Raw genomic sequence first — 56,302 nt, forward strand, 5'->3', positions numbered from 1 at the left:
CGGTCACGGCGTGTCGAACGGTGAATCACACCAGTGTAGTTCGCCGCGCTCAGCCCGATGTCGCCTGGGTGCGCCGCCAGCGCGCCAGCAGTCCAGCAGGGACGTCCTCCGTGGTCAGCGCGAAGGTGCGGTGGTCGCACCACTCCCCCTGGATGTGCAGGTAGCGCCGGCGCACGCCCTCATCCCGGAACCCGAGCTTGTCGACCACACGCAGGGACGGCCCGTTCTCCGGGCGGATGTTGATCTCCACCCGGTGCAGGCCCAGCTCGGTGAAGGAGTAGTCGGTGGCCATCGCCACGGCGGTCGGGATGATGCCGCGTCCGGCGACGTGCTCGGAGACCCAGTACCCGATGGACGCCGAGTACAGCGACCCGTAGGTGATCCCGGAGACGGTCAACTGTCCGACCAGCTCACCGGCAACCTCCACTGCGAAGGGCAGCGAACCCCCGTCCCGCGCCTGGCGATCCAACGTCCGGACGAACTGCCCGAAGGTCGGTCGTCGTCCCGTGACCGGCACCGGGGAGGTCGCGTCCCACCGAGCGAGCCACCCGGCGTTGCGGGCGCGTAGGTACATCCACGCTGCCTCGTCCTGACGACGCAAGGGGCGTAGCAGCAGATCACCCTCACGGAGTTCGACCGGCCACCCCCGACCGGACATCACCCCTCCAGCACCAGGCAGGGCACGGTCTGTCCGGCCTCCACGACGGTGTCCTGCTCGCCGACCACGGCCAGCGCGTTGGCCCGGGCCAGGCCGCCGATCGACCACTGTGCCGGATCGCCGACCGGGGTCATCCGGTAGCCCTCGGTCGGGGACCCGGACACCGCCACCGGCACGAACTGACGGATGCCCTCCGGGGAAGCCCACCCCTGGTCGGCCACCGCGCGCACCGAGGGTCGGAACAGGTCGGTGTGCCCGGCCATCGCCCGCAGCGCTGGCCGGACGAACAGCTCGAAGCCCACCATCGACGCCACCGGGTGCCCCGGCAGCGCGAAGAACGGGACCGCACCGGTGCCACCGCCGACGGTGCCGAATCCCTGCCGGAAGCCCGGGGTCATCGCCACATGGTCGAAGCGCACCGTGCCCAGCGGGGACAGCACATCCGCCAGGGTATCGTGCGCGTACTCGGACAGACCGCCGGTGGTGACCATGACGTCCGCCCGCACCAGCTGGTCCTCGAGCGCCTCGCGGAGCAGCGCGCGGTCGTCGGAGACCACCCCGACCCGCACCGGGGTCGCACCGATGTCCCGGACCGCCACCTCCAGCGCGTGACCGGCGGACTCGTAGACGCCGCCGTCCCGGGCCGGAGCGCCGGGCTCGATCAACTCCGAGCCGGTCGACACGATCACCACCCGAGGGGCCGGGTGCACCCGCAGTCGTCGCCGCCCGAGCGCCGCCGCCACCGCCAACTGGCGCGCGCCGAGCCGGATACCCGCAGCCAGAGCAACCTGCCCATGCGCCACATCCACCGCCGCCGGGCGAATGTTCTCCCCCGGGGTCGGGACTCGACTGAGGGTGACACGCACGTCACCCCGGTCGGTCTGCTCGGCGGGGATGACCGCATCGGCACCCGTCGGAACCGGCCCGCCGGAGGCGATCCGTACCGCCTGCCCCGGCGCCAATCGCAACACCGAGGATGCCCCGGCCAACACGTCGTGCACCACGGGCAGCACCGGAGCGGCATGCGGGTCCGCGCCGTACAGGTCAGCCGTGGCAACGGCGTAGCCGTCGCATGCGGCCACCGGCGTCGCGGGTACGTCCGCCGAGGCGATCACGTCCTCCGCCAGGATCGTGCCGGAAGCGTCGGTGAGCACCACATCGAGCGGTGCCACCGGTCCCACCGCGGCGAGCACGGCAGCCAACTGGTCCTGGACGGATCTCATGTCCGCATTCTGCACGCCCCGGCGGGCGTCATCGGGTCAGCCGCGCAGGTCGGACACGTACTCGACCAGCCAGCTGCGGAAGTCCGGGCCCAGATCCTCCCGGTCCGCGGCCAACCGCACGGTCGCCTTGAGGTAGTCCAGACGATCACCGGTGTCGTAGCGCCGACCGCGGAAGATCACGCCGTAGACGCCCCCGCCCTGCTCGGCGGGCATGGTCGCCAGCTCGGCCAGGGCGTCGGTCAGCTGGATCTCCCCGCCACGGCCGGGCTCGGTGCGCCGCAGCACGTCGAAGGCCGCCGGGCTGAGCACATAGCGACCGATCACCGCGAGGTTGCTCGGTGCCTCGTCCACCGGGGGCTTCTCCACCAGGCCGGTCACCCGCACCTGATCGGGGTCGCTGCCGCCCTCGATGGCCTCCGCCTCAGCCACGCCGTACAGCGAGATCTGTGCCGGGTCGACCTCCAGCAGGGCGATCACCGACCCGCCGGTCCGCTCCTGGAGCTCCACCATGGTGGGCAGCAGCGGGTCGCGGGCGTCGATCAGGTCGTCGCCGAGCAGGACCGCGAAGGGTTCGTCCCCGACGTGGTCGGCCGCCTGGAGGACCGCGTGCCCGAGACCCTTCGGCTCACCCTGCCGGACGAAGTGCACATGGCCGAGCTCGGTCGACTTGCGCACGGCATCGAGGCGGGCCTGGTCGCCCTTCTTCTCCAGCGCGCGCTCCACCTCCGGGGCGGAGTCGAAGTGGTCCTCGATGGAGCCCTTGTTCCGACCGGTGATGATCAGCACGTCGTCCAGTCCGGCGGCGGAAGCTTCTTCCACCACGTACTGGATCGCGGGCTGATCGACCACCGGCAGCATCTCCTTGGGAGTGGCCTTGGTGGCGGGGAGGAATCGGGTGCCGAGTCCGGCCGCGGGAATGACTGCCTTGTGGATCGCCATGTCCGGAGGTTATCGGCACACCAATGGTCCTGCCCGGGCAATGACTTGTTTGCGACACTGGGGGCATGTGCGCCGCTGCTCAGCCCTATCCGCCTGCCTCGGACGGCGGGGACGTCACGGACACCAAGGACGAGTTCCGCGCACTGCTGAGATCCGCGCGGCAGCACACCTCCGCACGTCAACGCGCGCAGGCCGCCGCCGCGCTGGCCGAGGTCGTGGCCACCCTGCCCGGGCTTGACCAGGCCCGATGCGTGGCCGCCTACAGCGCCCGACCCTCCGAGCCCGACACCACCGCGGTGTTGGAGATGTTGTCCGCCCGCGGCATCGAGGTGCTGCTGCCGGTGCTCGGTGCCGGCCTGTCCCGGGAGTGGGCGACCTATGCCGGACCGGACGATCTGGTGCAGCGCGCGCCCGGACGACCGCCGGAGCCGGGCACACCCTCGCTGGGGGCGGAGGGGTTGTCCCGGGCCGATCTGATCCTGGCACCCGCGCTCGCCGTGGACAGCTCCGGCACCCGATTGGGCCAGGGCGGCGGGTGGTACGACCGCGCCCTCCACCACGCCCGGCCCGGGGTCCCGGTGGTGGCTCTGGTGTTCCCCGAGGAGGTCTACGACGCGCAGCAGCGCCCCCTCCCGCGCGAAGAACACGACCGGCCAGTGGACATGATCGCGACCCCGGACGGGTGGCAACCCGTCTCGCGCTGAGGGTGCGCGATCGGGCGCGTATCATTGGCACTCGGACGCCGGGAGTGCCAGCCCGGCCAGTTGATTCCCCCGGGAGACGAACAGTGCCGACCTACGCCTACACCTGCACCGAGTGCGGCCACTCCTTCGACATCCACCAGTCGTTCAGCGACGACGCGCTGACCGAGTGCCCGAACTGCGGCGGCAAGCTCCGCAAGGTGTTCTCCAGCGTCGGGGTCGTGTTCAAGGGCTCGGGCTTCTACCGCACCGACTCGCGCTCCGGGTCGACCTCCAGCAGCGCACCGGCCGCGAGCAGCTCGTCCTCGACCGGGGCCTCGTCCAGCGGCGGGTCTGCGGGTTCGGGGACCGGATCGTCGGCTGCGGCGTCGGGGTCGACCTCCTCCGCTTCGGGGTCGTCGGGTTCCGGGTCGTCCAGCAGCGCCGCGCCCGCCGCGAGCTGACCGGCCTCCCACGGGCGCGGGCCGACCGACCGCACGCCGGACCCCCGATCTCACGAGGATCAGCCCCCACGGTCGTCCGGTGCGTCGGCGGACCACGGCGACCAGCTGTGCGCGTGTCCGAGCCCCGCTGACGTGTCCACAGTCGTCGAACCGCGGCGGTCGTCCCCAGGTGTCGCCGCACCGCGATCATCGAGGCAGCGGTGATGCTTAGCGTCCCGGCATGGACCGACCTTCCCTCGACCCGCGCCACGGCATCCCCCGGTTCCGGCCCAGCCTCGGGGTGCGACGGCTGATCTGGCGCGCTCGTCGACCCGCCGCCGCGATCCTGTCCGCCGTGGCCGTGCTGATGGTCGCTCAGGTGCTGCGCTCCCCCGGTCCGCCGAGAACCGCCGTCGTGGTGGCCGCGGATGACCTCCCAGCGGGCACCGTCCTGACCGCCGATGACCTGACCACGCGCGCGCTCACCACGGCCACACTGCCGACCGGCACCCACACCGCGTCGGACGGCCTCATCGGTTCCCGCACCGCCGTGCCGCTCCCCGCCGGTCTGCCCCTGGTCGACGGACTGCTGATCGGACCCGACGCCACCGTGACCGGGCCGCCGGGCACCGTGGTCGTCCCCGCCCGGTTCGCCGACCCGGCGGCGGCTGCCCTGCTCGCGGCCGGACGCCGGATCGACGTGGTGGCCGTCGACCCTGGTTCCGCGCCACGCACCGTCGCGACCGGCGCGTTGGTCCTCGCGGCCCCGGAGACCAGCGCAACGGACACCAGCGGGTCGGTCGACTCCCCCGGCCCGGTCCTGCTCGCCGTTGACCCCGAACAGGCGGTCGACCTCAGCGCCGCCAGCACTTCTCACGCCCTGGCCGCGGTGCTCGTGGAATGATACGGACGAAAGCCGCGAAACGAACGGAGCGAGTGCGATGAGCGACACGGTCAACAAGGGGCTGCGGGCCGCCGGCGAACGGGCCAAGGGGTTGGGCTCGGTGTTTCAGGGCTTCAAAGACTTCGTCTCCCGGGGGAACGCGGTCGAGCTGGCCGTCGGTGTGGTCATCGGTGCCGCGTTCGGCACCGTGGTCGCCGCCGTGCAAGACGGGCTGATCTCCCCACTGATCGCGATGATCTTCGGCAAGCCGGACATCTCCGGCCTGTGGGTGATCGGCCCGATCAACGAGGCCACGATCAACATCGGGCTGATCCTCAACGCGCTGCTGCAGTTCCTGATCACCGCCGCGGCGATCTACTTCGTCATCGTGTTGCCGCTGAACAAGCTGGCCGAGCGCCGCAAGAAGGGGATTGAAGAGGAGCCGGCCCGACCCTCGGAGGACATCCTGCTACTCCAGGAGATCCGCGATCTGCTGGCCGCCCAGTCCAGCGCCGCCCTGCGCGCCGACACCAACCAGACCCCGCTGCCCGGCACCCCGGAGGCCCCGGGCAGCGCCGGTGGTGCGCACCGCGCCTGACCCCAGACCGAGGGGCCCGTCACAGACACCTGTGGCGGGCCCCTCGGTGCGATGATGGGCCGGTGACCGACTCCGCCGATCCCGCCCCACCGCAGTCCACACCCCGGCGTCACCGTCGTGCGGTCCGCCGCGGCGGTGAGACCCAGGACCAGGTCACCCCCCAGCGCAGCACAGACGACGGGGACACCGGCTGGGGCGAACGACCTGCGGACTCGAACGATGAGCGACTGCTCCGGGACGTGCCCCCGCACTGGTGACCTGCCGGGCCGCTCCGCTCAGCGCTCGGCTGCTCGCGAAGGTCAGTCGGCTGCCCGCATGGTCAGCCGAGCGCCCGACGCACCGCCGCCGTGACCACGGCATCCACCCGGGCCCCGCGCCGGGTGACGCCGAGTTCCAGCCGGAGCTCCGCCGCCAGCTGCGACTGCGTGCGCTCCTGGCCGTCCGCCAGCATCCACGCGACCAACTCATCCAGCTGATCGTCGGAGTACGCGCTGATCGGCAGTCCGGGCCGCACATCGGGACGCGGACCCGGGCCGTCACTCGGAGCAGGCTTCGGGATGATCGGCAGCGCACCGGTCATCGTCGCCGCCGCCTCCATCACGCCCGGGATGTCCGCCGCGACCGCAGGAAGCGCCCCGGTGCGCGGGCGAGGGTCAGCAGCCCGGGAGCCGGACGACGCCTCGGTCGTCGAGTCGGCGCTGGTCGAACCGACACCGCCGCCCTCGACCGCGGAGCCGGGTTCCGCCGACTCTGCTGACACTGTTGACACCTGTCCGGACGGCGCGGCCCCGGCTGAGCCGGTCGTGGATGCGGCACCCTCGGCGGCTTCGCGTGCGACCGTGGTCGGCTCGCCGGACGGGAGCGACCCGTCAGCCGGGAGTTCAGCGTCGGTTCCGTAGCCCGGCACCGTCCAGGTCGGAGCGGTGAGTGCGGGGGCTTCCCCCGAGCGAGCTCCGCCACCGACCGGCAGTCCAGCATCAGTGGGCAGTCCGATCACGGAGATGGCACCGGTGGACGGTGCGACCTCCGCCTCGGAGGCGGGCACCACCGGGACGTCGGGCAGCAGAAGCATGGCCCGCTGGCGTCCGGTCCGGGCCCGGTCGAGCTCCTGGTCGGCCACCGCATGCACAGCGCGGCGGATCCGGTTGACCTCGGCCTCCGGATCGATGAACGCAGCCACCGACCACACCCGGACCACACTCCACCCCAGACGTTCCAGCCGCTCGGGCACCTGACGGTCCCGGACCCGGATGCTGGGCTCGCGGACGTAAGCGTCGTCGTCGGTCAGCACCGCCACCAGCAGGCGACCGGGCAGGTCCGGATGTCCGACCGCCATTGGCAGTCGCAGACCACCAGGAAGGCCGTAGTCCAGCTCGACCACCAGGCCGTGCCGCCACAGCCGCTCGGCCAGGTCAACCACCAGACGGTCGGTCTCGGACTCGCTGGGCTCCTGCTCAGTCAGCGGAGCGGAGAGGGCAGCGGTCACCGCGTTCGCCGGGGAAGCAGCCGGGACCCCAGCGCTGGCACCGCCCTCCGTGGGAGCCGCGGCGGTGGCCGTCGCGGCGGTGGCACCTTCCGCCGAGGCCGCAGTGCCGGAGCCGGAGCCGGAGCCTGCGTCCGTCGCCGACGCCGCAGCGCCGGTGCCAGCCTCCGTCGGAGACTCAGCGCTGACCACCGCGCCGGTGGCGGAACCGGTCGATCGAGCGGCGTCCGTGTCCTCGGCAGAGGCGACCGGCTCAGGCTCGTCGCTCCCGCGTGCCGGGTCACCAGCCGCCTCCGCGACCATGCTCGCCAACAGCTCCGGGTCCCCGGCCGCACGCCGCTGAGCGAAGCGCAGCAGGTCGGCGTACAGCCGCGGACCTGCCCCGCGCAGCCGCTCGGGGTCCAGCTGGTCGGCGGTCAGGCAGCTGACCAGGTCCAACCGGTGCCGGGTCACGCCCAGCGCGGCGAGCAGCAGACCGTCGCCGCCGTCGTCGCTGATCGGGCCGAAGCGGTGCAGCACCCGACCATGCGGGGTGCGCCCGAAGCCCGGGGACAGGATGACCGCATCCCGACGCAGACCGGCGATGCTGGTCAGGTCGGTGACGACGAAGGGTTCCGGACGCCCGGAGTCCAGCGCGGCGGCCAGGGCGGGATTGCCGCGCACCTGGGAGAGCACCGCCTCGCGGATCTGCGCGGTATGCAGGGCTGAGGCCGTGATGACCGCCAGCGACTCCTCGGGCCGATCGAAGGCGTGCGCGGCGACCAGCTCCACCACCCGGTCGACCTCGGCGCGGGTGCTCTGCACGCTGCCGGAGTCATCGGGCATGCCGGTGCCGTCAACCGGGTGGAATCCGACCGCCGCAGCCTCGGAGGGCAATGGGGTGGGGCTGAGCACACCGGCATACCCGTGCCCGGCCAGGAACGCGGTCAGGTACGGGTCGCGGCGCGAGCCGTCGGCATGCAGGGCGACCCGCGGCAGTACGTCCGCCAGTTCGGTCACCGCGGAGCCGGACGCGCACCGCGGATCGCCGAGGACGACGACCTGACGTCCGCGGGCCAGCGCGGGCAACACCACCTCGACCGGGAGGTGATCGGCGGCGTCCAGCACCACCAGGTCGACGGTGCGGGTGGCGGGTAGCACCTGCGGGACCAGCATCGGAGCGGCGGCCAGCACAGGGCGCAGACGACGGGCGACATCGCCGTAGCGGCTCATCGCTTCCAGCAACCCGCTGAACCGGTCCTCGACCAGTTCCCCGAACAACGCCTCGGTCTGCTGCGGGTGCTGCTGCATCGCCGAGCGAGTGTGCGCGGCGGCCCGCGCCCGGACCGGACCGGAGAGCGACTGGGTCTGCGCCAGATCGAGCTGGCGGAACTCGGCAACCAGTCGACCCAGGCTCCGCCCGTCGTGGCCCGCCAGCGCGGGATCAGCGGTGATGATCTGCTCGAAGACCGTGCTCCACCAGGCGAGTTCCAGCTCCGGGCCGACCAGCCAGGCCGGGACCCGGCGGTCGGCCAGGTCGTAGAGCAAGGGTTCCAGACCGGCGGCGCGCAGGCCCCGGACCAGCCGACTGCGCTCGGGAACGGCGGGCAGCGAGTCCGCCCCGGCCAACAGGCGCTCCATCCGCTCGGTGATCTGCCGGATCGGCGCACCGAGCAACTCCCCGCCCTCGGGGGTGGTGGCGAGCACCGGGGACAGCGCCTCCAGGTCCGCACTGATCTGCTGGTGCTCGGCGTCGATCCGGGCAAGGCCTTCGGGCAGGCGCGGCCAGCCTCCGGCAGCGCAGTGCTGCCGCCAGATCTCGCTCTGGTGCTGGGCCTCGGTCAGCGCGTCGTGCAGGTTGTCGACGTGACGGCCGGGGCGCAGCAGGTCCTTGGCCTGCTTCTTGAGGCGACGGCGCAGCCAGTAGCCCATCGGCTGGTCGTGCTCGGTGCGCCAAGCCTTGCTCGCGGTCGCAGCGACCAGGTCGGCCACGCTCCGTTCGAAGACCAGCGGCTGGAAGTCGTCCAGCACCCCACGAACACCGGCCAGCACGGTGAGCTGCTCGCCCCACTCGCGCACCGAGGTGGCCGGGGTGAAGCCGGTGGCCTCGGCGATCTCGGCGATCCGGCGCTGCACGGCAAGCAACCCGTCCGGACCGGCCAGCCGTCGGACCCGGTCCAGAGTCGCCTGTGCCTGCTCGGCGGTGTCCAGCGAGGCGCCGTACCAGGGCGTGTCCACCGGGCGCAGCGTGAACGCGCCCACCTCGGCGGCCGCGTGCAGTTGCGCGGCGAGTTCGGTGCGACGACCCTGGTCCAGGTCACGGGCCACGGCCGGGTCGAGTCGCACGGTCGTGCTGGGAGTGGGCCGGGCGGCGGTGAGTGCGGCGAGGGCCTGGAAGGCGTCGTAGGCGGACACCCCCCACGGTTCACGAGTCAGGTGCAGGCCGGACAGGTACCCGCGCAGCCGCTCCCGGTGCGCGACCAGCGAGGCGCGCAGGTGGGCGGTGCGCGCCGGGTCGCCCGGGTCCGCCTCAAGGGTCATCGCACCCAGCAAGCGTCGACCGGCGGCGGAACGCCACCCGGCGTCCGGGGCAATGTCCAGCAGCACATCGCCGACACCGAGCCGGTCCAGGCGGTCGGCCAGCGCAATGGCGGCCCGTCGGTGCCCGGGCACGTAGAGGACGGTGCGACCGTCGGCGGCGGCATCGGCGACCAGCGCGGCCACGGTCCCGGTGACGTCACTGTCGGCAGGGGCGTCGACAAAGACGTGCCCACCGGCGGCCACCACATCCAGGACGTGCTGCTGCGCCGGGTCCAGGTCCCCGATCCCCCGCTCGGTAGCCGGATCGCGGTCACCGGTCACCGGGGCGGGCAGCGCAGTGGTGGGCATCGCCTCCGGCGCACCGGCCAGTGCGGCGACCAGCTCGTGCCGTTCCAGACCTGGGGCCAACCGGTCCAGGTCGTCCACCAGCACTTGTCCGGGGTGGACGAAGGTGCCAACCACGATCCGATCGGTCAGGTGGAAGTCGTCCAGCACCGCCGTCCCGAGCGAGTTCAAGCGGTTCAGCGCGTCTTGCGGGTCGAATCCGGAGCCGGTGAAGGCGCTGCGAGCCACCGCGCCCGGGTCCAACAGTGCACCCCGACTGCGCAACGCGCGTGCCAGGACCGGGTTGACCTCCAGGGAGGGCTCCAGGCTCAGCTCGTAGTCACTCTCCGCCGTACCGCGGGCTTGCAGAGTGACCGGGCGCAACAGCACCGGGGCGCGCACCGTGCGACTGACCGGTGCCTCCTCCTGCTCCGGTGTGGCGTCAGTGCTGCCGGGGCGGGTGGCGGTGGCCAGGGCAGCCACGTCGTCGGTGGCGGCGTCCGGGGTGGTGCGCTCGGTCCAGCTGGCCAACCCGATCGCCAGGTAGGTCGGCGCGATGCCGTACTGCTGCGCATAGGTGGCGGCTCGGGCAGAGACGGCCCGTGCCCGTCGGCGCGCGGAGCCCAATGCGCCGTCCTCGCGCACCAGGTTGGACAGCCGGGTCGGACGCCCGGCGAACAGCTGGGCGATCCCCGACGGGTGCGCCACCGACAGGTCCAGGGCGGCGTCACCGAGCAGCCCGACATCGGCCAGCGTGGACCCACCTGCCGCCTCGACCAGAGCCTCCCGCCAGGTGACGACGGACTGCGCCACCAGCTCGGCGGCGTCAGCCTGCTCGGCTTGCTCGACGGGGGCGGGACGGGTCACGTCGTCGCCCTCCGACTGCTCGTTTCGGCGCGCGGGGACATTCACCCTGAAACGCTAACCGTCGGGGCTCCGCATGGTCGGGCGGCACGCCGCTGCGCCGGTGATCATGCGGAAGTTGCCGGTTCGATCCGGGCCGTTCGTCATGATTCGGCCGAGGTGTGCACCTGCCTGAGCGGTGACCTGCAAGGCCGGATGTGAGGACAGTGCGCGCCGCGCAGGGGGCAGGCGACGCGCACCGTCTGCGGAGAACTATGGCCCGAGGATGTGCAGCGGTCAACTATCGCGGGTGAGCGCTCACACAGCGTGGTCACAGCGTTCCGGTGTGTGCCCTGGTGCCGTCCCAGGGTCGGTGATTGACCTCACGTCCACCCGAGTGAATCGAGCGGGAAAGAGAAAGATCGGCGGAGCCCGTCAGCCGCAGCGGGCCCCGCCGACAGGGATATGTCTACGGCACCGATTCGACCGATCGGGCGCGGCTAGGTAGCGACGCCGGGGCACGTGAGGGGCACAGCGGTGTCGAGTGAGTAGCACCGGGCAGGTGCCGGTGCAGACCCGCGCGAATCACGCACCGGCGAGCGCAGCGGTCAACAGTCGCACCAGTGCCTCCACCTGCACATCGGTGGATGACCCGGATTCCTCCTCGTCCGCCCCGTCCAGCGCGCGGGCCGCCAACGCCGACTTGGCGTCGATCAGCTCCGCGATGGTCGAGTCGATGGTCTGCGCCGCGATGATCCGCCAGGCAGTGACCGGCTCGGACTGGCCGATCCGGTGGATGCGGTCAATGGCCTGGGTCTGTTCGGCGTCGGTCCAGGACAGCTCGGCCAGCACCAGGTTGGAGGCCACCTGAAGGTTCAGCCCGACCCCCGCGGCCATCAGCGAACACACCGCGATCGAGACCTCCGGGTCCTCGACGAAGGACGCGATGTTCTTATCCCGCACCCGGGTCGTCTGATCCCCTCGGATCGAGGCGAAGCGGATCCCCCGGTCGGCAAACTGCTGCTCTGCGGCGTCCATCACGTCCACGTGCCGGGCGAAGAACACCACCTTGCCGACGTTGCGGGCCAACTGGGCGGCGTAGTCCGCGGCCAACCCAGCCTTGGCCTGCCCGATCCGGCGGACCATGGTGAAGACGTTCTCCCCACCGGTCTTGGAGCTGGAGTCCTTCAACTCCCCCGCGGCCACCCGGCGCGCCAGCTCGTGATCGATCGGATCCGAAGGGTCGCCGCCGTGCGCCTCCACCGCGGCGCGGTACCGCGCGACCAGCCGTTCGGCCAGCGCGGTCTCCGCGGAGCGGATCGACCGGCTCGCTGCGCTGTCGAGCTCGACCGGCAGGTCGGCCACCCGGCGGGCGGGGATGTCCGCCACGACATCGACCTTGCGCCGCCGCACGATGCCCATGTCGATCACCGCGGAACGTGCCTCGGCATAGAAGCCCGGGTCGGCCGGGGTTAACCCGGTGTCCTCCAACGTGCTCATCAGCCGACCGAGCGGCTTGGCATCATCGATCCAGCCCAGGAACTGCCAGATCGCCCGGAAGTCCTCGATGTCGTTGATCAGCGGCGTGCCGGTCAGCGCCATCATCAGCGGCCGCGGCGCACGGTCCCGAATCCGCTCGGACAGCGCCAACACATGCTGGGAGCGTTGCGAGCCCTTGTTCTTGATGAAGTGCGCCTCGTCCACCACCATGCCGCGAAACCCGAAGTCGCCGAGCCAGCCGACGTGTCGGTCCAGCACCTCGTAGTTCACGATCACCACATCGGCGAAGCCGTCGACGGTGCTGCCGTCACCGTGCACCACGGTGGCCTTGCGCTGCGGAGTCCACAGCCCCACCTCATGGGCCCAGTTGGTCTTGACCACGTTGGGGACGACCACCAACAACGGATAGGCATCGGCAGCCTGCGCGGACAGCAGCGCCTGCGCGGTCTTGCCCAGACCAGGCTCATCAGCCAACAGATAGGTGCGATGCCCCTGCGCGGTGGCCTCGACCACCTGCGCCTGGTGCGGCATCAGGGTGCGGCCGATGGGCGCGGAGACCCAGCCGGGCTGCGGCAGATCCATACATGCCGGCTGCCCGGTGGCCGCCCGCTCGAAGGACCGGAACAGCGGGTCCAACAGCTCCCATCCGGCCAGTCGACGGGGTTTGCCCGCGGCCTTCTCCGCCGCCGCCTCAAAGTCGGGTGCCAGGAACGGATTCGCCAACCGTCGGGCCACCACCGACGGCGGCACCACTTGGGGCGCACTGGTGAACACCGGCATGGTCGGCGCGATGGTGGGCTGCAGCTCCGGCTCCTCCGGCGGCTCCATCCCGGCATCGCGCAGCAGCGTCGCCTTGAGCTCACGCGCAGCATCCGAGACCCGGGCGTCCTCGGCCAGCAGTTGCAGCAGCGAGGTGTCGCGGGCGGCAATCTTGGCCAGCTGGGTCGCCACCCCGTCCAACCGCTTGAGCTGCTCGGTGCGCTTGGCCGCCGACAGCTCGCCATCCGCCTTGACCCGGGCGCGTTCCTCCCGCACCAACAAGGCCACGACCTGGAACTTGGTCTTGACGGTGGACCGGATCGGGGGGCGTTGCACCGCGCGGTCGACCTCCCGGGTCACCTCCGCGAGGATCGGGATCAGCCCCTCCTCGGACCGCCGAGGCGCACGACGACGCTGAGCGCCGGACGCCGTGCGTCCACGCCCCGAACCACGCTGGCCTGCTCGAGCCACTTACCCTCCTTCAGCGCCACCGCGACCGCGGGGCAGCACGCCGGTGACGGCGCAACGACACACGTGTGCGCCTGGGCAGATTCGAACTGCCGACACCCGCTTTAGGAGAGCGGTGCTCTATCCCCTGAGCTACAGGCGCATGCGCCAGCGGACCGGCGCAGCCCGCTCAGCCTACCGGTCCGGCCAGCTCCCACGCCGGAGCCCCGAACAGGTACCCCTGCCCGTAGGTCACGCCGAGGTCCAGCAGTGCCCGCCGTTCCTCCTCGGTCTCGACGCCCTCGGCGACGAGCCAGGCCGCGAGCGCCCCGGAGAACTGCTCCACTGATCGGACCAGGGCCTGGCGCACCGGGTCGTCGTCCACACCCCGGACCAGATCGATGTCCAGTTTGATCGCGGTGGGGCGCAGCCGGAGCACGTGCTTGAGGCTGGCGAAACCCGCACCGGCGTCATCGACTGCCACCCGCACCCCGGCGTCCTTGAGCCGGTCGGTGATCTCCACCAGGGGGTCGTAGTCGTCGACCGGGGAGTGTTCGGTGAGCTCCACCCCGACCCGGGCGCCATACGGGAGCAGCAACTCGGTGGCGCGGTGATCCAGCAGGGCGTCGGCGGACAGGTTGATGCCCAGCCAGACGTCCTCGGGCACGTCGTCCAGGCGGCGCAGCGCGCAGTGCGCGGCCAGCAGCTCCAGGTCCACGGCATCGCCCCCGGAGGCGGCCGCGGCGAAGGCGACGGTCGGGTTGGGGAACCAGCGCTGGTCGAAGCGGGCCAGCGCCTCCACGGCGACCATCTGCCGGGTGTCCAGGCGGACGATGGGTTGCAACGCCATGCGCAGATCGCGGCGCGCCAGCACCTCACGGATCCGCTGCACCCGTTCGACTGCGGCGGCCCGGTGCGGCAGACCGAAGACCCCGACCCGGTCCTCGACCAGCGCGGCGGTCAGGTTCATCACCCGGACCGCGTCCGCGTCGAGCAGGGGGTTCTCGCCCCGGTTCAGGCAGCACAGCATCCCGACCGGCTCGCCATCGGGCCCGCGCAGCGGAGCACCGATGTAGGCACCGATGCCCAGGTCGTCGGTGACCGGGAGTTCTCGGGTCACCGGGTGACGGCGGGCCGCGGGGATCGCCTGCGGCAGCGAGCCCTGGGCCACGCGCAGGCAGTAGGTCTCCGTCAGCGCCCGCTCATCCCCGGCGATCATGTCCATCGGCCCGGTGCGGTCGCTGGTGGCGAGCACGATCTGGGTGTCCACGGTGAAGGCGGACAGGAAGGCGATGTCCATGCCCAGGTGTTCACGGACCCGGTCCAGGACGCGCACCACATCGGCTGCCTCGTCCACCCGGTCCTCCTCGACCGGGACATGCGTCTGTCCGACGACGTTCATGCAGCGCCCCCTGTGCCCCCAGTGCATCGCGTCAGGGGGCACACAGTAGTCATGCGCTGCCCGCCCGCCACACGAGCCGCCTGACCGGAGTAGTGCAAAGATGCCGGGATGACAGAGGTTCAGCCCGCGAATGCCGCCGGGACTCGGCTCTGGGTCGAGCGCACCGGCACCCGGACCTACACCGGACGCAACAGCCGTGGTGCCGAGGTGGCGATCGGCCCCGTCGAGGGCGGTGCGGTCTTCACCCCTGGTGAGCTGCTCAAGGTGGCGCTGGCCGGCTGCTCCGGGATGAGCGCCGATCACGCCATCGCGCACCGGCTCGGGGACGACGTGGCGGTGACCCTGGACGTCGAGGGCCCCACCCATCCCACCGAGGACCGTTACCCGCAGCTGCACGAGCGCCTGGTGGTGGACCTGTCCGGTCTGGACGACGCCGCCAAGGAGCGGCTGCTGCGGGTGGTGCACCGCGCGGTGGACGAGCACTGCACGGTCGGGCGCACGCTGACGGCCGGGGCCGAGGTCACTTTGGATGTGGTGCAGCCGTGAGCCGTCTTCTGGATGCGGCACTGGAACGTGCGGTCACGCTGCCCTCCAGTGCGATCCACAGCCATGTGGACCAGCTGCGCCGCAAAAACCCCGAGGCCTCCCCCGCCCAACTGATCGCCCTATTGGAGAAGGAGTACCTGCTGATCGTGCAGGGCTCCGGTGGCGCAGTCGGGGCGGCCGCGGCAGCTCCGGCGGTGGGCACCGGGGTGGCCTTCACGCTCACCGCGGCGGATGTCGGCACGTTCTTTGCGGCCTCGGCGGCGTTCAGTCTGGCCGTGGCCAGCGTGCACGGGATCGAGGTGCAGGACGCAGACCGGCGACGGGCGCTGCTGCTGGCCACGATCCTCGGCGAATCCGGGGCGAAGGCGGTGGTCGAGTCCGGGGCGATGACCGGGCTGCGCGGCATGCGGGTCGGCCAGGCGCTGCTGACCCGGATGCCCACCGGCACCATCGCCCGGGTGAACAACCGGCTGACCCGGCGGTTGGTCCGTCGTCAGTTGGCCAAGCACAGCGGGGTGGCGGTCGGCCGGATGGTGCCCTTCGGGGTGGGCGCGGTGGTCGGGATCGCCGGGGCGCGGGCGCTGGGGCGCACCGTGATCGACGGCGCGCGGGAGGCCTTTGGCCCCGCGCCGGCCGCGTTCACCACCAGCCCGGTGCGGGTGGTGGAGACCGGCAAGGAGCCGCAGCTACTCTCCGACCGCCCGACCTGATCGGGCCGGGCCCCGACCTGCGGAGCCCGGCGCGACCGGGTCAGGACGACCGGGTCACCACCGACCGTGCACGTGCTCGCGGATCCGCTGGTCGTAGATCCGTTCCAGCGCGGCCAGCTGTTCCGGGCTGAGCGCAGGCAGGTCGCCCACCGCGGCATTGGCCCGGGCCTGCTCGGCGTTGCGCGCCCCGGGGATCACGGTGGAGACGCCGGGCTGGTCCAGCACCCAACGCAGGGCGAACTGGGCGGTGGTCCAGCCCTCCGGGGTCAGGGCGGCAACCTCCCGCGCGGCCTGGACGCCCACTTCGAAGGGCACTCCGGCGAAGGTCTCCCCCACGTCGAAGGCGTCGCCGTTGCGGTTGAAGTGTCGGTGGTCGGTGGGCGCGAAGGTGGTGTGCTCGTCGTAGCGTCCGGAGAGCAGCCCGCTGGCCAGCGGCACCCGGGCGATGATCGCCACCCCGGCCTCGGCAGCGGCGGGCAGCACCCGCTCCAGCGGCTTGCGGCGGAAGATGTTCACGATGATCTGCACACTCACCACGCCGGGGCGGGCGAGGGCGGTCAGCGCCTCGTCCACGGTCTCCACTGAGACGCCGTAGCCCGTGATCCGACCCTCCTGCACCAGGGTGTCCAGGTCGTCGTAGGTCTGCTCGCGGCCCAGCACCGCGGTCGGCGGGCAGTGCAGCTGGACCAGGTCCAGGGTGTCGACCCCGAGGTTCTGCCGAGACCGGTCGGTCCAGGCCCGGAACGCATCCAGGGTGTAAGCCTCGGGTACATGCGGGTCGGTACGGCGGCCCATCTTGGTGGCCACCGTCGGGCGCGGGGCAGTGTGCTCGGCCAGGAAGCGTCCGATCAGCTTCTCGCTACGACCGTCGCCATAGACATCGGCGGTGTCGAGGAACGTCACCCCGGAGTCGACGGCCGCGGCCAGCACGCCGAGCGCATCGTCCTCGTCGACCTCGCCCCAGTCCGCGCCGAGCTGCCAGCACCCCAGGCCGACGGCGCTGGTGGCGCGCTCGGCCCTGCCCCACGTCGTTGTCTGCATGGGCAGCAGGCTAGCCCGGCGGGTCGCGCTGGCAGGCAGCAGCAGGGCGAGGAAGATGGCGTCGGGTCCGTGTGCCGCACCGGCCCCGAAGGAGCCGCCGTGTTCAGCCGCAGCCGCACGCGTGTTCCCACCGCTCGGGTGGAGCAGGTGCTCCCACTCGCCCCGGATCGGGCCTGGCAGCTGGTGGCCGACGCCCGGCACCATGCGCGGTGGGTGCCGCTGACCCGGGTCGATCTGGCCTGCGCAGATCCGACGGCGACGGGTGGCCCCGGGCCCGGGTGGCGGTGGCGCGGCCCCGACGAGCCACCCGCAGCCGGTGACCTGGTGGTGGCGGTCTCCGGCCCGGGCGCGCGTCGCGGGGCGCGGGGACTCACCGACCGGATGCGGATCGAGCGCTATGAGCCGCCACTGGACACGGTGCCCGGAACCGCGGTGTTCGTGAAACTCGGGCCGGTGCTGGGCGGCACTGCCAGGATCGTGGTGACCCCTCAAGCGTCGGGCACCGGGGTGACGTGGTCCGAGCAGGTGTACCTGCGCGGCCTGCCGCCGGTGCTCACCGAGTGGGCCGGCGCTGCGCTGATCCATGCGATGTTGGTCCTGACGCTGCGTCGCCTCCGTCGCGACGCAACGAATCGCCCTCTCTGACCCGTTGCGCGCAAAGAATCGTTTGTGGCACGCAACATCGGTTACTGAATCCTGCGTCGAGCGGCTCGTACCCTCGACAACAGTCCACACCGCACCCCCAAGGGAGTCCCATGGCCACCACGCCGCAGCCGACCCAGCGCCGCTACCTGATGTGCGAGCCCACCCACTACACGGTCTCCTACGAGATCAACCCGTGGATGGACTCGACCCGGTTCACCGACGCAGAGCTGGCCGTACGGCAGTGGCGGGTGCTGCGTGACCTCTACCTGGAACTCGGGCACACCGTCGACCTGATCGACCCGATCCCCGGCCTGCCGGACATGGTCTACGCCGCCAACGGGGCCACTGTGGTCGACGGCATTGTCTACTCCGCGAAGTTCCGCTACCCCGAGCGCCAGCCCGAGGGCCCGGCCTATGAGAAGTGGTTCGCCGACCACGGGTTCGTCACGCACACCGCGGAGGAGGTCAACGAGGGCGAGGGCGACATCCTGATGGTCGGGGATCTCCTGCTGGCCGGGACCGGATTCCGCACCGATCGTGCCTCACACGGGGAGATCGCCCGGGTCACCGGCCGCGAGGTGGTCACGATGGAGCTGGTCGACTCGCACTACTACCACCTGGACACCGCGTTGAGCGTGCTGTCCTCCGACCCGGCCGCCCCGCTGATCGCCTACTACCCGCCGGCGTTCTCCGACGCCTCCCGCACCGAGCTGGAGCGCCGATTCCCGGATGCGGTGATCGCCTCCGAGCAGGACGCCGCCTGCCTCGGACTGAACGCGGTCTCCGACGGCAAGCACGTGGTGGTCGCCCCCGGGGCCACCGACCTGGCCGCCCAGTTGACCGAGCGCGGATTCGAGCCGATTCCGGTGGACACCTCCGAGCTGCTCAAGGGCGGCGGCGGAGCCAAGTGCTGCACGCTGGAGATCCGCACCGCCCCCTGACCCCCGGAACGGAGCGCCATCGATGACGTCGTCGGACACCCTTGCGCACAACTACCACCCGCTGCCGGTGACGCTGACCAGCGGTGAGGGTGCCTGGGTGCGCGACGTCGAGGGACGGACCTATCTGGATCTGCTGGCCGGGTACTCCGCGTTGAACTTCGGTCATCGTCATCCCGACCTGACCGCCGCCGCGCATCGGCAGCTCGACCGGTTGACCCTGTCATCACGGGCTTTCGACCACGATCTGCTGCACCCGTTCGCCGAGGCACTGTCCGCCCTGTCCCGCCCGGTGATCGCCGGGATCGACGCGCCGATGGTGCTGCCGATGAACACCGGTGCCGAGGCGGTGGAAACCGCGATCAAGACTGCCCGCAAGTGGGGACATCAGCGCGGGATCCCCGAGGACGAGGGCACCATTGTGGTCGCGGAGGGCAACTTCCACGGCCGCACCACCACCATCGTGTCCTTCAGCACCGATCCGGAGGCACGCCAGGGCTTCGGCCCGTTCACCCCGGGGTTCCGGGTCGTGCCCTTCGGTGATGCGCAGGCCCTTCGGGCGGCGGTCGACGAGCGCACCGTGGCGGTGCTGCTGGAGCCGATCCAGGGTGAGCAGGGCGTGGTGGTGCCGCCTGCGGACTACTGGCCGACGGTGCGGCAGATCTGCAATGACACCGACACCCTGCTGATCGCGGACGAGATCCAGTCCGGACTCGGCCGCACCGGCACCACCTTCGCACTGGAACTGTGGGGCGTCCGGGCCGACCTGATGACCCTGGGCAAGGCGCTCGGCGGCGGCGTGCTGCCGGTCTCGGCGGTGGTCGGTTGCCCCGACGTACTGGGCGTGCTCACCCCGGGCAGTCACGGGTCGACCTTCGGCGGGAACCCCCTGGCCTGTGCGGTCGGCCTGGCGGTGATCGAACTGCTGTCCACCGGGCAGGTACAGCACCGCGCCCGCGAGCTCGGTACACACCTGCATGAGCGCCTGCGCACCCTGGTCCAGGGCGGGCTGCTCACCGGCACGCGGGGTGTCGGACTGTGGGCCGGCCTGGATGTCGACCCGGCCTGGGGCACCGGTCGGCAGCTGTGCGAGCGGCTGCTGGAGCTGGGCGTGCTGGCCAAGGACACGCACGGCTCCACCATCCGACTCGCACCGCCGCTGACCATCGCTGCCGAAGATCTGGACCTCGCCCTGGACCGGTTGACCCACGCGCTGCGCTGATCCTCAGCTGAACACCATGGCGGTGTAGAGCACGCCGTTGATGGTGACCGCGCCGATCGCGACCCGGCTGACCCCCGATTTGAGGATCCACGCCCGGTGCGGCGGGGAGTCCATATACGCCTGGATCATGTACCCGTCGTTGATCGGCTGCACCCACCCGACAATGTGATCGCGGCCCGAGTGCCAAATGCTGCCCGCCGCGGCCATCGCCGCCGCGTGATTCTGCAGACTCGAGGAGCCGACCACGCTGAGCCCCGGCAGACCAGCTGCTGCCCGGTGCTGATTGAGCACCGCTCCAAGCCCGGCGGCCCCGTAGGCCTGCACCCCGGGAGCCCAGCCACCGGTGCTCGGCGCGCTGCCACCACCGCCACCACCGCTGCTGGGCGGGGCCGGAGACCGCTGCTGACGCTGAGCCGCTGCCTGTTCCGCCGCGGCCTGCTCTGCGGCGCGCTGGGCAGCCAACCGTTCCTGTTCGGCGTGCCAGGCATCCTCCTGCTCCTGCACCACGCGGGCCGCGTCGGCGGTGCCGACACGGACCTCTCGCAGGTCGACCGGGCTGGCTCCCGAGCCCAGCCGGGCCAGTGCCTCCTCCAGTGCGTCGGCAGACGCGCGCAGGGCAGCGAGGTTCTCGGCCCCGGCGTGTTCAGCGGCCACTGCCAGCGCTCGCGCCTGTTCCGCGGCGGTGCGGGCCTCCGTCAGGGCACGCTCACGCGCCTGCGCCCCGGTGACAGCGGCCTGCTGCTCGCGCTGGTGGTCGAAGAACTCCTGATCGACCGCGTAGGCCGCGTCCACGACCTCGGCGCGCCCCTGCATCGCCGCCTGGGCAGCAGCCGCCCGTGCCCGTTGGTCGAGGACGACCCCGACGGTGACGGCCAACGCCAGGACAGCCACACCCGCCGTCCACGCGATGACCCGGCGCCATCGATGCCGCGTCAACGGTGGCCAGGCGATCCCGCCCACCTGATTATTCGCACCGGTGCCGGGCAGATCCTGCCGGTGATCCGGCGGGTTGTCCTGCGTGACGGCCGGGCGCGATGCGCGCGTCTGAGGCTCGATGCTCGTCATGCCGATCCCCTTTCCCAGCATTGCCCCCACCTCATCGGCACGTCCTCGTGCCCACGTGAGATGTCAGAACGGCCGATGCCGACTGCGGCAGGGACCGCCCTGCTGGTGACGCCATGTCATCAGGGGTATGACCGGCGTGGTGGTGTCATCTGACCACAGGGCAGCTCATCCCGCGCGGGGCGTCGCGCGATGCACGCCTGCTAGGCGAGGATGCAGGAATGCACCAGCCCCCAGCGCTCGACGCCATTGACCAGGCGATTGTCCGCGAGCTCGCGCTCGATGCTCGCGCGTCGTTCGCAGAACTGGGTGCAGCGGTCGCACTGTCCGCGTCGGCGGTGAAGCGACGGGTGGATCGGCTGCGAGACTCGGGGGTGATCCGCGGGTTCACCGTCCGGCTGGACCCGGCGGCGGTCGGCTGGCAGACCGAGGCGTTCATCGAGCTGTTCTGCCAGGGCTCAACATCACCGGCGACCATGCGCCACGCAGTGGAGGGCTACCCGGAGGTGGTCGCCGCCAGCACGGTCACCGGTGATGTGGATCTGGTGGTCCAGGTTCGCACCCGGGACATGCAGCATCTGGAGCAGGTGGTGGAACGGTTCGCCGCCGAACCGTTCGTGGTGCGCACCCGGTCGACCGTGGTGCTGTCCGCCCTGCTGCGTCGACCGGACCTGCCTACTGAGTAATCAGGCGGTGGCGGCGGCGCTGCCCCGGTCGCTGGCGTTCTCCTGGCAGCGGTTGGTCACCACCATCACCGGGCAAGCAGCGTGGTGCAGCACCGCCTGACTGGTGGAGCCGAGCAGCAGCCCGGTGAAACCGCCCCGACCACGGGACCCGACCACGATCAGGTCAGTGGCGGTGGAGAACTCGGTCAGCAGCTCCGCACCGGTACCGTCCAGCACATGCCGCTTCACCGTGACGCCGGGGTAGTCGGTCAGCGCCCGCTCGACGACCACGTTCAGGCCCTCGGTGACATCGGCCAGCACCTGGGTCTGGTCCACCGCGGCAGGCAGCCAGGCCATCACACCCGCGCCCGCCCCGACCGGGACCCCGGCCACCGCGGTCAGCTCCGCGCCCCAGGCCTGGGACTCCTCGATCGCCTGCCGCAGCGCCAGATCCGCCTGCGGGGAGCCGTCGACACCGACGATGACCCGGCGCACCGGACGCACCACCGGCACCGAATCGTCTTGCGGCACCGCACCACCACGACGGGAATCGCGCAGCGGCACCACCACAGTGGGGCAGTAGGCGTGGGCGGGCAGCGTGCTGGATACGGTGCCCAGCAGCCGGTCGGCGAATCCGCCCTTGCCCCGGGTGCCGACCACGGCCAGACAGGCCTCACGGGACAGTTCCACCAGAACCGCCGCCGCGTCCCCGGTGGCGACGGTGGTGCTCACCGGAACGTCATGGGCGGCGACCCGCTGGGCGGCCTCCTCCAGCACGGCCCGGGCACCCTCCTGGATCGCCGTGTCGTCGAGGGCGGCATAGCCACCGTCCAGTGAGGCGGCCGCGAAGGACGGCAAGGTGTACGAGCACACCACGTGCAGCCCACGGCCGCGGACCTTCGCCTCGGCAGCAGCCCAGTCCAGGGCGTGCATGCTCGCCGCTGATCCGTCGACACCGACCAGGATCTCCGCGTCACGCTTCATGGTTTCCGACCTCCTCGCAGGAACGGGTCCAGTCTGCTCTGGTTTGAGGTCCGGCGCACCCTCCTGTGAGGGTTTCTTGACCTTCGCCCCGCGCTCAAGCGACCAGGTAGGCGGTCCAGGCCGGGTCCTGCGCCATCGTGCCGCGCAGGAACGCGGCCGGGCCCCGGGGGACGGCGGGCTGCACGCTCAGCTCCCAGCCGAGCTCGTGCAGCAGGTGGTCAGCCTTGCGGTGGTTGCAGCGGCGGCAGGCGGCCACCACGTTCTCCCACTCATGCCGACCGCCCCGCGACCGCGGGTGCACATGGTCGACGGTGTCCGCCCGGGCACCGCAGTAGGCGCACCGGTGGTCGTCGCGTTGCAGCACGGTACGGCGAGTCGGCGGCACCGGCCGACGATGCGGGACATGCACGTAGCGGGTGAGGCACAGGACGGCAGGCCAGGACATCGCGGCATGTTCCGAGTGCAGCACCAGGCCGGTGGTCTCGAGCACCACCGCCTTCCCGGCCAGCACCAGGGTGACCGCACGCGGCAGGCTGACCACGCACAGCGGCTCATGGCTGGCGTTCAACAGCAGGGTCCGAGCAGGGACGGTCTGGAGCACGGCGAACTCCTTGCGGCGGGGACCCGCCTGGCTGGCGGGTCCGCTGGGGAGACAGCGCGACCAGCGTACGCGCAGCCTGCGACCACGCACCCGGTCTTATCCGCCGATCCACCGCGAACGACAATGGCCCCCGCACCGTGTGGTGCGGGGGCCGTTCGAGAGTCGCCTGCGGATCAGCCGATCCGGATGAAGACCGGGTTGCTCTGCCAGATGGAGCGGAACTGCACGGTCTTGCCGGGGCGCGGGGCGTCGATCTGCTGGTTGCCACCGGCATAGATCGCGACGTGGCCCGGGGACCAGATGATGTCGCCCGGCTGGGCCTCGGCAGCCGAGACCACGGTGCCCGCAGCCTTGATCGCCGAGGACGTGCGCGGCAGGGAGATGCCGAGCTGCGCGTAGACATAGGACACGAACCCGGAGCAGTCGAAGCCGGCCGGGGTGGTGCCACCGGAGACGTAGGGCACGCCGACGTAGCGGGCAGCGATCTCCAGCACGGCGTTGCCGGACACCGACTGCGGCACCGGGGCGGAGACCGGGGCCTCCACGGCGGCGGTCTCGGTCCGGGTGTTCGAGCGGGACGTCGTCTCGGTGACGGTCTCCACCACCGGCTCCGGCTCCGGGACCACAGCGGTGACGGCGGGGGCCTCGAAGGTCCACGCGGCGTCGACCGGGGCGGTCACCTGGGGGGCGGTGTCGAGCACGGCCCGCGCCGAGGCGGTCAGGTTGGTGGTGTCCACCGAGCCGAGGGCGGTGTCGTTGGTCGACGGCGCGGCGTGGGCCGGGACGGCGATCATCGAGACCATCAGGCCGGACGACGCCGCGACAACGGCGGTGCGGCGACCGGCACCGGCAAGGGTGTCGGTGAGCTCGGTGAGCGGGGTGACGGGGCGACGCGCGGAACGATGCCGGGCGCGTGCAGCACTAACGGTCACGTACAGCCTCTCCTGGTGCCTACGAGGTGAGCTGTCGGGTTCGGACTGGAGATGTCCGGCCGCGGCACCGTCCTCACGGACGCTGTTCGCGACTTCACCCCAAGGACGCACCATGGCGCCCGAAGTTGGTTCCCCCGCCCCTGCCGGCGATCGAACGGACTTCGGGTGATGGCAGGGTTCGGCTGGCCACCCGAAGGCTCAGACGGAGGAGGGTTCCGACGAGCAGGACCGACCGTACCTGACCCCCTGCGGGATTGTCACGTTCCGGTCACGGTCTGTTTCCCCACCGGATGTACGCCCGCCCCGCGGGCTCCCGATACGACAGCGCCGCGGTGCTGGTCGCAGGACCGAACACCGCGGCGGGACGCCGTGCGGGTGAAGACGGAGAAGGTCAGGCCGTGGCGAGGAACACGTGCCGGGCGATGTCCACGGGCAGGTCGAGCACCGCCTCCGCGCCGGGGGCACCCAGGGTGACGACACCGCGCCCCGGGGTGGCGGTGACCTCACGTCCGGGCAGCAGGCCGAGCGCCGACATCCGGCCAAGCAGCTCCACGTCGGTCTGCAAGGGCTCACCGAGCCGCGACAGGGTGCCGTGCACGGCGGCACCGGAGCGCTCCACCAGGTGCACCACCGAGTCGACACCGTCCAGGAACGACACCGGCGCGGGCGGCTCGCCGATCTCAGGCAGGCCGGGAATCGGGTTGCCGTAGGGGTCGAACTGCGGGTGACCGAGCAGATCCGCGAGCCGCTGCTCCACCCGCTCGCTCATGACGTGCTCCCAGCGACAGGCCTCCTCGTGGACGAATTGCCAGTCGAGCTTGACCACGTCGGTGAGCAGGCGCTCGGCCAGCCGGTGTTTGCGCATCACCTGGGTGGCCTTGTGCGCCCCGGCCTCGGTCAGCTCCAGATGCCGGTCCCCGGAGACGATGACCAACCCGTCGCGCTCCATCCGGGCCACCGTCTGGGAGACCGTGGGCCCGCTGTGTCCGAGCCGCTCAGCGATTCGGGCGCGCAACGGGGTGATGCCCTCCTCCGACAACTCATAGATCGTCTTGAGGTACATCTCGGTGGTGTCGATCAGATCGCTCACGCCGGTGCCTTCCTGTCTCGCCCGGGGCCTCGTCCGTCCACAGGTTAGTTGGTCGATCCCACAGCGGAAGGTCTGTGAGTAGGGTCGGCGTGTGACCGTGAGCCGCGACACTCTGCCGGATATCCCCGCCCCTCTGCTGCCGCGGGATGGCCGGTTCGGTTCCGGGCCTGCGAAGGTCCGGGCCGCGCAGGTGCAGGCGCTGGTGGATGCCGGTCGGAACCTGCTCGGAACCTCGCACCGTCAGGCGCCGGTCAAGGCCGTGGTGCACCGGGTACGCGCTGGTCTGTCTGCGCTCTTCGATCTGCCGGACGGCTACGAGGTGGTGCTGGGCAACGGGGGCAGCACCGCCTTCTGGGAGGTCGCGGTGGCCTGCCTGATCGAGCAGCGGTCGGCACACGCCACCTTCGGAGAGTTCGGGTCGAAGTTCGCCGCTGCCGCCCGTCGGGCACCCTTCCTGGACGAGCCCGCGGTGACCGAGTTCGCGCCGGGCACCGCGGGCCTCCCGACGGCGACCGACGGGGTGGATGTCTACGCCTGGGCGCAGAACGAGACCTCGACCGGTGCCATCGCCCCGGTCCGGCGCGCGATGGACTACGGCGATGCCCTGGTGCTGGTGGACGCCACCTCGGCCGCCGGTGGCATGGCAGTGGACGTCCGGCATGCCGACGCCTACTACTTCGCGCCGCAGAAGAACTTCGGCGGCGACGGGGGGCTGTGGTTGGCGGTGCTGTCCCCCGCGGCCCTCGAGCGAGCCGCCCGGGTGGAGTCGCGCGGTGACCGCTGGGTGCCGGAGTTCCTGTCGCTGACCGCCGCGGTGACCAACTCCCGCGCTGATCAGACGCTGAACACCCCGGCGCTGAGCACCCTGATCACGCTGGCGGAGCAGATCGACTGGATGCTGGCCAATGGCGGACTGGACTGGTGTGCCCAGCGGACAGCGACCTCCAGCGGCCATCTGTACGGCTGGGCCGACGCCCGGGACTGGGCCACCCCCTTCGTCCGCGAGCCGGAGCAGCGCTCGCCAGTGGTCGGGACCATCGACTTCGCCCCGGAGGTCGAGGCAGCGACCGTGTCGACGGTGCTGCGGGCACACGGGATCGTGGATGTGGAGCCGTACCGCAAACTCGGGCGCAATCAGCTCCGGGTGGCGATGTTCCCGGCGGTCGACCCGGAGGACGTACTGGCGCTGACCGCCTGCATCGATCACGTGGTGGAGCGGCTGGTCTGAGTCAGTCGTCCGCGGGCCGACGACGGGCGAGGCGGGCCACGGCCAGCACCACGACGCCACCGGCGAGCAGCAACCCGGCCAGACGTAGCTCGGGATGCGGGTCGGTTCCGGTCGTCGCCAACACCCCGGAGCGGAATGCCCCCGCCGGCACAGTGGGTTCGGCTGCCAACACTCCACTGCGGTAGATCGGCTGGTCGACGATGGCGGAGGTCGGGAGCACCGGATCGTCCTGACCTTCGGGCGTGGTCGTCTGGTCGGGGTTCGCGCAGGGTGCTGCCTCCGACGGGTACGCCACCACGGTGGCCACACTCGGGTTCACCTGGAACAGCAGCGCCACACGCGGACGCACCCAGTCGTCCTGGTCGCCGGGGGTCAGCGAGCCGTCTGCCTGCCGGGTCCACCCTGGCCAGTCGACGACCTGACCTGCCTCGATCACGACGCCGGGCCACAGCACCCGACCGGACAGTGGCAGCCCGCTGTAGACGACATCCGCACCGCCGGGGTTCTGCCAGGTGAGGGTCACCGTGGTGTTCGGGGTGCCCTCGGGTCGCACGGCGTACTCCAGCACCGGTGCACCGCCGACGCAGGCGGCACGGGCGCGTTCCAGGATCAGCTGGCAGACGCCCCGGGGCGCATAGCCATCGGCGGGTTGAACGCAGGCCGTGGTGTTCGGGGCGGTGAGGTCGACCGCGCCCGGCTGCACGTCACCGCTCGCATCGGGGTCCGTGGGGTCGGGCAGACCCGCAGTGGCGGCCCGATGTGCTGCCGTGGCGGTGTCACCCGTCGGGAGATCGGCGGCGCGCGGGGCTGCCAGCGCGGCGGTGCCGCCGGTGCCGAGCAGGAGGCCAATCCCGATCAACACCGCTCCCGCCGACGTCGGGCGGATTCGTCGTCGCGACATGGTGCCTCCCCCTACGCTCGGCCTCATCGTCGAGCGCACTCCGAACCGGACAAACCGGACATTTATCGTCGACTGTAGCGCCGGTGCGGCCAGGATCAGCGAGATCGAGCGGGTGACTTCTGCCTCGCCTCGCTATAGCCCGGCGCAGACAGCAGACACTCGGCCGGGTGCGTCCACCGTCGGCGTGGTCCACAGATCGAGCCGCCCACCGGGGGCGGGAACTTCCACGACGTAGGACTCCCCGCCGCCGGGAGCTAGCCGCGAGGTGACGGTGTGGACCGCACGCCCATCAATCTCCGCCACGGCACCGCCGAGCGGGTTGCCGTTCCGGGTCAGCGCATCGAGCACACCGTGGCGGGCCGTGTACAGCGACAGATTGGTGGCAATCCACCCCGCAGGGAGTCCGGCACCACCGTCGCCCAGCACCTGCGCGGGCGCACGGTCGATGTCGGCGGGCGGGTGATAGTCCAGGCGCAGCGTGATCCGGGCCGCCGGCTGCGGACCGTGGCAGCCGGTCAGTTTGACATCGATTCGGGCGTCCAGGTCGACACCGAGTTTGCCCGCGGTGGTGTCGTCCAGGAACAGCCCCACCGCCCCGCCCCGGTCGATGCCGGACAGGAAGTCCCCGGCCACTGCCGATCCGGCCAGGACGCGCTGTTCTGCCGGGTCGGCTGACCACAGACGCAGCCGCCCGTCGTCGACCTGCCGGGCCAGCACCTCCGCCACCGCCATGAGCGCGGCAGGCCGGGAAAGCACCGGAACCAGCGTGGCGAAGGCGGCGGCGGCAGCGCGGGCATAGAGCGCATCCCCCGCCTGGGGGTCGCCGTACTGGAGATAAGCCTGGCGCAGCAGCAGGTCGATCAACCCGTCAGCGCCGACCCACTGCCCATCCACGTCGATCTGACCACCCACCGCCGAGAGCACGGCGGTCAGCGCAACCGGATCGGTGGCCACCACCCCGTCCACCCGCTCACCCACCACCCGATCCCAGTACGCCGCAGCCAGCTCGGCGGAGCGCGGGAAGTCCGGGGTGAGCACCACATCCTGGATCCAGCGGCCGAGGCGGTCGCCGTAGAGCACCTGTTCCTGACCGGTGAGCGGCAGGACGGGGTCGGCCTGCTCGGGCAGCTGCGTCGTGCCGCGCTGATCGGTGAGCCGCAGCACCCCGTGGTCGAGGGTGAGCACCAGGGCGGAACCGACGATCCCGCCCTGGGTGCGCAGCTCCGCTGGGTTGAGCGCGAGGAGCAGGTAGCGCCGAGCGCCGTCCAGGGCGAGCAGTTCGGGCAGATGGTCGGCGATCCCGGCGGCGGAGCGCAGAGCCTCTGGGTCCAGGTCGACCACCGGCGCGAGGCGATCCAGTCCAGAACGCACCGGTCCGACCAGCCCAGAGGGATCGACTGAGGCCAGCTCGGCGTGCAGCACGAGCAGGGTGTCCACGGCCCGGGAGAGCACCGGGGCCGTTTGGGCGAGCGGGCGGAGATCGAGCCCCCCGGAGCTGACGTCCGCCACCGCCGGGTCGGCCTGACCAGTGGAACCGGCGGCCCTCGACCCGTCGTCCTGCGGGTCCGCCTGCACCGCCGTCACCAGGTCCAGCACCCCCTGCGCCGGCTCGCCGGCCAACCGATCAGCAGCCCGGGCCACCGCGGTCACCACCCGCAGGTCGTCACCGATCCAGGGCAGCCGGGCCGCGACCCGCACCACCGGGTCGCCGGTCGCGGATCGAGCATGGGCTGCGGCCTCCCGGATGGCTGGCAGCCGCTGCTCGAGCACAGAAGTGTCACCCACAGCCACAGCGGTGCTCACCGGGTCCATCTCCGCTGAGAGGCGCTCCATGGCATCGACCGCTTGCGCCATGCGGAACCCGACCCAGAGTCCGAGCAGCAGCACGAGCCCGAGCAGCAGCAGGACGCCGCGCAGGATCCACCGTCGGACAGTCACCGCTTGATAGTGACATCCCGGACATATCGGGCGATCCCCGGGCGGGTGGATTCACCCGGTGGCGCTCAGGTGGCGGTGCGGTCGGCCGTGTCCTGGGCTGCCACCTGATCGGCCGAGCGCCGAGGGTGCACCACCTGCAGGTGCGGGCGGGCGCGCACCCGGTAATGCACCTCGAGATCCCAACGCTTCTTGGCCCACAAGCCGGCCGCTGTGGCGACCAACAGGGCGCTGATCGACCCGATCCCGATGGACCACCGCGCACCGAACTGCTCGCCGACCCAGCCGACGATGGGCGCACCGATGGGCGTGGCCCCCAGCATCACGATCATGTACAGCGACATCACCCGACCGCGCACTGCGGGATCGGTGGACATCTGGATCGTGGTGTTCGCCGCAGTGAGCATGGTCAGCGAGGCCAACCCGACCGGGATGCAGGCCAACGCGTAGCCGAGATAGGTGGGCATCAGCGCCTGCACGCCGGTGGCCACCCCGAAGGCGAAGGCCGCGCCGATCACCAACCGCACCCGGGGCCGTTCACGGCGGGCGGCCAATAGCGCGCCGGCCAGTGACCCGATGGCCATCACCGAGCCGAGGATGCCGTACTCCCCCGCACCCTTGCCGAACTCCGCGCGGGCCATCAGCGCGCTGGTCATCTGAAAGTTCAGCCCGAAGGTGGAGACCACACCGATCACCACCATGATCACGATGATGTCGGTGCGGTGCCGCACATAGCGGATGCCCTCGCGGATCTGCCCCTTGGCGCGGGGCGCGGCCGGCATCGGGTAGAGCTGATCGGTCTTCATCCGGGTCAGCGCCAGGATCGTCGCGGCGAAGGTCGCCCCGTTGATCAGGAATGCCCATCCGGAGCCGAAGGCCGCGATCAGCAGACCGGCCAGTCCGGGCCCGATCAGGCGCGCAGCGTTGAAGGAGGCGCTGTTCAACCCCACCGCGTTGGAGAGCTTCCCGGCCGGGACCAGCTCGGCGACGAAGGTTTGCCGCACCGGTTGGTCGATCGCGGCGACGCAGCCCAGAGCCAGCGCGAAGAGGTACACCTGCCACAGCTGGGCATGCCCGGACAGCACTAGAGCACCGAGACCCAGCGCCAAGGCCCCCTGCGCGATCTGACTGGCGATCAACAACTTGCGCCGATTGACCCGATCGGCGAGCAGCCCCGCCCAGGCGGACAGCAGCAGCGTGGGCGCGAACTGGAGCGCGGTGGTGATCCCGACCGCCAGCCCGGAGTCGTCGGACAGGTCAGTCAGCACCAGCCAGTCCTGGGCGACGCGCTGCATCCAGGTGCCGATGTTGGCGACCAGGGCACCGGCGAACCACAGGCGGTAGTTCGGGAACCGGAGCGAGGCGAAGGTGGAGTTCATCGCGCGGGTCCTCCCGCCGCCGCGATCTGCCGGAGGAGGACCGCCGCCTGCGCCAGGGTGGCCCGGTCGTCCGCGGATAACCCCTTGAGCTGCTGGGCCAGCCAGTCGTCCCGTCGACGCCGGGTCTCGCGGACCTCGGACTCCCCGGCCTCCGTGGGACGGACCAGCACCACCCGACCGTCGGTGGGGTGCGGCTCCTTGGTCACGAAGCCCAGCTCCACCAGAGCATTGACGGTGCGGGTCATGGTCGGCGGTTGTACATGCTCGTGGTCGGCCAAGGCACCGGGGGTCATCGGCCCCTTGCGCAGCAGCACGGCCAACACGGTGAACTGCTGATCGGGCAGGTCGGCGGCACCGCGACGGGAGCGGATCCGCCGAGTGGCCACGCTCAGCGCGCTGCGCAGCTCACCGGCGAGGGTGGCCGGTCGACACTGCGCGGACGTCGGTGGCTGCAGAGCATCGGACACAGCTCCGCCGGGCGGGATCACGGGCATGATCATTAGCTTAGGTCATTACCTCGGCTCATGACAGGGACCGGTGGAACCAACGACGCCCCGGATCGCATGAGGCGATCCGGGGCGTCGTCCGGGTGAGCGGTCGGTGACTCAGGGGCGACCGAGCGCGCGGTAGGTCCAGCCCGCGTCGCGCCAGCGCGCCGGCTCCAACACATTGCGACCGTCGAGGATGTGCTTGCCAGCCACCAGGTCGGCGATGGAGTCCGGGTCGAGGGCCTTGTACTCGTCCCACTCGGTGGCGAGCAGCACCACGTCGGCATCCTGCACAGCCTCGGCCACCGAGGTGGCGTAGTGCAGACCCGGCCAGGCAGCACGGGCGTTGTCGATCGCCTGCGGGTCGGTGACGACCACATGCGCACCCTGCAACTGCATCTGCCCGGCCACTGACAGCGCGGGCGAGTCGCGAATGTCGTCGGAGTTCGGCTTGAAGGCCGCACCGAGCACCGCGATCCGGCGTCCGACGATGGAACCGCCGCACACCTCACGGGCCAGGTCGACCATCCGGACCCGACGTCGCATATTGATCGCGTCGACCTCCTTGAGGAAGGAGAGCGCCTGATCCACGCCGAGTTCGCCCGCTCGGGCCATGAAGCCGCGGATGTCCTTGGGCAGGCACCCGCCGCCGAACCCGAGTCCAGCGTTGAGGAACTTCCGGCCGATCCGCACGTCGTGGCCGATCGCATCCGCCAACCGCGTCACATCGGCGCCGGTGGTCTCGCACACCTCCGCCATCGCGTTGATGAACGAGATCTTGGTGGCCAGAAAGGCGTTCGCCGCGACCTTGACCAGCTGCGAGGTGGCGTAGTCCGTGACCACCAACGGGGCACCCTCGGACAACGGCGAGGCGTAGACCTCGTCCAGGATCCGGCGGGCCCGCTCGCCGTCCTCGGTCACCGCGCCGTCCTCAGCCGTGGGCAGGCCGTAGACCAGACGATCCGGGTGCAAGGTGTCCTGCACGGCGAATCCCTCGCGCAGGAACTCCGGGTTCCAGACCAGGGTCGCGCCAGTGCCCTCCAGGCGGGCTGCCAGCTCCTCGGCAGTGCCGACCGGGACGGTGGACTTGCCCACCACCAGGTCGCCCGGATTCAGATGCGGCAGCAGCGCCGCGAAGGACGACTCCACAGAGGACAGGTCGGCGCGGAACTCACCGTCCTTCTGCGGGGTGCCCACACACACGAAGTGCACGGTGGCCCCGGCGACCTGCGTCATGTCCGTGGTGAAGGCCAGACGGTCACTGCCGCGCAGACCATCCAACAGCTCGGGCAGGCCCGGCTCGTAGAACGGGGCAATCCCAGCGGCGAGCCGCTCGATCTTGCGCTGGTCGACATCGATGCCGACGACGGTGTGCCCGAGGGTGGCCATGCTCGCGGCGTGCACAGCGCCGAGGTAGCCACACCCGATGACGGAGATACGCATGGAGAGTCCTTTGTGCTGCGGAGGGGTACCCAGGAACCTACCTCCCCGGGTACCCCTCGACTCAGAGCCCCAGGAGCGACTTGATCGGCTCGGTCAAGAAGTAGATCGCGAAGAGCACGGTCGCCACCCACATCATCGGGTGCACCTGGCGGATCTTGCCGACCGCGACCTTCAGCACGACGAAGGACACCACACCCGCGCCGATGCCCACGGTGATCGAGTAGGCGAACGGCATCAGGATGATCGTCAGGAACGCCGGGATCGCGACCTCGTAGTCCTTCCAGTCGATGCCCGTGATCTGCAAGAACATCAGGAAGCCGACAACGACCAGCGCCGGGGTGGCCGCCTCCGAGGGGACCATCTCGATCAGCGGGGACAGGAAGGTCGCGAGCAGGAACGCCAGACCGGTGACCACCGAGGCCAGACCAGTGCGGGCACCGTCACCGACACCCGCGGTGGACTCGACGTAGCTGGTGTTGGAGGACACCGACCCGGCACCACCGGCGACCGCGGCCAGGGAGTCGACGATCAAGATCTGCTTGGTGCGCGGCGGGTTGCCGTCGGCGTCCAGCAGCTTGGCCTCGCCGCCGACCGCGACCATCGTGCCCATCGTGTCGAAGAAGTCGGCCACCATCAGGGAGAACACCAGCAGCACCACCGCGACGATGCCGATCTTGCTGATCGAGCCGAACAGGGAGAACTGCCCCAGCAGAGAGAAGTCCGGGGTGTCGACCGGGGAGTCCGGGAGCGCGGGCACGTTCAGGGCCCAGCCACCGGCATTGTCCGCGCTGCGCGCGCCGACATGGGTGATCGCCTCAACGATCATCGCCAGCACGGTGGAGGTGACGATGGCGATCAGGATCGCGCCCTTGACCTTGCGGGTCATCAGGATCACCGCGAGGAACACGCCGACCACGAACACCAGCAGCGGCCAGGCACCCAGCGATCCGCCGATGCCCAGCTCGACCGGAGTGGACTGGCTCGCGGGGATGCGCACCAGCCCGGCGTTGACCAGTCCGACGAAGGCCACGAACAGGCCGATCCCCACGCTGATCGCCGTCTTGAGTGCCATCGGCACCGCCTGGAACACCGCCTGCCGGAACCCGGTCAACACCAGGACCAGGATCAGGATGCCCTCCAACACCACGATGCCCATCGCATCCGCCCAGGTCATGTCGGGCAGTGCAGCGATGGAGAAGGCCACCGCGGCGTTCAGGCCCAGACCCGCGGCCAGTGCGATCGGGAAGTTCGCGACCACGCCCATCAGGATCGACATCACCCCGGCAACCAGTGCGGTGGTGGCGGCAACCTTGGCGAGGTTCGGCTCTGCGCCCCCGCCGAGGAACTGTCCGGTGCCGTCCTGGGCGGTGCCGATGATCAGCGGGTTCAGCACGATGATGTAGCTCATCGCGAAGAAGGTGACCAATCCGCCGCGGATCTCGGCTCCGATGGAGGAGCCCCGCTCAGTGATCTTGAAGAAGCGATCCAGCGCATTGCGTGGCGCTGTGGGCACAGCGGTGCCCGATGTGGTGGAGGACATGTGGCGAATTCTGGCATGTCCGCCGGGTCGGGCGGGTCAGGTCGGTCGACCGGGGACGTTCTCCGGCAAGGGGATCGGACACGCTCCCCGGTCGACCGTTGCCGACGCCGCCACCAGCGGTTCCATTCCCCGAGGGGAATCAGCGACGTACTCGCCCCGTGATGAGATCGGGGGGGAATCCCGAGTTCCCACCCGGCGAGCGCCGGCAAGAGAAACGCTAGGGGCGGCGATTGCGGGCAGGCCACGGCCCGAGCCGCCATCACGAGCGATCCGGTCGAATCCGGGGGCTCCGGGCGACCCGGGCAGGTGGCACATCCGCTACTTATGAGTAGCAGGATGGGTGGAGTCGGGGAACAGTCAGAGCACCAACACCGAGGCGGCCCCCCGGCCATACCCGCTGACCTCGACCTCCAGGTCGAGCCGTCGCACATAGGCCAGCACCCAGCGGGCCACATCGGCGGGCAGAGGGTCACGGGGCTGATAGACCGTGTCCAGTTTCAGGTGCGGGGCGTCCCCGACGTTGAACAGGGCGGCCATCACATTGAGGATCTCCGCGGAGTTCTCCGCCAGCGCGCCCGGCAGCCGCTCCTCACTCACCGCGGTCTCCGCTGCGGCCTGCGGGACCAGTGCGATCGCCGCCCCCATCCGGGCGGACAGCGGTAGGTCGAACAGCACCAGGGCGGACAGCTGCATCGCCCGGTCCACGTAGACCCCCACCTGCGCACCCCCGTTCAGCACCGGGTCAACCATCGGGCCCCCGGTGGCGACGGAGACATCCCGGCCGACCAGGCCCTCCCAGAGCTCGCGCACTTCCAGCGCGGCGGGCAGGGGCGTGGCGTCAGACATGGCAGGCACCGTCCTGCGTGGTGGTCGGCGCGCTCACGCCAGCACCGGCTCGATGACCTCGCGGAAGGTGTCCGCGGTGAACGGCTTGGCGATCAGGAACAACGCCCCGGCGGCCTCGGCGGTCTCGCGCATCTCCGGCGAGCCCTCCGAGGTGACGAAGCCGAACGGAGTGCCGAAGCCCTCCGCCCGCAGCCGACGCAGCAGGTCGATGCCGGTCATCTCCGGCATATTCCAGTCCGACAGCACGACATCGGGCTCGTCGTCACGGACCGCTTGCAGCGCCTCGGCACCGTCGGCGGCCTCACGGACCTCCCAGTCGTAGCCGGCCTGGCGCAGCGTGCGGATCACGATCTGCCGCATGACACGGCTGTCGTCGGCGATGAGCACGCGGATCATGGCGGGTCACATCCTTCGGTTGGTGAGCGGGTTTTCTCAGAACAGCCAGACCACGACGGCGAGCGGCTGCCCGCGCCAGTCCAGGGCGAGGGCATGGGCCGGGGCGTCGTCCGGGGCGGAGGGGACAACGGCGGCCACCTGCGGCAGAGTCAGCGAGCCCTGGCTGGGCAGCAGCGCCTTGATGTTCCCGCCGACCACATTGGCGACCTCGCCGAAGGCGTCCACCAGATCGGCCGGGGTCACCTCCTCGTGCGGCTCCATCCGCAGCAGCGCACGGGCCAGATCGTGGGCGGTGGCGGTCTCGCAGATCACCGCGGCGCGGCCGGCGAGCTCACCGTGCACATCCACCCAGGCGGCCAGCGGGTCCACCGGGGCGGGCAGCTCGCCCTCCCAGGGCCGCAGGTAGCCGGGTTCGGGGTCGATCATCGCGCCGAAGACCTCTTCGGTGATGGCGTAGACCTGATCGGTCGCCACGACGGTGCTCATACCGGCTCCTCGGCGGGAAGCAGCCCGAGCAGGTCGAGCTTGTCCCGGATCGCATCGGGGGTGAAGGGCTTGATCAGGTACTCGTGCGCACCCGCGGCCAGCGCCCGGACGATCTGGCCGTGCTCGCTCTCGGTGGTGACCATCATCAGCGTGATGGCCCGCCACTCCTGGCGTGACCGGACCTGGGTGACGAAGGTCAGACCGTCCATCACCGGCATGTTCCAGTCGATGCAGGCCAGGTCGACCTGCTCGCCCGATTCCAGGACGTCCAATGCCTCCTGCCCGTCACCGGCCTGGACAGTGCTGAAGCCCAGCTCCTCCAGGGTGTGCGCGACGATGCGGCGCATGGTCCGCGAGTCGTCGATGACCAGGGCTCTCATCGGCTCACTCCTTGGTTCACAGGGGCAGGGGGGTGGAACGCGCTCAGGCGCGGGGTGGGCAGCCCGGCGACGCCGCCGTGCACCGGCCGGTAGACCGAGCCACGGGAGACCGGCACCCGCTCCCAGTCGCCGTCCACCCCGATGGTGGTCTCCGCCGCGCCGAGGACGAGGAACCCGCCCGGTCGCAGCACCCGGTGCACCCGGCCGAGGATCGCTCGCTTGGTGTCCAGGTCGAAGTAGATGAGGACATTGCGCAGGAACACGATGTCGAAGGGCCCCAGCGGCGGGGCATCCAGCAGGTTGTGCCGCTGGAAGGTGATCGTGCGACGCAGCTCGTCCGCGATCTGCCAGTCCGCACCGGACCGCCGGAAGTGCCGGACCAGCATCGGCGCGGGCAGGCCACGGTTGACCTCCAACTGCGAGTACCGGCCCTCCTTCGCCTGGTTCAGCACCTGGTCGGACAGGTCGGTGGCGACGATCTCGGTCCGGGTCGACGGGCCGAGGATCTCCGCCAGGGTCATGGCGATGGAGTACGGCTCCTGCCCAGTGGAGCAGGCGGCCGACCAGACCCGCAGGCGGTCCAACACCGGACGCTCGGCCCGCAGTGCCGGCAGCATGTGGGTCCGCAGCGCGCTGAACGGCGTCGAATCACGGAACCAGGAGGTCTCATTGGTGGTCAGCGCCTCGACCACCGCGACCAGGTCGGACTCCCGATGCCCGGCACGGACGGCGGAGACATAGCCGTCCACCCCGGCATGGCCACCCTCCCGGGCCAGCGGCAACAGTCGACTCTCGACCAGGTACTCCTTGCCGGCCTCCAACTGGATGGCGCTGCGTCGACGCACCAGGTCGGCGACGAAGTCGAAGGTCTCGCGGGTCAGGCTCATGACCGGCCTCCGCTCGGGACGGCGGTGCCGCTGCGGGCGAGCACCGACTCGATGGACGGGGCGACCTCCCCGACCGGCAGGACCCGGTGCGCCAGACCGGCGGTGGCCACCGCGCCGGGCATCCCCCACACCACGCTGGTCGACTCGTCCTGGACCAGCACCGTTCCGCCCGCGCCGACGACCTCCTCACAGCCCGTGCGACCGTCGGCCCCCATGCCGGTGAGCACCACGGCCAGCACCTGCCCGCCGAACTCCTGCACCGCGGAGCGGAACAGCACATCCACCGACGGACGGCAGAAGTTGACCGGTGGCCCGTCGGTGATCGCCACCCGCAGCGTCCCGGCGGACCGGCGCAGCTCCAGATGGTGATCGCCGGGGGCGACATAGACCGTGCCCGCGTGCAGCACGTCGCCGTCGGCAGCCTCGACCACGGTGGCCGGTCCGAGGCGGTCCAGGCGGGCGGCGAGCTGCCGGGTGAACACCGGCGGCATGTGTTGGACCAGCAACACCGGCACCGGGGGTGGCACGGACAAGTGGCTCAGCACCTGGGAGAGCGCCTCGGGGCCGCCGGTGGACGATCCGATGATCAACGCCTGCACCGGGTGCACCGGTGGCATCGGGCGGGTGCTCACCGGACCACGCTGCCCGCGGGTCAGCGGGACGGCGGGGACGGCCTGAGTGGGGGCACCGATCCGGGACGACTCGGCACGCTTGGGCACCAGCGCCTTGATCCGGGGGATCAGCTGACCGGCGACCTGGGCCAACGACTCCTGCACGCTGCCCACGTTGGCGGGCTTGGTCACGTAATCGGTGGCCCCGGCGACCAGCGCGTCCAAGGTGGCCGACGCCCCGCGCTCGGTCAGCGTGGAGAACATGATGATCGGCATGGTGTGCCGGGCCCGGCGCAGCGCCCGCACCGCCTCGATGCCGTTCATCTCCGGCATCTCGATGTCCATCGTCACCAGGTCCGGCGCGAGCTGGTCCACCTTGGCCAGCGCGATCTTGCCGTTCGAGGCGAAGCCCACCACCTCGATGTCCGGGTCGCGGGAGAGCGAGTCGGTGACCAGCCGGCGCACGACGACCGAGTCGTCCACCACCAGCACCCTGATCCGGGTCACGAGCATCCTCTTCTCTGTCACCACCGGCCTTCCCTGGCCGACACCTCCCCATCGGTCGGCCCCGCGTCGTTCTGAGCGGCCCGGGGCACGACCTGGGGGGGGTGAGGATCAGAACCGGAACCGCGCGACCCGCCCGTGCAGATCTGCGGACAGTCCGGCCAACTCGGTGATCTGCACCGCCACCTGATCCAGTCCGGCCACCGAGCGGGTCGCCGCCCCAGCCACCCCGGTGATCGCACCGGCGATCTCCCCGGACCCCGTCGCCGCCTCCGAGGCAGAGCGGGACATCTCCGTGGTGGTGGCGGTCTGCTCCTCCACCGCCGACGCAATCGTCAGCTGGTAGTCGTTGATCCCGGCGATGGTCTGGGTGATCTGGCCGATGGCCACCACCGCGGCCCGGGTGTCGTCCTGGATGGCGTCCACCCGACGGGCGATGTCCTCGGTGGCCTTGGCGGTCTCCTGCGCCAGCTCCTTCACCTCACCGGCGACGACGGCGAAGCCCTTGCCCGCCTCCCCCGCACGTGCCGCCTCGATGGTCGCGTTCAACGCCAACAGATTGGTCTGCTCCGCGATGGAGGTGATCACCTTCACCACGTTGCCGATCTGCTGGCTGGACTCGCCGAGCCGGGTGACCTGCTCGTTGGTGGCAGCAGCGACCTCGGTGGCCTGACCGGCGACCTTCGCCGCCTCGGAGGCGTTCTGCGCGATCTCCCGGATGCTGGCACCCATCTGCTCAGCACCGGCGGCCACGCTCTGCACATTGCGGGACACCTGCTCCGCGGCGGTGGCCACCACCCCGGCCTGCGCACTGGTCTGGCTAGTGCCCTCCACCGCTTCACCACTGGCCGAGGTCAGCTGGTCGGCGGTGTGCTGCACGGAGGCGGCGGCGCGTTCCATCTGGGTCAGTGCCCCACGCAGCGACTCCTGCGCGGCGGACAGCGCACCGGCCATCGCTCCGGTCTCGTCCCGCCACTGCACCGGTGCCGCCACCGTGAGGTCGCCCTCGGCCATCGCCTCCAACGAGTGCTGCACGGTGCGCACCGCTCCGGTGATCCGACGGGTGACCAGCACCGCCAGCAGACCGGACAGCCCGGCACCCACCACAAAGGCCAGCGCCAGGACGACGATGGTCCGGGTCACCTCGGCCTGCGACCGGGCCAGGATCTGCTCCACCTGGGCGTCGATCTGCCCCTGTGCCAACGCCAGCGCCCGACCTGCCCACTCCGGGTCCGCGGAGACATCCACCGCCAGAGCGGTGGCCACCGCGTCGACATCACCCGCCTCGACCAGCGGCATGACGGTGGTGTCGCGGTAGGCGACCCAGGCCTCCCACCGAGTGACGAAGTCCGACCACTGCTGGGTAGCGGACTCCGGGAAACCGCCGATCAGATCGATCTGCGCAGCCACATCCTGGTCGTTCCACTGCGAGGAGGTGAGCAGCTGCTGCCGGATGGCCTCATCGGTGGCCTCGGCGGCGCGGTGCATCAGCAGGTGGCTGCGGGTCTGACCGGTGCGCAGCTCGGCCATCGCGGTCTGCAGGTCGCCGGTCAGACCGGACATCTCCTCCAGGTTCTGGCCGGCCCGGTAGAGCGCCACCGCACCGACCCCACCCACCGCGGCGAAGGTCCCGCCGAGCACCAGCAGGGTGACGGCGATCTTGACCGCCACCGGGCGGTCCCAGAACCAGGCGGCACGTCGACGGGACATCAGCTCAGCTCCTGTGCGGTGTAGGTGCCGCCGTCTACCAGGACGGCCTCGTAGTTCTGCTCGGTCACGACCTGGGGCGCCAGCAGATAGGCCGGCACCACGGTCACCCCGTTGTCGTAGGAGGTGGTGTCGTTCACCTCCGGAGCCCCACCGTCGAGCAGCGCATGCACCATCTGCACCGTCACCTCGGCCAGCTGGCGGGTGTCCTTGAAGATCGTGGCGTACTGCTCCCCGGCGGCCACCGACTGCGCCGAGGCCAGCTCCGCGTCCTGCCCGGTCACGACCGGCAGTGGCAGTCCGGCCGCACGCACCGCGTCCAGGATCGCGATCGAGATGCCGTCATAGGGCGACAGCACCCCGTCCAACCGGGTGCCGGCGGTGTAGCGGGGGAGCAACTCGGCCATCCGTGCAGTGGCGTTCTTCGGGTCCCAGCGTTCGGTGGCAATCTGGTCGAAGCCGGTCTGACCCGATCCGACCACCAGCGTGCCGGCGTCGAGGTAGGGCGCAAGCACCTGCATCGCACCCTGGTAGAACACCGTGGCGTTGTTGTCGTCCGCCGACCCGGCAAAGAGCTCGATGGTGAACGGCCCGGTCGATCCGGTGGGCTCCCCGGCGGCATCCAGCACACCGAGCCCCTGCAACAGCGTGGTGGCCTGCTGTACCCCGACCCGGGCGTTGTCGAAGCTCGCGTAATAGTCCACATCCGGCGATTCGCGGATCAACCGGTCGTAGGCGATCACCGGGATGTCCGCCGCGGCGGCCTGCGCCAGCACATCCTTCAGCGCCACCCCGTCGATGGAGCCCACCACCAGGGCGTCCGCACCGTCGGCGATCATCTGCTCCAGCTGGGCGATCTGGGTCGGCACGTCGTCCTCGGCGTACTGGAGGTCGACGTCGTAGGCCAGCGCCTCCAACTGTCCGCGCACATTCTCCCCGTCGGCGATCCAGCGCTCGGAGGCGGTGGTCGGCATCGCGACCCCGACCAGCGGGCGGTCGCCCGCCACCTGCCCGGCAGTGCAGGCAGTGCAGGTGGTGACGAGCGTCAGCAGCCCGACCACCGTCGCTGCCACACGTCGACGACCTCTGTGCCGCATCGGTGACTCCCTCGTCATCGGACACACCCCTGGTGCCCCTCCCCAGGCCCATCGGATGCGGGGTCGCCGGTGTGAGCGTTCACCCGAGGTTTCCCCTGAACGCCGACTGCCCCGCGCCCGGGTCCGGGTGCGGGGCAGTCGGCGCGGTGGCTCAGTAGGTGAAGCGGGACACCCGGCCGCGCAGGTCCTCGGACAGGCGGGCCAGCTCGTCAATGGCCGAACCCATCTGGCCCAGCGTCTGGCTCGAGGAGTTGGCCGCGGAGGCGACGCCGGTGATGTTGGTGGCGATCTCCCCCGACCCGGTGGCGGCCTCGGCCACGGACCGGGACATCTCCGTGGTGGTCGCCGTCTGCTCCTCCACCGCCGACGCAATCGTCAGCTGGTAGTCGTTGATGCTGGCGATGATGGTGGAGATTTCCCCGATGGCGGTCACCGCGCCGGAGGTATCCGCCTGGATCGCCTCCACCCGACGGGCGATGTCTTCCGTGGCCTTCGCGGTCTCCTGCGCCAGCTCCTTGACCTCACCGGCGACAACAGCGAAGCCCTTGCCCGCCTCACCAGCGCGGGCGGCCTCGATCGTGGCGTTCAACGCCAGCAGGTTCGTCTGCTCCGCGATGCTGGTGATCACCTTCACGACATTGCCGATCTCCACCGACGACTCGCCCAGCCTGGCAACCTGGTCGTTTGTGACCGCGGCGGCATCGGTGGCCTGACCGGCGACCTTGGCAGCCTGCGAGGCGTTCTGCGCGATCTCCCGGATGCTGGCACCCATCTCCTCCGCACCGGCGGCGACGGTCTGCACGTTGCGCGACACCTGCTCCGCGGCAGCGGCCACCACACCCGCCTGCGCCGACGTCTGATCCGACCCGGTCACGACCTGCTGGGACGCCGCGGACAGTTCCTCCGCCGCAGCGGCCACCGTCTGCGCGGTCTCCACCACCCCGGAGACCAACGTCCGCAACGACTGCTGTGTGCGGTCCAGATCCACCGCCAACTGACCGATCTCGTCCCGACCGGTGACCTCCGCGGCCACCGTCAGATCGCCGTCACCGGCCGCGGCCAGACTCGTGGAGACCTGCCCCAGTCGACGCACGATAGACCGTGCCACCCCCATCGCCACCGCGAAGGCACCGACGGCCCCCAGCAGAGTCACGATCACCACGGCCCAGATCGCCCGGTTGGCCAGCTCATCGGTGTCCGCAGCCAGGTCGGCGGCCTGCGCGCCCTGCCCGTCCGCCTCCGCCTGCATCGCGTCCATCACCACGGTGGTCTGCGGACGGACCGTGTCGTTGAAGAAGGTCGAGAACTCGCCCTGCGCACCGGCATCCGCCAGATCCATCATCTGGTAGGCATCCGCGTAGTAGTCGTCCAGGGCCTGCTCGATGGCCGCCGCCCCCGCCGGGTCCACTGCGGACGGACGGTACTTCTCCACCAGTGCGGTCAGATCGGCCTGCCGCTCGGTCAGCTCGTCGCGCAGCGTCGCACGGGTCTGCGCATCGGCGATCCCGTACTGGATCACCCGGGCACGGTCGCCCTGGAATGCACGCTGGATGTCCGCGAGGGTCTGCAACGGCTGCACGTTGTCCCCGTACATCTGCGCCGCATCCGAGCGCAGCGCCCGCAACGACCCGAAGGCCACCGCAGCGAGCACCGCCGTGGCCAGGAACATGACGGCCACCGCGGTGACGATCTTCACCAGGACCGGTCGGTCGGCCCAGATCCGACGCTGCGTGCTGCTCATCAGTGTGTCCCCTCCATGGAACTGGAATGTCGATCCCCCCTATCGACCGGTTGACGGCTTTGGAGAGGGGAAACGCTGGTCCGGTCCTGGGGACGTCACTCCGGTCGTGTGGGGGTTCAGCGCACCCGACCCCGCCGGCACGCCACCGCCGCTAGGCCCACGGCCACCGCGTCCTCCACCAGCGCGCCTCGCCAGTCCGGCCCGCGCCGACCGGCCCAGGACCGCCAGGCCGCACCGCCCCAGGTCCCGGCGGCAGCCCCCAGTGCACCGAGCCCCGCCGCGGACCAGACCGGACGACGGGCCCGGCGGGCGAGGGCCACCGCCCCGGTCGCTCCGGAGACGATCCTGCCCTGCGGGCTGGGCGGCAGCAGGCGGCTCGGAGTACTCGGGAGCTTGTCCCCGATCAGCTCCCCCGCCACGCCGGCACGGGCGGTCAGCCGCACCAGTCGAGGAACGTCCGAGGTCAACACCGGGGCGGCAACTCCGAGACTGGCCCGACAGCCCGCGGCCACTCCGAGCAGCGCCGAGCGGAGCAGCACCCCGTCGACGGAGGTGCGGTGGCGGGGTCCCGGGGCATGCCGTGGCACGTTCATCCCCCGACACTCCCGCCGCCCGCACCCCCCGGCAACCGCAGTAGTCGGTTCAGCCGAAGGCCAGCGCGGAGTCGGCCACCGCGATCACGCCCCAGGTACCACCGTCATCACCGGTCAACAGGTAGCTGGGTGCCAGAATGACGGCCCCGTTGTCCTGGAACACCTGGCTCAGCCCGAGCTCGGCCTCGGTGATCGTCACCTGCTGGACCGTCCAGTCGATGGCCGCACCCGGTTGGACCGTCGGCGGCACGGTGCTGGCGGGCTGCGGCACCGCCGTCGTGTCGTCCACCGCCACGCCTTCACGGGCCAGCGGCATGACCCCGCCCATCGTCAGGCCGAACCGCGGGTCACCCAGCCGCTCCACCGCAGTGCGAGCGCCGACCACGTCGTAACTACCGAGCTGCACCGGGGTAGCCAACGCACCGGACAGGCTCTGCACCCCGTCCGCGACCAGGGTGGCGAACCAGGTGACCCCGGTGGCCTGCCCGTCCAGCACCAGCTCGGCCGAGACGCTGGTGCTCTGCGGGTCGGAGGACTCCGGCACCCCGTACTGGAAGGACTCCGGGTCCAGGCCGAGCCCGCCGAGGGTGTCACGCAGGATCTGGACGGCCTGGTCACCGCCCGGGGCCGAGCCCTGCACGGTCGCACAGGAACTCGGGCTGGCACTGTGAACACTGTCAGCACTGTCCGCGCTGTCAGCCGTGGCACAGCTCCACGGGTCGCGGGTGGGGTCGTAGTAGCTCAGACCGGCGGTTCCATCGGCGTACACAGTCACCGACGGACCCGTGCCGTCGGTGGCACCGACCACCCAGGAGCCGTCCTGCTGCTGCGGTGCACCGTCCACCCCCAGGAGTTGGGCCGCCCGGAGCGCGTTCTGCTCAGTGACGGCCGACGCGGCGTCCAGGGTCCATGCGGTGGCCGTGGTCGCATCGTCGGTCAGCCCATTCCCGGCGGCGAACACGGTGCGTCCGCCCAGGAACATCCGGGTGTCCGCTGCCATCGACTGCGCGCCGGGCACCGCTGACTCCGCCGTGGCGGCACCGCCCCCGTCTCCCTGCGCCAACGAGATCGCCGGCACCGCGGCCACCGTGCCCTCACCCGAGCGACCGACGGCGTACCCACCCCCGGCCACCACCGCGACCCCGGCCACCGCCGCAGCGACCTGCAACCACCGCGTCGGGCGACGACGGCGGGCCGGATCGAGCGTCAGCACGTCCTCCCCCGGCGTACCGGGCGCGCTGGCGTCGACCGCGGCGATCCGCCGGTCCACACGGTCCCGGAGCGCCGCGGCGTCGAGCTGTGCCGCCGCGGCGGGGTCGGCGGCACGCAACCGCGCGAAGGCCTCGTCGTCACGTCCCTGCTGCTCGTCCATCGCTGGCTCCCTCGTGTCGTCGTCCCCCGTTACCCCCTCTATGTCTCCGGGTCGAAGGTTCTTGCACCGACGTCGATGCGTGATCCGGCTCAGACAGGTGTGGACCAGGCCGCCCGGAGCCGTGCCCGCGCCCGCGACAGTGCCGCATCCGCACCGCCGCGCCCGATGCCCAGCACCGCGGCCAGGTCTGCCCCGTTCAGCCCCTCCCAGGCAGCGAGCAGCAGCACCTCCCGGTCACGGGCGCTCAGGCCCGCGAGCGCCCGGCGCACCTGGTCGTCCTGCACCGCCCGCAACGCGGGGTCGTCCGGGTCCGGCTCATCGGGCAGCTCCGCGACCGGCATCGGTCGGCCCTTGCGCCGGTGGTTCGCCAACACGTAGCCCGCCGTCCGGTACAGCCAGGGCAGTTCGGCACCGGGCGGCACATCGGACCGGCGCCGCCAGGCCACGGTCAACACCTCGGCGGTGAGGTCCTCCGCCTCCGGACCGGCACCGCGCCGGAGCAGATACCGGTGCACGGCGTCCGCGTGGTCCTGGAACAGCGTGGTGAACCAGTCCTCGGCGTCGGACAGCCGCTCGGCTCGGTCGCTCACAGTCACCTCCGGGTCGGCGGCACGTCCGGGACGGGCCGGGCAGGCAGCTCCCACCGTGCTGTCTGTGTCGCCGCTGTCTGCGATCTTGCACGGGGCCCTGGACCGGCCGAGTGTGACCTGCCGTGAGGACGGCCGGTCAGCTCCGGACCGGCCCCACCGGGCTGATGCCCAACTCGTGCACCAGCAGCAGGAACGCCCGCCCGTACGGGGTGTCGGCGGTCTCCTTCTGCACCCGCCGCCAGTCGATCTGCTCGCGCAGCGCCCGGGCGATGGCGATCATCCGGGTGTAGTCGCAGTAGTGCTCGCCCAACACCCGCATCTTCGCCGACAGGATGTCGGTGGCGTCCAGCACCGGCATCCGCACTGCCAGCACCTCCATCTGCTCGGAGCGGGACAGCAGCTGCGTGGTGATCGGCTCGCCGACCATCCGGAACAGCACGTCGACCATCGCCCCGTGGTGGAAGGCCTTGAACAACCAGTTCTCCGCCGGGTCCTGCACATCCAGCCCGGCTGCCGCGATGGCCTCCTTGGCCCGGTCGACATCGGCCTGCGCCACCGCGAAGTCCGCGTCGTGGCTCGGCTCCGGCGCACCCCGGGCCCAAGCCGCGTAACCACCGACCAGCGCGAAGTCGATCCCGGCGTCGGTCAACGCCACTGCGGTCAAGCGCAGTGCATCCTGCAAAGCGGTGCGGTCATCCGGCGGCTCGGCCAGGGCACCGGCCTGCACGTGGGTGCCCTGTGCCTCGTCCATCCCTCGTATGTACACGACGACGGGCGAGGTCGCAGTCTGACCGGAAGAATCCCCCGGGTGAGACTGGCGACCTTCAACATCCTGCACGGACGAGGCCTGAGCGACGGCCGCGTCGACCTGGACCGCTTCGCCGCCGCCGTGCGCGGCCTGGACGCCGATGTGCTGGCGTTGCAGGAGGTCGACCGGGACCAGCCCCGGTCGCACCAGGCGGACCTGACCGCGGTGGCAGCCGAGGCGATGGGCGCCGAGCACCACCGGTTCGTCGCCACGTTGCACGGTCATCCGGGTACCTGGACTGCCGCCACCGGCGAGGACCAACCCGACCTGGCCGCCTACGGAATCGCTCTGCTCAGCCGGTTGCCGGTGCGCCGCTGGCGGCTACTGACCCTGCCGACCCTGCCCACCCGGGTGCCGATGATCCACCGTGGCAACCGTCACCCCTCCTGGGTCCGCGACGAGCAACGCGCCGCCCTGGCCGCGCAGGTGCTGACCGAGAACGGTCCGCTGACGGTGGTCGCCACCCATTTGACGTTCATCCCCGGCTGGAACGCGGTGCAGTTGCGTCGGTTGGTCCGGGACGCCCGCTCGTTGGCCCGCCCACTGGCCGTGACCGGCGACCTGAACCTGGAGGGAAGGGCTCCGGCCTGGATCAGCCGGTGGCGTTCGGCGGGGCAGGCGCTGACCTTCCCGGTCGAGGTCCCGGACCGGCAGATCGACCATGTGCTGCTGGACGGTGCGGTCCGTCCCACCAGTGAGCCGATAGCGGTCGACACCGGGATGTCCGACCACCGAGCCCTGGTGGTCGACCTCGCGGTGGGCTGACTCAGTTCGCCTCGGGGTCCACCAGGAACCACACGGTCTTGCCCCCACCGTCCAGGTGGTCCACGCCCCAGGTCCGGGACAGCGCCTCGACCAGGGCCATGCCCCGACCACTGACCGCGGTGGGTTCAGGATGCCGGACCACCGGGGTGGCCGGACTCTCATCGGTGACCGAGACCAGCACACCGCGCTCGTCGATCCGCAGTCCGACCCGGATTCGGCCGTGCTCTGGGCCGTGCACCACGGCGTTGGCGACCACCTCACCGGTGAGCAACTCGATCACCTGATTGGTCGGGCCGTACACACCGGAGGCCGCCACCCGGGTCATCACCCAGTGCCGGGCCGCGCGTGGGGCGGTGCGGCGGGCGTCCAGCACGAGTTCATCGTGTTCGGCCCGGGCGTCGGCACGGCGCGCTGCCGGCGCCGATCGCAGATCCCTGACATCACCCACCCGGATACTGTGCCCGAAGCAGCCGGGCTCTGCCGTGTGAGAATCGATCCGCGCGTCGCGACCCGACCCGTTGTCGGTGGGATCGGGCAGGATGCGGCCCATGCCGGACTACCTCGCTCACCTCACTGTCACCGAGGTCCCCGACGACCAGACCCGCGCCGGGATGGCCGACGCCCTGGGCGCTCTGCGGGACGACGCCCCGCCCGGATTCACCGGCCCGGCCACCGTGGTCTTCGATCTGCGCGGTGAGGCACCGGATCAGGTGACCGCCGAGCGGGTGGCCCGGGCACATGCGGCGGAGGTCCTGGACGGTTGGCCGCATGAGATCGAGGTCGAGGTGCTCGGAGGCTGACTCAGGCCGCCTCGCCCTTGCTGTAGCGCGCGCCCCAGCCGTGGTTGCGGGCCACCCAGTCCTCGCCGGGCATCAGAATCCACAGGATCGGGTAGATCAGGAACGGGCTGCCCGGCAGGATGATCAGCACCAGCAGGAACAGCCAGCGCATCGGCCAGGCGTCCATCCCGACGCGCGCGGCCAATCCCGCGCACACGCCGCCGATCACCTTGCCCTGCTGGGCGCGCACCAGGCCGGCCCGCCACATCGACTCGTAGATGCCGCTCATCTCAGGTTCCTCCTCCACATCGGGTCACCCGTTCCGGGTCTGGCACTCAGCCTGCCGCCCGCACCGCCCCGGTCGCATCGGGGACCAGCCCTGACCGGACCCTGATCCGTCCCTGACCCGCCCGGATCGGTACCGACCCCGCGCCCGGGGCACACGGCATGTCCACACCTGCGGCGCACACTCAGCGGAGTCCCACTCTCAGGCGTCTCCCAGCCGAACCGATGAGAATGGGGGCGACCGAGAAGGCGGATCACACGCATGACCACTGAACACCCCATCGTGCTGGTGCACGGCACGCGCACCTCCGGCCGGATCTGGGACGACCAGGTCCGCGCCCTGACCGAGGGCGGGCACGCCACGATGGCGATCGACCTGCCCGGGCACGGCAGCCGGGCCGAGGAACGCTTCACCTTCACCGGGGGCTTGACCGCCATCGACGAGGCCGTGGCCGCCTGCGACCGCCCGCCGCTGCTGGTGGGGCTGTCCCTCGGCGGCTACATGTCCCTGGCCTATGCCGCGCGGCACCAGGACCGGCTGGCCGGTGTGGTGCTGGCCGGGTGCTCCACCGAGATCAAGGGCAAGCCGCTGCGCTTCTACCGGCGGGTGTCGACCCGCGCGGTCCGGGCATTCGGCCGCGGCGGCGGCACGTGGCATGTCGTGGGCGACATGCTCAGTGCCCTGCACGGCTACTCCCCGCTGGCCGACCTGCGCGTCCTGCATCTGCCGGTGTGGTTGGTGAACGGGTCCCGCGATCCGTTGCGATTCGGTGCCCGCCGCTACCTGACCGCACGGCCGGGCAGTCGCCAGTGGGTGGTGCCGAAGGCCGGACACGATGTGAACAGCCACGCCCCGGTGGCCTTCAACCGCATCCTGATGGACGTGCTGCACGAGCTGCGCCCGCCCTTCGCCCGGGTCTGACCACTCTGCAGAAACCTGGCGCGTCAAGGTTCCCGCTGTGCCACGATGACGCGGCACCGTCCTCGACCCGGGAGACCCGATGAAGCGCAGCACCGACCGCATCCTCACCACCCACGCCGGCAGCCTGCCCCGGGTGGACGATCTGACCGCCGCCCACGCCGCCGTCGAGGCCGGTGAGCAGGCCGAGGTCGCCGCTGTGCTCACCGACGCCGTGGGCGAGACCGTCCGGATTCAGGACGAGATCGGCATCTCCGTTCCGGGTGACGGTGAGCTGGGCAAGGCCTCCAGCTCCCCCATCGACTACGGCGCCTGGTGGTCCTACTGCTTCCAGCGGCTCGGCGGGCTGGAGCTGCGCGAGGGCTACGGCTGGATCACCCGGGACATCCAGTCCGGCCCCGGCGACGTGCGGACCACCGGCTTCGGCCACCGCCGCGACCGGGCACGGTTCGAGCAGGCCTACGCCGACCCGACCTCCGGAGTGTTCGCCGGTGGTGCGCCCAAGCCGTACCCGACCGCTGTCGCCCCGGTGACCTACACCGGCCACGACGCCATCGCCGCGGACATCCGCAACCTCAAGGCCGCTCTGGACGCGAACGGCTACACCGAGGGCTTCCTCACCTCGATCGCCCCGGGCAGCGTGGTCCGGATCGACAACGACTTCTACGGCACCGACGAGGAGTTCGTCTGGGCCTGCGCCGACGCGATGCGCGAGGAGTACCAGGCGATCATCGACGCCGGCCTGATCCTGCAGATCGACGACCCGTCGCTGGCCGAGAACTGGGACCAGATCACCCCCGAGCCCTCCGTCGAGGACTACCAGGCGTTCAGCCGGGTGCGGGTGGAGGCGCTGAACCACGCGCTGCGCGGCCTGCCGGAGGACCGGGTCCGCTACCACCTGTGCTGGGGTTCCTGGCACGGCCCGCACACCACCGACCTGCCGATGCGGGACATCGTCGAGCTGATGCTCGAGGTCAACGCGGGTGCCTACTCCTTCGAGGCCGGGAACGTTCGGCACGAGCACGAGTGGAAGGTCTGGCAGGACGTCGCGCTGCCCGACGGCAAGGTCATCCTGCCCGGTGTGGTCTCGCATGCCACCAATGTGGTCGAGCACCCGGAGCTGGTCGCGGACCGGATCGAGCGCTTCGCCACCCTGGTCGGCCGGGAGAACGTCATCGCCTCCACCGACTGCGGTCTGGGCGGGCGCATCCACCCGCAGATCGCCTGGGCCAAGCTGCGGTCGCTGGTCGAGGGAGCGGAGCTCGCCACCCAGCGCCTCTGGGCTTGACGGAATGAGAAAGGCCCCCGGTGCACACGCACCGGGGGCCTTTCTCATGTCCGACGATCAGCCGGTGTTCTGCAACCCGGCCGCTACCCCGTTCACGGTGAGCAGCAGGAGCCGCTTGTTCTCCTCGACCTGCTCCTCCGCCACCCCGGTGCGCAGCGCGCGCAGCGCCCGGATCTGCAGCAGGGACAGCGCGTCGACGTAGGGGCTGCGCAGCTGGACCGCTCGGCCCAGGATGCGCCGCCGGGACAGGATCGACTCCGAGCCGGTGATCGCCATCACCCAGCGCCGGGTCAGCGCCATCTCCTCCAACACCAGACCGGCCAGGTCGTCCCGGTCGCCCAGTGCCAGGTAACGCTGCGCCAGCCGCTCATCGGTCTTGGCCAGCGACATCTCGACGTTGTCGATCATCGTGGTGAACAGCGGCCACTCGGCGTAGGCGGCCTGCAACTCCGCCAGGTCACCGACCTGGTCCAGTGCGGTGCCCAGACCGAACCAGCCGGCCAGGTTGGTGCGCGCCTGCGACCAGGAGAACACCCACGGGATCGCCCGCAGGTCGTCCAGCGACTCCACCGACAACCCGCGGCGGGCCGGGCGGGAGCCGATCGGCAGCAGACCGATCTCCTCCAGCGGGGTGACCTGGGCGAACCACTGCGGAAAGCCCTCGGCGCGGACCAGCTCGTAGAACCGGGTGCGGGAGGTGCCGTCCATCGCCGAGGCCAACGCCGCGAAGCGCTCGGTGGCGGCGGCATTGCGCTCCTCGGTGGAGGGCGCGCCGGCCAGCAGGGTGGCGGCGGCGACCTGCTCGATGTGCCGCGCCCCGATGGTCGGGTTGCCGTACCGGGCGAAGATGACCTCACCCTGCTCGGTCAGCTTGAACCGGCCGTCCACCGAGCCCGGGGGCTGGGCCAGCACGGCACGGTTCGCCGGGCCGCCACCACGACCCAGGGCACCGCCCCGGCCGTGGAACAGGGTCAGGTTCAGGTCGTGCTTGCGACCCCACTGCGCGATCCGGCTCTGCGCGACATCCAGCGCCAGGGTCGCGGCCACCGGGCCGACGTCCTTGGAGGAGTCCGAGTAGCCGAGCATGACCTCCACCCGGCGACCGTTCTCGGCCAGCCGGGCCTGCACCTGGGGCAGGGTCAGCATCGACTCGAGGATGTCCACCGACGCCTCGAGGTCCGCGAACGTCTCGAACAGCGGGATGGCGTCGATCACCGGTCGGGTCGCCGGGTCCGGGAACACGATCTCGGCCAGCTGGTAGACCGCCGCCAGGTGCTCCGGTGCCTGCGTGAAGGACACGATGTACCGGCGTGCGGCGGCCACCCCGTAGCGCCGCTGCACCGCACCGATCGCACGGTAGGTGTCCAGCACCTCCACCGTGCGCGGCTGCAACTCGCCGTCCAGGCCGTGTTCGGCGATGTCGGCCAGCGCGGCAGCGTGCACCTGCGAGTGCTGACGCACCTCCAGCTCGGCCAGGTGGAATCCGAAGGTCTGCACCTGCCAGATCAGCCGCTGCAGGTCACCGTAGGCGGCGCGGGTGGCACCGGCGGCGATCAACGACTGCTGCACCACGTCCAGATCGGCGAGCAACGCCTCCGGCCCGGTGTAGGACAGGTCCGCGTCCCGGCGGCGGGTGGCGGCGATCCGCTCGGCGATCATCCGCAGTGCGCGGCGGTGCGGCTGGTGCTTGACCTCGGCAGCGGCCTTGGTGGCGGCATCCTCGGAGAGGTCCTGCTGCGCCTTCCACATCGCGGTCAGCTCGGCCGAGGCCGGGGTGCCCGAGTCGTCCAGGGTCAGCTTGGCCGAGATCTTGCGCGCGGAGTCCTCCAGCGCGGTCAGCACGTGCTCACTGGCCAACGCGGCGGCTGCCCGGGTCACCTCGGCAGTGACGTTGGGGTTGCCGTCGCGGTCGCCACCGATCCAGGAGCCCAGGTGCACGAAGGGCCGGACCAGCGGGGGCGTACGTCCGGCATCCGCCCCGGTCAGCCAGTCGTCCAACCGGCGGTACACGGTCGGGAAGGTCTCGAACAGCGTGGTGTCAAAGATGTTCATCACGGTGCGGACCTCGTCCAACACCGTCGGCTTCTGCGCCCGCAGCGGGGAGGTCCGCCACAGGGCGTCGATCTCCTCCAGCACCCGACGGTCGTTCTCCGCCCGGGAGGTGCCACCGGCGGCCAGCGCGTCCCGCTCGGCGAGCAGGTCGGACAGGCGGCGGATCGACCGGGACACCGAGCGACGACGGGCCTCGGTCGGGTGCGCGGTCAGCACCGGCCGGAACTCCAGCTCCTGCAACCGGCGCACGGCCTCGTCCCGACCCACCTCCTTCGCCAGCGCATCGATGGCGGCGGGCAGCGAATCGTCCTGCATCAGCTCACCGGCGGGCAGCTCGGCCTCGCGGGCACGCAGCACCCGGACCCGGTGGTGCTCCTCGGCCAGATTGGCCAGGTGGAAGTAGCAGGTGAAGGCGCGCGCCACCTGCTGGGCACGCTCCATGCTGAAGGACGCGACAAGCTCTTCGGCCTCGGCCAGCGCGACCGGGTCCTGCTCGTCATGTGCCCGGATGGTCAGCGCACGCACGCGCTCGACGTCGTCGAACAGATCGTCTCCGCCGGACTCCCGGATGACCCGGCCGAGGAACTCGCCGAGCATGCGGACGTCGTTGCGGAGCGGGTCCGGGACCTCGTGCCGTGCCAGGCCGCTGCGGGCCTCGCGGGAGATCTGGGGGTCGCTCACACGGTCAAGCGTAGGTCAACATCCCGAGAGGCGGGATGACAGGTCCATCCCTCGGTCACGCCTCTGGGACGCAGGCAAGCAGGGGCAGTGCCGAGGAGTCTAGGCTCGGCACCAGTGCCCGAGGCCGGTCACCACCGGTCCGAGCCCGTCCCCGAGCCTGGGTGCCGCACCCGGGCAGAAATGAGGTGTGGTGAACGCGAAGGCTCCCCTGGCCCAGCAGGTCGGTTGGACCGAGCTCGACCGCAAGGCCGTCGACACGGTGCGTGTCCTGGCCGCCGACGCGGTGGAGAAGGTCGGCAATGGCCACCCCGGCACGGCGATCAGCTTGGCTCCCGCGGCGTACCTGCTCTACCAGAACGTGATGCGCCACAACCCGGCCGATCCGCACTGGCTGGGTCGTGACCGCTTCATCCTGTCCGCGGGGCACTCCTCGCTGACCCAGTACATTCAGCTCTACCTGTCCGGCTACGGCCTGGAGCTGTCCGACCTCGAGGCACTGCGCACCTGGGGCTCGGCGACCCCCGGCCACCCCGAGTACAAGCACACCACCGGCGTGGAGATCACCACCGGTCCGCTGGGGCAGGGCCTGTCCTCCGCGGTGGGCTTCGCGATGGCCGCCCGCCGCGAGCGCGGTCTGTTCGACCCCGAGGCGGCACCGGGCACCAGCCCCTTCGACCACTTCGTGTACGTGCTCGCCTCCGACGGTGACCTGCAGGAGGGTGTGACCTCCGAGGCGTCGTCCATCGCCGGGACCCAGAAGCTGGGCAACCTGATCGCGATCTGGGACGACAACCACATCTCCATCGAGGGTGACACTGAGATCGCCTTCACCGAGGACGTGGTCAAGCGCTACGAGGCCTACGGCTGGCATGTGCAGTTCGTGGACTGGACCGAGGGTGGCGAGTACACCGAGAACGTCGACGCGCTCTACGCCGCCATCGAGGAGGCCAAGAAGGTCACCGACCGCCCGTCCTTCATCGGGCTGCGCACGATCATCGCCTGGCCGTCCCCGACCAAGCAGAACACCCACGGCTCGCACGGCTCCAAGCTGGGCACCGACGAGGTCCGCGGCCTGAAGGAGGTCCTGGGCTTCGACCCTTCGACGTCCTTCGACGTCGCCCCCGAGGTGATCGAGCACACCCGCAAGGCCGTCGAGCGCGGCAACGCGGCACAGGCGGAGTGGGACACGAGCTACCAGGCGTGGCGTGCGGCCAACCCGGACCGCGCGGCCCTGCTGGACCGGCTGGTCGCGCACGAGCTGCCCGCCGACTGGGCCGAGCAGCTGCCGGTGTTCGAGGCCGGGAAGTCGGTGGCCACTCGGGCCGCCTCCGGTGAGGTGCTGTCCGCGCTGGCGTCGGTGCTGCCCGAGCTCTGGGGCGGGTCGGCGGACCTTGCCGGGTCGAACAACACCACCATGAAGGGCGAGCCGTCCTTCATCCCGGCTGAGCGCTCCACCCACGAGTTCGCGGGCAACGAGTTCGGCCGCACGCTGCACTTCGGCATCCGTGAGCACGCGATGGGCGCGATCCTGTCCGGCATCACGCTGCACGGGCTGACCCGGCCCTACGGCGGCACCTTCTTCACCTTCTCCGACTACATGCGCGGTGCTGTCCGCCTGGCGTCGCTGATGGGTGTGCCGGCGATCTACGTCTGGACCCACGACTCCATCGGTCTGGGCGAGGACGGTCCGACCCACCAGCCGGTGGAGCACCTGACCGCGCTGCGGGCGATCCCGGGGCTGGCCATCGTGCGTCCGGCCGACGCCAACGAGACCGCGCAGGCATGGAAGGCCACCCTGGAGCGGCACGACGGGCCGGTCGGCCTGGTGCTGACCCGGCAGAACGTGCCGACCTTCCCGCGCGGCGAGCAGGGCTTCGCCTCTGCGGAGGGTGTCGCCAAGGGTGCCTATGTGCTGCTTGAGGCCTCCTCCGGCACGCCGGACGTGATCCTGATCGGCACCGGCTCCGAGGTGCAGCTGGCCGTCGAGGCCCGCGAGCAGCTCGAGGCCGCGGGCATTGCCACCCGCGTGGTGTCGGCACCGAGCCTGGAGTGGTTCGCCGAGCAGGACGAGGCCTACCGCGAGTCGGTGCTGCCGAAGAACGTCCGTGCCCGGGTCTCGGTCGAGGCGGGCATTGCGCTGTCCTGGCACAAGATCCTCGGTGAGGCCGGACGGGCCGTGTCCCTGGAGCACTACGGTGCCTCCGCGGACTACGAGACCCTGTACCGCGAGTTCGGCATCACCACTGAGGCCGTCGTCGCCGCGGCCAAGGAATCGCTGGCTGCTGCCGGTGACTCCACCCCGGGCACCGAGAGCGCGGCACCGACCGCGTCCGGTACCGGCGACCAGCAGTGAGCTGATCCGATGGCCGGGGCCCTCCTGCGAGGGTCCCGGCCATCGGCGTCTCCCGGGACGAACGTCCCCATCGACCGAGCGGAATCCGGGGTTCCCTGACTCGATGCGCCAGACCCCCGTGTACTACTACTCCAGCGCCAGCGGACTGGTGCGGTCCTTCGCGGAGCGGCTGGACCGGCCGGTGTTCAACCTGGCCGAGCGCGAGCACCGACTGAGCGAGGCCGACGGGCCGTGGGTGCTGCTCACCCCGTCGTACAAAACCGGGAACGAGAACAACGACACCATCCCCGAGGCGGTGCGGCGGTTCCTGCGCAACCCGGTCAACCGTCGACGCATGGTTGGCGTGATGGGGTCGGGTAACCGGAACTTCGGTCGGCATTACCAGATGGCGTGCCGCCAGATCGCGGCGATGTCGGACCGCCCGGTGCTCTTCGAGTTCGAGATCGCCGGCACCCAGTGGGATGTCGAGGAATGCCGCCGCATCCTGGCGGACCTGGACGCCGCACTCGCGGCCGAACACGACGTCCAGGCCTCCTGACTCACTGGATGGTGACGTCGATCGTGTTGTAGAACGCGTTCGTCGTGTTGTCGACCACCCAGACCGCGTAGATCACGTGGTACCCGGTCCGGTCTGCAGGGATGGTCAGGGTGTGCTTCTCCCCTTGCACCGGCAGCGCGCCGTTGTAGGGCACGGTCTTGATCAGCTCCAGCGAGGAGCGGGTCAGCGGGGCGTTCTGGTTCCAGCCCGGCTTGGTGATGTAGTACTCCCACTTGGTGGTGGCGTGCAGCGCGGTGTAGTTCCAGGCGACATCCACCGTGCGGTTGGTGACCTGGTTCTTCACCCACCGGGTGGAGCTCTGCTGGTCCAGCTCGGAGAACCGGGTGTTGCCACCGGAGGCCAACGTGCCGTCCGCCGGCCCCTGCGCCGGGAAGCCCTTTGGTCCCTCGATGCTCTGCGGCTCGTACTGCACCGCCCCGAGCCCGGTGTTGCCCGGCATAGCCGCGCGGGCGATCAGCTGCGAGTTGCTGCCGCCGATGTAGCCGTGCGACTGGGCGGCGGGTGCCGCGGCCAGCCCGAGTGCTCCGGCCACCGCGAGCGCCGTCACCGCG

Annotated in this window: 53 protein-coding genes, 1 tRNA gene, 1 pseudogene and 1 riboswitch (1 of these 56 only partly in view); of the genes and pseudogenes, 18 read left to right on the forward strand and 37 right to left on the reverse strand. The window is 71.0% G+C overall.

Annotated features, from left to right (window positions below; genetic code table 11):
• Positions 1–49: 49 nt before the first annotated feature.
• From AB0N78_RS09410 to galU, 3 genes are read right to left on the reverse strand one after another with little or no spacing between them, the layout of a single operon-like run.
• The gene (locus AB0N78_RS09410; RefSeq protein ID WP_363388908.1) at positions 50–658 is read right to left on the reverse strand and encodes a GNAT family protein; all 609 of its coding nucleotides are present in this window, start codon (positions 656–658) and stop codon (positions 50–52) included.
• Positions 658–1,881, reverse strand: coding sequence for a gephyrin-like molybdotransferase Glp (gene glp, locus AB0N78_RS09415; RefSeq protein WP_363388911.1), 1,224 nt, complete (start codon positions 1,879–1,881; stop codon positions 658–660). The genes AB0N78_RS09410 and glp overlap by 1 nt, the downstream gene beginning before the upstream one ends.
• A gap of 36 nt (positions 1,882–1,917) precedes the next feature.
• Positions 1,918–2,820 (reverse strand): UTP--glucose-1-phosphate uridylyltransferase GalU, encoded by a 903-nt coding sequence (gene galU, locus AB0N78_RS09420; protein WP_363388913.1) that lies wholly within the window; start codon positions 2,818–2,820, stop codon positions 1,918–1,920.
• A 65-nt stretch (positions 2,821–2,885) separates the two neighbouring features.
• Here galU and AB0N78_RS09425 point away from each other — a divergent pair, with 65 nt between their 5' ends.
• Both AB0N78_RS09425 and AB0N78_RS09430 read left to right on the forward strand, forming a co-directional pair.
• A complete protein-coding gene (locus tag AB0N78_RS09425; RefSeq protein WP_363388916.1) occupies positions 2,886–3,524 on the forward strand; it encodes a 5-formyltetrahydrofolate cyclo-ligase in 639 nt (212 codons plus the stop codon).
• Positions 3,525–3,607: 83 nt separating this feature from the next.
• Positions 3,608–3,700 (forward strand): annotated as a pseudogene (locus AB0N78_RS09430) (FmdB family zinc ribbon protein); the annotation flags it as partial.
• 62 nt (positions 3,701–3,762) lie between these two features.
• Here AB0N78_RS09430 and AB0N78_RS09435 read toward each other — a convergent pair.
• Complete coding sequence (locus tag AB0N78_RS09435) at positions 3,763–3,999, reverse strand: hypothetical protein (protein ID WP_363389921.1); 237 nt, start codon at positions 3,997–3,999, stop codon at positions 3,763–3,765.
• 185 nt (positions 4,000–4,184) lie between these two features.
• On the opposite strand from AB0N78_RS09435, the gene AB0N78_RS09440 reads away from it, so the two are divergent.
• The 3 genes from AB0N78_RS09440 (at position 4,185) to AB0N78_RS09450 (ending at position 5,681) form a co-directional block, all read left to right on the forward strand.
• Complete coding sequence (locus tag AB0N78_RS09440) at positions 4,185–4,847, forward strand: SAF domain-containing protein (protein WP_363388919.1); 663 nt, start codon at positions 4,185–4,187, stop codon at positions 4,845–4,847.
• A gap of 37 nt (positions 4,848–4,884) precedes the next feature.
• Positions 4,885–5,424, forward strand: a complete 540-nt coding sequence (mscL, locus tag AB0N78_RS09445; protein ID WP_363388922.1) for a large conductance mechanosensitive channel protein MscL — start codon at positions 4,885–4,887, stop codon at positions 5,422–5,424.
• 62 nt (positions 5,425–5,486) lie between these two features.
• Complete coding sequence (locus tag AB0N78_RS09450) at positions 5,487–5,681, forward strand: hypothetical protein (protein ID WP_363388925.1); 195 nt, start codon at positions 5,487–5,489, stop codon at positions 5,679–5,681.
• A gap of 62 nt (positions 5,682–5,743) precedes the next feature.
• On the opposite strand, the gene AB0N78_RS09455 is transcribed toward AB0N78_RS09450, so the two are convergent.
• The 4 genes from AB0N78_RS09455 to AB0N78_RS09470 all read right to left on the reverse strand — a co-directional run bounded on the left by AB0N78_RS09455 (position 5,744) and on the right by AB0N78_RS09470 (position 14,702).
• Positions 5,744–10,663 (reverse strand): hypothetical protein, encoded by a 4,920-nt coding sequence (locus AB0N78_RS09455; RefSeq protein WP_363388928.1) that lies wholly within the window; start codon positions 10,661–10,663, stop codon positions 5,744–5,746.
• 516 nt (positions 10,664–11,179) lie between these two features.
• Entirely contained in the window at positions 11,180–13,324 is a 2,145-nt protein-coding gene (locus tag AB0N78_RS09460) for a DEAD/DEAH box helicase (RefSeq protein ID WP_363388931.1), read from the reverse strand.
• Between the two features lie 66 nt (positions 13,325–13,390).
• Positions 13,391–13,463, reverse strand: a tRNA-Arg gene (locus AB0N78_RS09465).
• Positions 13,464–13,490: 27 nt separating this feature from the next.
• Positions 13,491–14,702, reverse strand: coding sequence for an EAL domain-containing protein (locus AB0N78_RS09470; protein WP_363388933.1), 1,212 nt, complete (start codon positions 14,700–14,702; stop codon positions 13,491–13,493).
• Positions 14,703–14,810: 108 nt separating this feature from the next.
• On the opposite strand from AB0N78_RS09470, the gene AB0N78_RS09475 reads away from it, so the two are divergent.
• Both AB0N78_RS09475 and AB0N78_RS09480 read left to right on the forward strand, forming a co-directional pair.
• Entirely contained in the window at positions 14,811–15,248 is a 438-nt protein-coding gene (locus AB0N78_RS09475) for an OsmC family protein (protein WP_363388936.1), read from the forward strand.
• A complete protein-coding gene (locus AB0N78_RS09480; RefSeq protein ID WP_363388939.1) occupies positions 15,245–15,958 on the forward strand; it encodes a hypothetical protein in 714 nt (237 codons plus the stop codon). The genes AB0N78_RS09475 and AB0N78_RS09480 overlap by 4 nt, the downstream gene beginning before the upstream one ends.
• Before the next feature lie 54 nt (positions 15,959–16,012).
• Here the strand turns inward: AB0N78_RS09480 and AB0N78_RS09485 are convergent, their stop codons facing one another.
• Positions 16,013–16,999 carry an aldo/keto reductase gene (locus tag AB0N78_RS09485; RefSeq protein WP_363388942.1) on the reverse strand — a complete coding sequence of 329 codons (987 nt, stop codon included), beginning with the start codon at positions 16,997–16,999 and terminating at the stop codon, positions 16,013–16,015.
• Positions 17,000–17,098: 99 nt separating this feature from the next.
• Between AB0N78_RS09485 and AB0N78_RS09490 the strand changes: the two genes are divergently transcribed.
• From AB0N78_RS09490 to rocD, 3 genes are all read left to right on the forward strand, one after another.
• Entirely contained in the window at positions 17,099–17,644 is a 546-nt protein-coding gene (locus AB0N78_RS09490) for a hypothetical protein (protein WP_363388945.1), read from the forward strand.
• A 110-nt stretch (positions 17,645–17,754) separates the two neighbouring features.
• Positions 17,755–18,585, forward strand: a complete 831-nt coding sequence (ddaH, locus tag AB0N78_RS09495) for a dimethylargininase (protein ID WP_363388948.1) — start codon at positions 17,755–17,757, stop codon at positions 18,583–18,585.
• 22 nt (positions 18,586–18,607) lie between these two features.
• Positions 18,608–19,804, forward strand: coding sequence for an ornithine--oxo-acid transaminase (rocD, locus tag AB0N78_RS09500; protein WP_363388951.1), 1,197 nt, complete (start codon positions 18,608–18,610; stop codon positions 19,802–19,804).
• 3 nt (positions 19,805–19,807) lie between these two features.
• On the opposite strand, the gene AB0N78_RS09505 is transcribed toward rocD, so the two are convergent.
• A complete protein-coding gene (locus AB0N78_RS09505) occupies positions 19,808–20,869 on the reverse strand; it encodes a hypothetical protein (protein WP_363388953.1) in 1,062 nt (353 codons plus the stop codon).
• A gap of 218 nt (positions 20,870–21,087) precedes the next feature.
• Between AB0N78_RS09505 and AB0N78_RS09510 the strand changes: the two genes are divergently transcribed.
• Positions 21,088–21,552: an Lrp/AsnC family transcriptional regulator gene (locus tag AB0N78_RS09510; RefSeq protein WP_363388956.1), complete on the forward strand. Its 465-nt coding sequence runs from the start codon at positions 21,088–21,090 to the stop codon at positions 21,550–21,552.
• On the opposite strand, the gene AB0N78_RS09515 is transcribed toward AB0N78_RS09510, so the two are convergent.
• From AB0N78_RS09515 to AB0N78_RS09530, 4 genes are all read right to left on the reverse strand, one after another.
• On the reverse strand, positions 21,553–22,515 hold the full coding sequence (locus AB0N78_RS09515; protein ID WP_363388959.1) for a universal stress protein: 963 nt from the start codon (positions 22,513–22,515) through the stop codon (positions 21,553–21,555). It lies immediately after the preceding gene.
• A gap of 94 nt (positions 22,516–22,609) precedes the next feature.
• Positions 22,610–23,116, reverse strand: a complete 507-nt coding sequence (locus tag AB0N78_RS09520; protein ID WP_363388962.1) for an HNH endonuclease — start codon at positions 23,114–23,116, stop codon at positions 22,610–22,612.
• Positions 23,117–23,289: 173 nt separating this feature from the next.
• Positions 23,290–24,048, reverse strand: coding sequence for a C40 family peptidase (locus AB0N78_RS09525; RefSeq protein WP_363388965.1), 759 nt, complete (start codon positions 24,046–24,048; stop codon positions 23,290–23,292).
• A gap of 2 nt (positions 24,049–24,050) precedes the next feature.
• A riboswitch (cyclic di-AMP (ydaO/yuaA leader) is annotated at positions 24,051–24,242 on the reverse strand.
• A gap of 197 nt (positions 24,243–24,439) precedes the next feature.
• The gene (locus AB0N78_RS09530) at positions 24,440–25,138 is read right to left on the reverse strand and encodes a metal-dependent transcriptional regulator (protein WP_363388968.1); all 699 of its coding nucleotides are present in this window, start codon (positions 25,136–25,138) and stop codon (positions 24,440–24,442) included.
• A 91-nt stretch (positions 25,139–25,229) separates the two neighbouring features.
• On the opposite strand from AB0N78_RS09530, the gene serC reads away from it, so the two are divergent.
• Complete coding sequence (gene serC / locus AB0N78_RS09535) at positions 25,230–26,366, forward strand: phosphoserine transaminase (protein WP_363388971.1); 1,137 nt, start codon at positions 25,230–25,232, stop codon at positions 26,364–26,366.
• Between the two features lies 1 nt (position 26,367).
• Here the strand turns inward: serC and AB0N78_RS09540 are convergent, their stop codons facing one another.
• From AB0N78_RS09540 to AB0N78_RS09630, 19 genes are all read right to left on the reverse strand, one after another.
• On the reverse strand, positions 26,368–27,267 hold the full coding sequence (locus tag AB0N78_RS09540; protein ID WP_363388974.1) for a hypothetical protein: 900 nt from the start codon (positions 27,265–27,267) through the stop codon (positions 26,368–26,370).
• 132 nt (positions 27,268–27,399) lie between these two features.
• A complete protein-coding gene (locus tag AB0N78_RS09545; RefSeq protein WP_363388977.1) occupies positions 27,400–29,205 on the reverse strand; it encodes a DUF4012 domain-containing protein in 1,806 nt (601 codons plus the stop codon).
• Positions 29,206–29,270: 65 nt separating this feature from the next.
• Positions 29,271–30,581, reverse strand: coding sequence for an MFS transporter (locus tag AB0N78_RS09550; RefSeq protein WP_363388980.1), 1,311 nt, complete (start codon positions 30,579–30,581; stop codon positions 29,271–29,273).
• Positions 30,578–31,075 (reverse strand): MarR family transcriptional regulator, encoded by a 498-nt coding sequence (locus AB0N78_RS09555; protein ID WP_363388983.1) that lies wholly within the window; start codon positions 31,073–31,075, stop codon positions 30,578–30,580. Before AB0N78_RS09555 ends, AB0N78_RS09550 begins: the two co-directional genes overlap by 4 nt.
• Positions 31,076–31,186: 111 nt before the next feature.
• Positions 31,187–32,512, reverse strand: a complete 1,326-nt coding sequence (locus AB0N78_RS09560; protein WP_363388986.1) for a UDP-glucose/GDP-mannose dehydrogenase family protein — start codon at positions 32,510–32,512, stop codon at positions 31,187–31,189.
• Positions 32,513–32,573: 61 nt separating this feature from the next.
• On the reverse strand, positions 32,574–34,052 hold the full coding sequence (locus AB0N78_RS09565; protein ID WP_363388989.1) for an NCS2 family permease: 1,479 nt from the start codon (positions 34,050–34,052) through the stop codon (positions 32,574–32,576).
• Between the two features lie 357 nt (positions 34,053–34,409).
• On the reverse strand, positions 34,410–34,898 hold the full coding sequence (locus tag AB0N78_RS09570; RefSeq protein ID WP_363388992.1) for a hypothetical protein: 489 nt from the start codon (positions 34,896–34,898) through the stop codon (positions 34,410–34,412).
• A 33-nt stretch (positions 34,899–34,931) separates the two neighbouring features.
• Positions 34,932–35,294, reverse strand: a complete 363-nt coding sequence (locus tag AB0N78_RS09575; RefSeq protein WP_203767192.1) for a response regulator — start codon at positions 35,292–35,294, stop codon at positions 34,932–34,934.
• A 36-nt stretch (positions 35,295–35,330) separates the two neighbouring features.
• Positions 35,331–35,780, reverse strand: a complete 450-nt coding sequence (locus AB0N78_RS09580; RefSeq protein ID WP_363388995.1) for a chemotaxis protein CheX — start codon at positions 35,778–35,780, stop codon at positions 35,331–35,333.
• Positions 35,777–36,160 (reverse strand): response regulator, encoded by a 384-nt coding sequence (locus AB0N78_RS09585; protein ID WP_363388999.1) that lies wholly within the window; start codon positions 36,158–36,160, stop codon positions 35,777–35,779. The genes AB0N78_RS09580 and AB0N78_RS09585 overlap by 4 nt, the downstream gene beginning before the upstream one ends.
• Positions 36,157–37,047, reverse strand: a complete 891-nt coding sequence (locus AB0N78_RS09590) for a protein-glutamate O-methyltransferase CheR (protein ID WP_363389002.1) — start codon at positions 37,045–37,047, stop codon at positions 36,157–36,159. Before AB0N78_RS09590 ends, AB0N78_RS09585 begins: the two co-directional genes overlap by 4 nt.
• Positions 37,044–38,171 (reverse strand): chemotaxis response regulator protein-glutamate methylesterase, encoded by a 1,128-nt coding sequence (locus tag AB0N78_RS09595; RefSeq protein WP_363389880.1) that lies wholly within the window; start codon positions 38,169–38,171, stop codon positions 37,044–37,046. Before AB0N78_RS09595 ends, AB0N78_RS09590 begins: the two co-directional genes overlap by 4 nt.
• 102 nt (positions 38,172–38,273) lie before the next feature.
• On the reverse strand, positions 38,274–39,872 hold the full coding sequence (locus AB0N78_RS09600) for a methyl-accepting chemotaxis protein (protein ID WP_363389005.1): 1,599 nt from the start codon (positions 39,870–39,872) through the stop codon (positions 38,274–38,276).
• Positions 39,872–40,966 (reverse strand): multiple monosaccharide ABC transporter substrate-binding protein, encoded by a 1,095-nt coding sequence (chvE, locus tag AB0N78_RS09605; RefSeq protein WP_363389008.1) that lies wholly within the window; start codon positions 40,964–40,966, stop codon positions 39,872–39,874. Before chvE ends, AB0N78_RS09600 begins: the two co-directional genes overlap by 1 nt.
• A 151-nt stretch (positions 40,967–41,117) precedes the next feature.
• Positions 41,118–42,707, reverse strand: a complete 1,590-nt coding sequence (locus AB0N78_RS09610) for a methyl-accepting chemotaxis protein (RefSeq protein ID WP_363389011.1) — start codon at positions 42,705–42,707, stop codon at positions 41,118–41,120.
• Positions 42,708–42,823: 116 nt separating this feature from the next.
• Complete coding sequence (locus tag AB0N78_RS09615; RefSeq protein ID WP_363389013.1) at positions 42,824–43,300, reverse strand: hypothetical protein; 477 nt, start codon at positions 43,298–43,300, stop codon at positions 42,824–42,826.
• Between the two features lie 49 nt (positions 43,301–43,349).
• Positions 43,350–44,672 carry a hypothetical protein gene (locus tag AB0N78_RS09620; RefSeq protein ID WP_363389016.1) on the reverse strand — a complete coding sequence of 441 codons (1,323 nt, stop codon included), beginning with the start codon at positions 44,670–44,672 and terminating at the stop codon, positions 43,350–43,352.
• A gap of 89 nt (positions 44,673–44,761) precedes the next feature.
• Positions 44,762–45,262: a sigma-70 family RNA polymerase sigma factor gene (locus AB0N78_RS09625; RefSeq protein ID WP_363389019.1), complete on the reverse strand. Its 501-nt coding sequence runs from the start codon at positions 45,260–45,262 to the stop codon at positions 44,762–44,764.
• A gap of 136 nt (positions 45,263–45,398) precedes the next feature.
• On the reverse strand, positions 45,399–46,013 hold the full coding sequence (locus tag AB0N78_RS09630; RefSeq protein ID WP_363389022.1) for a hypothetical protein: 615 nt from the start codon (positions 46,011–46,013) through the stop codon (positions 45,399–45,401).
• Positions 46,014–46,070: 57 nt separating this feature from the next.
• Here AB0N78_RS09630 and AB0N78_RS09635 point away from each other — a divergent pair, with 57 nt between their 5' ends.
• Positions 46,071–46,835: an endonuclease/exonuclease/phosphatase family protein gene (locus tag AB0N78_RS09635; protein ID WP_363389025.1), complete on the forward strand. Its 765-nt coding sequence runs from the start codon at positions 46,071–46,073 to the stop codon at positions 46,833–46,835.
• 1 nt (position 46,836) lies between these two features.
• Here AB0N78_RS09635 and AB0N78_RS09640 read toward each other — a convergent pair whose 3' ends face one another.
• The gene (locus tag AB0N78_RS09640) at positions 46,837–47,283 is read right to left on the reverse strand and encodes an ATP-binding protein (RefSeq protein ID WP_363389028.1); all 447 of its coding nucleotides are present in this window, start codon (positions 47,281–47,283) and stop codon (positions 46,837–46,839) included.
• 100 nt (positions 47,284–47,383) lie between these two features.
• Between AB0N78_RS09640 and AB0N78_RS09645 the strand changes: the two genes are divergently transcribed.
• Complete coding sequence (locus AB0N78_RS09645) at positions 47,384–47,635, forward strand: hypothetical protein (RefSeq protein ID WP_363389031.1); 252 nt, start codon at positions 47,384–47,386, stop codon at positions 47,633–47,635.
• Between the two features lies 1 nt (position 47,636).
• Here AB0N78_RS09645 and AB0N78_RS09650 read toward each other — a convergent pair whose 3' ends face one another.
• Entirely contained in the window at positions 47,637–47,903 is a 267-nt protein-coding gene (locus tag AB0N78_RS09650; RefSeq protein ID WP_363389034.1) for a PspC domain-containing protein, read from the reverse strand.
• Between the two features lie 258 nt (positions 47,904–48,161).
• Here AB0N78_RS09650 and AB0N78_RS09655 point away from each other — a divergent pair, with 258 nt between their 5' ends.
• The gene (locus tag AB0N78_RS09655; RefSeq protein ID WP_363389037.1) at positions 48,162–48,821 is read left to right on the forward strand and encodes an alpha/beta fold hydrolase; all 660 of its coding nucleotides are present in this window, start codon (positions 48,162–48,164) and stop codon (positions 48,819–48,821) included.
• 79 nt (positions 48,822–48,900) lie between these two features.
• Positions 48,901–50,106 (forward strand): cobalamin-independent methionine synthase II family protein, encoded by a 1,206-nt coding sequence (locus AB0N78_RS09660; RefSeq protein WP_363389039.1) that lies wholly within the window; start codon positions 48,901–48,903, stop codon positions 50,104–50,106.
• 57 nt (positions 50,107–50,163) lie between these two features.
• Here the strand turns inward: AB0N78_RS09660 and AB0N78_RS09665 are convergent, their stop codons facing one another.
• Positions 50,164–52,839, reverse strand: coding sequence for a phosphoenolpyruvate carboxylase (locus AB0N78_RS09665; RefSeq protein ID WP_363389042.1), 2,676 nt, complete (start codon positions 52,837–52,839; stop codon positions 50,164–50,166).
• A gap of 190 nt (positions 52,840–53,029) precedes the next feature.
• On the opposite strand from AB0N78_RS09665, the gene tkt reads away from it, so the two are divergent.
• Together tkt and nrdI are read left to right on the forward strand one after the other, a co-directional pair.
• The gene (gene tkt / locus AB0N78_RS09670) at positions 53,030–55,192 is read left to right on the forward strand and encodes a transketolase (RefSeq protein WP_363389045.1); all 2,163 of its coding nucleotides are present in this window, start codon (positions 53,030–53,032) and stop codon (positions 55,190–55,192) included.
• A 103-nt stretch (positions 55,193–55,295) separates the two neighbouring features.
• Positions 55,296–55,730 (forward strand): class Ib ribonucleoside-diphosphate reductase assembly flavoprotein NrdI, encoded by a 435-nt coding sequence (gene nrdI, locus AB0N78_RS09675; protein WP_363389047.1) that lies wholly within the window; start codon positions 55,296–55,298, stop codon positions 55,728–55,730.
• A 1-nt stretch (position 55,731) separates the two neighbouring features.
• On the opposite strand, the gene AB0N78_RS09680 is transcribed toward nrdI, so the two are convergent.
• Positions 55,732–56,302: the 3' portion of a lytic polysaccharide monooxygenase gene (locus AB0N78_RS09680; RefSeq protein ID WP_363389050.1), read on the reverse strand. It continues 26 nt past the right edge of the window; 571 of the gene's 597 nt are visible here — the last part of the coding sequence; its start codon lies off the right edge, out of view; it ends in the stop codon at positions 55,732–55,734.

This window comes from Cellulomonas sp. NPDC089187 (assembly GCF_040685135.1).
Classification (GTDB): Bacteria; Actinomycetota; Actinomycetes; order Actinomycetales; family Cellulomonadaceae; genus Cellulomonas.

What these genes read in the sequence shown, in the direction of transcription:
- AB0N78_RS09410 (WP_363388908.1), bottom strand. Translation starts at nt 658, where the DNA reads ATGTCCGGTCGGGGGTGGCCGGTCGAACTCCGTGAGGGTGATCTGCTG.
- glp (WP_363388911.1), bottom strand. Translation starts at nt 1,881, where the DNA reads ATGAGATCCGTCCAGGACCAGTTGGCTGCCGTGCTCGCCGCGGTGGGA.
- galU (WP_363388913.1), bottom strand. Translation starts at nt 2,820, where the DNA reads ATGGCGATCCACAAGGCAGTCATTCCCGCGGCCGGACTCGGCACCCGA.
- AB0N78_RS09425 (WP_363388916.1), top strand. Translation starts at nt 2,886, where the DNA reads ATGTGCGCCGCTGCTCAGCCCTATCCGCCTGCCTCGGACGGCGGGGAC.
- AB0N78_RS09440 (WP_363388919.1), top strand. Translation starts at nt 4,185, where the DNA reads ATGGACCGACCTTCCCTCGACCCGCGCCACGGCATCCCCCGGTTCCGG.
- mscL (WP_363388922.1), top strand. Translation starts at nt 4,885, where the DNA reads ATGAGCGACACGGTCAACAAGGGGCTGCGGGCCGCCGGCGAACGGGCC.
- AB0N78_RS09470 (WP_363388933.1), bottom strand. Translation starts at nt 14,702, where the DNA reads ATGAACGTCGTCGGACAGACGCATGTCCCGGTCGAGGAGGACCGGGTG.
- AB0N78_RS09475 (WP_363388936.1), top strand. Translation starts at nt 14,811, where the DNA reads ATGACAGAGGTTCAGCCCGCGAATGCCGCCGGGACTCGGCTCTGGGTC.
- AB0N78_RS09485 (WP_363388942.1), bottom strand. Translation starts at nt 16,999, where the DNA reads ATGCAGACAACGACGTGGGGCAGGGCCGAGCGCGCCACCAGCGCCGTC.
- ddaH (WP_363388948.1), top strand. Translation starts at nt 17,755, where the DNA reads ATGGCCACCACGCCGCAGCCGACCCAGCGCCGCTACCTGATGTGCGAG.
- rocD (WP_363388951.1), top strand. Translation starts at nt 18,608, where the DNA reads ATGACGTCGTCGGACACCCTTGCGCACAACTACCACCCGCTGCCGGTG.
- AB0N78_RS09505 (WP_363388953.1), bottom strand. Translation starts at nt 20,869, where the DNA reads ATGACGAGCATCGAGCCTCAGACGCGCGCATCGCGCCCGGCCGTCACG.
- AB0N78_RS09510 (WP_363388956.1), top strand. Translation starts at nt 21,088, where the DNA reads ATGCACCAGCCCCCAGCGCTCGACGCCATTGACCAGGCGATTGTCCGC.
- AB0N78_RS09515 (WP_363388959.1), bottom strand. Translation starts at nt 22,515, where the DNA reads ATGAAGCGTGACGCGGAGATCCTGGTCGGTGTCGACGGATCAGCGGCG.
- AB0N78_RS09540 (WP_363388974.1), bottom strand. Translation starts at nt 27,267, where the DNA reads ATGTCGCGACGACGAATCCGCCCGACGTCGGCGGGAGCGGTGTTGATC.
- AB0N78_RS09550 (WP_363388980.1), bottom strand. Translation starts at nt 30,581, where the DNA reads ATGAACTCCACCTTCGCCTCGCTCCGGTTCCCGAACTACCGCCTGTGG.
- AB0N78_RS09555 (WP_363388983.1), bottom strand. Translation starts at nt 31,075, where the DNA reads ATGCCCGTGATCCCGCCCGGCGGAGCTGTGTCCGATGCTCTGCAGCCA.
- AB0N78_RS09560 (WP_363388986.1), bottom strand. Translation starts at nt 32,512, where the DNA reads ATGCGTATCTCCGTCATCGGGTGTGGCTACCTCGGCGCTGTGCACGCC.
- AB0N78_RS09565 (WP_363388989.1), bottom strand. Translation starts at nt 34,052, where the DNA reads ATGTCCTCCACCACATCGGGCACCGCTGTGCCCACAGCGCCACGCAAT.
- AB0N78_RS09570 (WP_363388992.1), bottom strand. Translation starts at nt 34,898, where the DNA reads ATGTCTGACGCCACGCCCCTGCCCGCCGCGCTGGAAGTGCGCGAGCTC.
- AB0N78_RS09575 (WP_203767192.1), bottom strand. Translation starts at nt 35,294, where the DNA reads ATGATCCGCGTGCTCATCGCCGACGACAGCCGTGTCATGCGGCAGATC.
- AB0N78_RS09580 (WP_363388995.1), bottom strand. Translation starts at nt 35,780, where the DNA reads ATGAGCACCGTCGTGGCGACCGATCAGGTCTACGCCATCACCGAAGAG.
- AB0N78_RS09585 (WP_363388999.1), bottom strand. Translation starts at nt 36,160, where the DNA reads ATGAGAGCCCTGGTCATCGACGACTCGCGGACCATGCGCCGCATCGTC.
- AB0N78_RS09590 (WP_363389002.1), bottom strand. Translation starts at nt 37,047, where the DNA reads ATGAGCCTGACCCGCGAGACCTTCGACTTCGTCGCCGACCTGGTGCGT.
- AB0N78_RS09595 (WP_363389880.1), bottom strand. Translation starts at nt 38,171, where the DNA reads ATGCTCGTGACCCGGATCAGGGTGCTGGTGGTGGACGACTCGGTCGTC.
- AB0N78_RS09600 (WP_363389005.1), bottom strand. Translation starts at nt 39,872, where the DNA reads ATGTCCCGTCGACGTGCCGCCTGGTTCTGGGACCGCCCGGTGGCGGTC.
- chvE (WP_363389008.1), bottom strand. Translation starts at nt 40,966, where the DNA reads ATGCGGCACAGAGGTCGTCGACGTGTGGCAGCGACGGTGGTCGGGCTG.
- AB0N78_RS09610 (WP_363389011.1), bottom strand. Translation starts at nt 42,707, where the DNA reads ATGAGCAGCACGCAGCGTCGGATCTGGGCCGACCGACCGGTCCTGGTG.
- AB0N78_RS09615 (WP_363389013.1), bottom strand. Translation starts at nt 43,300, where the DNA reads ATGAACGTGCCACGGCATGCCCCGGGACCCCGCCACCGCACCTCCGTC.
- AB0N78_RS09620 (WP_363389016.1), bottom strand. Translation starts at nt 44,672, where the DNA reads ATGGACGAGCAGCAGGGACGTGACGACGAGGCCTTCGCGCGGTTGCGT.
- AB0N78_RS09630 (WP_363389022.1), bottom strand. Translation starts at nt 46,013, where the DNA reads ATGGACGAGGCACAGGGCACCCACGTGCAGGCCGGTGCCCTGGCCGAG.
- AB0N78_RS09645 (WP_363389031.1), top strand. Translation starts at nt 47,384, where the DNA reads ATGCCGGACTACCTCGCTCACCTCACTGTCACCGAGGTCCCCGACGAC.
- AB0N78_RS09650 (WP_363389034.1), bottom strand. Translation starts at nt 47,903, where the DNA reads ATGAGCGGCATCTACGAGTCGATGTGGCGGGCCGGCCTGGTGCGCGCC.
- AB0N78_RS09655 (WP_363389037.1), top strand. Translation starts at nt 48,162, where the DNA reads ATGACCACTGAACACCCCATCGTGCTGGTGCACGGCACGCGCACCTCC.
- AB0N78_RS09660 (WP_363389039.1), top strand. Translation starts at nt 48,901, where the DNA reads ATGAAGCGCAGCACCGACCGCATCCTCACCACCCACGCCGGCAGCCTG.
- nrdI (WP_363389047.1), top strand. Translation starts at nt 55,296, where the DNA reads ATGCGCCAGACCCCCGTGTACTACTACTCCAGCGCCAGCGGACTGGTG.